Origin of the sequence: Streptomyces sp. NPDC050121 (assembly GCF_044460385.1) — a bacterium.
In the GTDB taxonomy this organism is placed as follows: Bacteria; Actinomycetota; Actinomycetes; order Streptomycetales; family Streptomycetaceae; genus Streptomyces; species Streptomyces soliscabiei.
In genome coordinates this window covers 54848-110574 of the sequence record NZ_JBITJV010000002.1, presented here as the reverse complement: position 1 = coordinate 110574, position 55727 = coordinate 54848, and the positions used below count along the sequence as shown (strand labels likewise).

Genomic DNA, 55727 nt, shown 5'->3' with positions numbered 1-55727 from the left:
CCAACGCGCAGGCCATGGCGGCCGGGCTCGCGGTGCTGTCCGTCCTGGAGAACGAACAGATCGTCGCGAACGCCCGCGCGACGGGCGATTCCCTGCGGTCCCGGCTCGCCGCCCTGGTCGACAAGTACGAGCTGCTGGCCGACGTCCGCGGCCGGGGCCTGATGATCGGCATCGAGTTCGGCAAGCCCAGGTCGCTGAAGCTGCGCAGCCGCTGGACCATGCTCCAGGCGGCCCGCAAGGGACTGTTCGCGCAGATGGTGGTCGTCCCGCTGTTGCAGCGGCACCGGATCCTCACCCAGGTCTCCGGCGACCACCTGGAGGTGATCAAGCTGATCCCGCCGTTGATCGTCGGCGAGCGGGAGGTGGATCGGTTCGTCGACGCCTTCACCGCCGTGATGGACGACGCGCACAGCGGCGGCGGTCTGATGTGGGACTTCAGCAAGACCCTGGTGAAGCAGGCGGTGGCCAACCGCTGAACCGTTCCCGGCGGCGGCCGTTTTGCCTCTGGGGCAAGAAATTTGCCCCAGAGGCAAGCCGGGCGTGAAATGGAGGCATGAGCTCGCCCGAGTCCGAGCCTTCGGCGGAACACGTCGAGGCTCTTCCCGTCGTCGCCCCCCAGCTACGCGCCCTGCGCCGCCGGGCCGCCCTCACCCTGGAGGCCGCGGCCCGGGCCGCCGGGCTGTCGCCGGGGCACCTCTCCCGCCTGGAGACCGGCCAGCGCCAGCCCTCGCTGCCGATGCTGCTCGCGCTCGCCCGCATCTACGGTACGACGGTCTCGGAACTGCTCGGCGAGACGGTCGCCGACCGGGACGCCGTCGTGCGCGCCGCCGGCATGGAGCCCACCCGCGCGGGCGGCTGGACGTACTGGCAGGCCGGCGCCTCCGGGCGCGGGATGCAGGCCCTGCGCGTCCATGTCCCGTACGGCTCCCAGGGTGACATCGTGCGGGTGCACCCCGGGGAGGAGTGGCTGCATGTCCTGCGGGGCCGGCTGCGGCTGCGCCTCGGAGACACCACGGACCTGCTCGGGCCCGGTGACAGCGCGCACTTCGACTCGCTGACCCCGCACCGCATCGCCGCGCAGGACGCCGACGGGGTCGAGCTCCTCTTCGTCCACACCCTGCTGCAGAGCCCCACGGCCACGCTGTGCCTGGGCCCGACCCCTTCCGAGACCGGAGAGACGCCATGAGCGACTTCGAGGAGAAGTTCCCCCGCACCCTGTGGATCCGGCTGATCATCTACATCGCCGTGGGGCACCTTTTCGCCGGCTTCCTCTGGCTGCTGTTCGAGGTGGGGGCCAGTCAGTAGGGCCCTGCGGGGTCGGTGCCGGAGCGGCTGTCAGTCGAGGAGCCGCTCGCGCAGCCGCTCGCGTGTCTCGGGGGAGAGACCGAGGCCCTGCTCCAGATAGGCGTCGACGCTGCCCCAGGTCTCCTCGATGGTCTCGAACGCCGCCGTGAGGTACTCCACGCGGGCGTCGAACAGGGGGCTGAGCAGCTCCATGACCTCGGGGGAGTAGGCCTCGGCGGAGGTGGCGCTGCGGCGCACCTTGTAGCGGCGGTGCTTGGCGTTGGACTCCAGGTAGTCGGCGAGGATCGCCTCGCGCTCCACGCCCAGGGCGAGCAGCGTCACCGCGATGGACAGACCCGCGCGGTCCTTGCCCGCCGCGCAGTGCATCAGGGCCGGGACGCTGTCCTCGGCGAGCGAGTGCAGCACCCGTGAGTGCTCCGCCGTCCGCTCCTTGACGATCGTGCGGTAGGAGGCGATCATCCGGCCCGCGGCCTTGCCTTCGCCGAGTATCTCGCGCAGCTGGTCGATGTGGCCGTCGCGCACCATCTTCCAGAACTCGGAGCCGTCCGCCGGGTCCGACAGCGGCAGGTTCACATTGAGCACGCCCGGCAGGTCGACGTCCGGGCCCTCCAGCTTCTGGTCCGCCGCGTTGCGGAAGTCGAAGATCGTGTGCAGGCCCAGGCCGGACAGGAACGCGGCGTCCTCGTCGGTGGCGTGCGCGAGGTGGCCGCTGCGGAACAGCACGCCGTGGCGCACCCGTCGGCCGTCGACGGCCGGCAGGCCGCCCACGTCCCGGAAGTTGCGCACGCCGGCCAGCTCGGGCTCGGTCGACGGGATCTGCTGCGTCACTGGGGCTCCCTCCCTGTCGGTCACCGTCGGCGCGGCTCGGGGTGGCCGACGGGACACCTGACCATACGACATGGGTTCCCGGGGCAACGGGTTGTCCACAGGCCGGTGAACCGGACGTCCGCCCAGGTGAGGAGTTGTCCACAGGATTGCCCGGGCGAAGTTGCCGGGTGGGCCGACCGCATTCGATGATGTTGGTGCTTGATCGCACCTGTTCGAATTAGTGGGGGTTTGATGCCCGAGATCGCCGACAACGGCCGTACCTGGCTCCTTTCGGGGCCCACGAGCAGCTACGCCCTCCACCTCACCGAGGCCGACGAGCTGATCCACCTGCACTGGGGCCCGGGCATCGCGCTCGCGGACGCCGAGGCACTCGCCGCGCTGCCGCCGTCGGAGCGCGGGGCGTCCTTCGAGGGCCCGCTCGACGGCCGCGAGGAGTACCCGGTCGAGGGCGGCCCCCGCTTCGTCCGGCCCGCCCTGTCCGTGCGCACCGACGAGCGGCGCGGCACCGAGTGGACCTTCGAGGCGTACGAGGCCGACGGCGACGGGCTGCGGCTGCGCTTCCGGGACGGCGGGCTCGCCGTCACCCTGCACTACCGGATGCGAGGAGATGTCGTCGAGCGCTGGACGACCCTGCGCAACGAGGGCGAGCGGCCGCTGGAGCTGCTGCGCGCCGACTCCGCTGTCTGGACCCTGCCCGAGCGCGAGGGCTGGCGGCTGTCGCAGCTGCACGGCCGCTGGGCCGCGGAGTCCCGGCTCACCGTCTCCCCCCTCACCTACGGTGAGAAGGTCATCGGCAGCCGCCGCGGCCACACGGGGCACCAGCATCTGCCCTGGGTGGCCCTGGACACCGACGCGACCGAGGAACGCGGCGAGGTCTACGGCTGCGCCCTCGGCTGGTCGGGCTCCTGGCGGATCGCCGTCGCCCAGCTCCCCGACGCCCGCGTGCAGATCACCGGCGGCGCTGGCTACGACGACTCGGGCCTGCTGTGCCTCGCGACAGGGGAGTCCTTCACCACGCCCGTCTTCGCCGGTCTGTGGAGCGACGCCGGGTTCGGCGGCGCGAGCCGCACCTGGCACGCCTACCAGCGGGCGCACGTGATCCCGGACGCCGAAGGGGACCGGCCGGTGCTCTTCAACTCCTGGGAGGCCACCTACTTCGACATCTCCGAGGAGCAGCAGGCGACCCTCGCCCGGCGCGCCGCGGCGATCGGCGTCGAGCTGTTCGTCGTCGACGACGGCTGGTTCGGGGCGCGCACCGGCGACCACGCCGGGCTCGGTGACTGGCGGCCCAACCCCGACCGCTTCCCGAAGGGGCTCAAGCCGCTCGCCGACTATGTGCACGCCCTCGGTATGCAGTTCGGCATCTGGGTCGAGCCCGAGATGGTCAACCCCGACAGCGAGCTGTACCGGGCGCACCCCGACTGGGTGCAGTTCCAAACGGGACGAAAGCGGACGGAGTTCCGCAATCAGCTAGTACTGAACCTCGCGCGCGAGGACGTCCAGGAGTACCTCTGGGAACAGCTCGACGCCCTCCTGTCCAGCGCCCCCGTCGACTACGTGAAGTGGGACTTCAACCGCTGCTTCACCGACGCCGGTTGGCCGGACGATCCCTACCCGCAGCGCCTCTGGGTGGACCATGTGCGGGCCCTCTACGGCCTGCTGGACCGGTTGCGGGCCGCCCACCCGGGCGTCGCCTTCGAGTCCTGCTCGGGCGGCGGCGGACGCATCGACCTCGGGATCATGAGCCGCACCGACCAGGTGTGGACCTCCGACAACACCGACCCCCTCGACCGGCTCGACATCCAGCACGGCTTCAGTCAGATCCACCCCGCCCGGGTCATGGCCGCCTGGGTCACGGACAGCCCGAATGCCCAGCTCAACGGCCGGGTCAGCTCGCTGCGCTTCCGGTTCGTCAGCGCCATGGCCGGGGTGCTCGGCGTCGGCGGGGACCTCTCCGAATGGAGCGAGGAGGAGCTGGCCGAGGCGCGGGAGTGGGTGAACCTCTACAAGGACATCCGGCCTCTTGTGCAGCACGGCGACCTCTACCGGCTGCGGCCGCCGGCCGGCGGCCTGAGCGCCGTCCAGTACGTGCGTGGCGACGAGGCGGTCGTCCTCGCCTGGCTTCAGGCGCAGCGGTTCGGCGAGCCCGTTCCGGCGCTTCGACTGCGCGGGCTCGACCCGACAGCGCCTTACGAATGCCGCGAAACGGGCGAAGTGCACCGAGGGGCCGTGCTGCTGCACCGTGGGCTGCGGACCGGACTGCGGGGCGACCTTGATGCGACGGTTATCCGACTGCGCCGCATCTGAGGGTTATGTCCGAATTGGGGCCTTAATTCCAACTCGCTGCGGAGTAAGGAAACCTGGGGAAGTCTCACGTGAGCAGCGTCATATTCGTGACCGTACGTCGCGCGTCATGCTCACGTAATTTGCATGCCTTTCAAGGGGGTTTGACGAAAAGCGGGCCTATTGATTGACGGAGCGTGACCGGGAATTCGCACAGCGGATCAAGAGAAATGCGTTGTCCGTGCAACCTCTGCTTGTCCCTGTGCGTCCTGGTCGCTTACGTTCCACACCAATCCGGACGGACGCCTAATCCTGCCGCCGCCCGGTGTCCGCACACTCACCCGTACCCGGCAGGAGCGGGGGACCCACAGGCAGAACCGCCTGTTCCGGTCCCGGAACAGGCTTGGGGTAAAGCCGCGCCTCGGCGCGGCCGGACATCTCCAGTCCGCACCCGACAGCTCACCTCGCAGGCGCCGGAGAGGAATTCGTCATGCCCGCGAAGGGTAAGCACCGCCGTCCCAAGTCCCAGCGCTTCACCCGTTCCATCGCCGTCGTCGGAACCGGCGGCGCCGCGCTCGCCCTTCCGCTCATAGGCGCCACCGGCGCCCACGCCGCCCCCGTGCAATCGGCCTCCCAGTCCGTCGCGCAGACGGTCGCGCAGTCTGTTTCGGAAAAGGCCGTGCAATCCGTTCCGGTGGCGCAGAAGAAGGCCGCCGCCACGGGCACCCGGACCTACACCGTGCGGTCCGGCGACTACCTCTCGAAGATCGCCGACGAGCAGAACGTCAGCGGCGGCTGGCAGAAGCTGTACCAGGACAACCGTGCGGCCATCGGCGGCGACCCGTCGCTGATCCACCCCGGCCTGAAGCTCTCGATCGGCAAGAAGGCCACGACCGGCGGCACCAAGTCGTCGTCGGGTTCGTCCTCTTCGTCCGCCTCGACGAAGTCGCCCACCCAGGCCGCCGAGAAGACCACCAGCACCTCCAGCGGTTACACCCTGCCGGTGGCCGGCGCGACCATCGGAACCGGTTACCACGTGGCCGGCAGCATGTGGTCCAGCGGCTACCACACCGGCGTCGACTTCGTCGTCCCGACCGGCACCTCCCTCAAGGCCGTGGGCGCGGGCACCGTCGTCTCCGCGGGCTGGGGCGGCGCGTACGGCAACCAGGTCGTCATCAAGCTCGCCGACGGCTACTACGCCCAGTACGCTCACCTCTCGCAGCTCTCCGTCTCGGCCGGCCAGACCGTGACCGAGGGCCAGCAGATCGGCCTGTCCGGTGCGACCGGCAACGTGACCGGCCCGCACCTGCACTTCGAGATCCGTACCACGCCGGACTACGGCTCGGACGTGGACCCGGTCGCCTACCTCCGCTCGCACGGTGTCGCCGTCGGCTGACCCCGCCGACGACCGCACGCCACCCGCCTGACCGCGCCTGACCACGCTTGGCGCGCCACACGCCTGACACGCCTGACACGCAGCCGAAGGCCGGACCCCGATCCCCGGGTCCGGCCTTCGGTGTTCCCGCATGCCGGTCCCGCCGACGGGCCTTGCGTGTTCGTGATCGTTTCGTTGCGGTCGGGTGGCAGCCCCTTTCGTCCCCTCGACAGGCGGGTCAGGGTGGGGCCACAGTGATCCCCGTCAGGGAGCAAGCGCTTTCTGCCGTTCTTCGGAGGTCCCGTGTCCGGCGCCGACCGACGCACCGTCATCAACCGGTTCCTGAGCACTGCGGCGGCCGTGGCGCTCCTGGCCGGCGTCGCACCGTCCGCCTCGGCCGCGTCCGGCGGCACGGACCTCGTCCGTCCCGGCGACCGGCGACTCGTCTACGAGGGGCACTGGGGCTGTACCGCCGAGGCCGCGATCACCGTCAACTCCGGTTCCCGGCTGCGGTTCCGGTTCGCGGGCGGCGCCGTCCACGCCCTGTTCGACGTCTCGTCGGTCACCGTGCCCGCACAGGCGTACGTGTCGGTCGACGGAGGCCCGAAAAAGCTGCACGCCGTCGACCGCGCCGATCTCGCGATCACGGCGACCGGGCGGGGCCCGCACACGGTGCAGCTGTCCGTGAAAGACGTCCACTCGCGGGCCGGCCGGTGGACGCCCCCGCTGGAGACCGGAGTCGTCCTGACCGGACTCAAGGGCCGTCTCCTCGGTCAACCTCCCGTCAGAGCACGTGAGTTGGCGTTCTACGGCGACTCGATCACCCAGGGTGTGATGGCGCTCTGTGAGGTCAACACCTCCGACTGCGCCGACGGGACGGCCGCGTACCCGACCCTCGTCGCCGACGCCCTGCACGCCTCGCTCACCCAGGTCGGGTTCGGGCGGCAGGGTGTGCTCCAGACCGGCAACGGGGGAGTGCCGACCGCCGGTGACGCGTCCGGCTGGAACTTCGCGGGCTCCCCGGCGCGCCCGGACCGCGACGCCGACGTGATCGTCGTCAACCAGGGCACCAACGACGCCGCCTACGGCTCGACCGAGCTCCGTGCCGCCTACCACGCCTACCTGGAGCGTCTTCGGTCGGCCGCCCCGCACCCCCGCATCCTCGCCCTGCGTCCCTTCGACGGGTCGCACGCCGCCGACATCGCCGCGGTGGTCGCCGAACTCGCCGATTCCCGCACGGAGTTCGTCGACACGACCGGCTGGCTCTCGGCGGCAGACGGCGACTTCCACGGTGCCGTCCACCCGAGTGCCCAAGGTCACCGCAAGGCGGCCGACCGCCTCGTCGCCCTCATCGGAAACCCCGCGCAGGGTCGCCAGTGAACGCCACCCGCCGCCGAAGAGCCGCCGCCGTCACCGTCGCCCGCCTGCGCACGCTCGCCCAGAACCCCGCGTACCGCGCGGGCCGGGTGCGGCTACCCGCAGTCCACGTACCCCGACCACCACCCCGGCGCCGAGACCCGCCGGGTGCCCAGGCCGTCCCTCACCCACCCCGCCCACTGAAGGAGCCGCTTCCCGTGTCGACCACGCGCAGAGCATTCGGAGCCCTCGCCGCCGGCGCCGCCCTGGCCGCCCTCGCCCCCGCGGGCGCCGCGAGCGCCACACCCCGTCACCGCCGGCTGATCGCCCACGACGACTTCCGCCACGGTCTGCGCAAGTGGGCCGTGGAACTGGAGAAGGGCGGAACCGTCACCGCCTCCCGCGGCGCCCTGGAGGTCGATGTACCCGCCGGGGCCACGATCTGGTTCAGGCGGCCGCTCGAAGGACCGTACGTCCTCGAATACGTCGCCACGCCCGTCTCCGCGGGCGGGGTCAACGACCGCGTGTCCGACCTCAACAACTTCTGGAACGCCGTCGACGTCCGTTCCCCGGACGACCTCTTCGCCACCCCGCGCGGCGGCGCCCTGGCCGAGTACGACTACCTCAAGACGTACTACGCCGGTTACGGCGCCAACACCAACACCACCACCCGGCTGCGCCGCTACGTCGGCGAGGCCGGGGTGCGCCCGCTGATCTACGACTACGCCGAGCCGCTGCTCGTGGCGAACGAGCCGAACCATGTGCGCATCGTCTCCGACGGCTCGGCCGTGCGCTGGTGGAACAACGGACGGCTCGTCTTCGACTACACCGACCTGGAGCCGTACACCGCAGGGCACTTCGCGTTCCGGACCACCTGGAGCCACTTCCGCATCAACGACTTCCGGGTGTGGTCCCTTATTCCCTGATTGGCCAACTCTTTAGCAGTGGCTTATCTCACCGACCGTCAACCCCTTCCTACGGTCGCGTAAGTCACATTCGAAGGTGAATCATGAACTGCTGTGGCAGACGATTCGAAGAATGACAACAGATCAGTGATCGGGTCGTACGTGGCGGTGGGGGACAGCTTCACCGAGGGCGTCGGCGACCCCGGCCCCGACGGGGCGTTCGTCGGCTGGGCCGACCGGTTCGCGGTGCTTCTCGCGGACCTGCGGCCCGAAGGCGATTTCAACTACACCAACCTCGCGGTCCGCGGAAAGCTGCTCGACCAGATCGTGGAGGACCAACTCCCCAGGGCGGTGCGGCTCGCCCCGGACCTGGTCTCCTTCTGTGCGGGCGGCAACGACATCCTTCGTCCCGGCACCGACCCGGACGAGGTCGCAGAGCGCTTCGAGCGCGCGATCGCGTCCCTGACCGCCGCAGCCGGCACGGTCATGGTGACCACCGGCTTCGACACCCGTGGCGTTCCTTTGCTCAAGCACCTGCGCGGCAAGATCGCCACCTACAACGGGCATGTCCGTGCCGTCGCCGACCGGTACGGCTGCCCGGTGCTCGACCTGTGGTCCCTGAAGTCCGTGCAGGACCGCAGGGCCTGGGACGGCGACCGGCTCCACCTCTCCCCGGAGGGGCACACGCGCGTGGCGCTGCGCGCGGGGCAGGCCCTCGGCCTCCAGGTACCGGCCGACCCGGAACAGGCCTGGCCGCCGCTCCCGCCGCGCGGCACCCTCGACGTGCGGCGCGACGACGTCCACTGGGCGCGCGAGTATCTGGTGCCGTGGATCGGGCGCCGGTTGCGCGGGGAGTCCTCCGGCGACCACGTGACCGCCAAGGGCACGCTGTCGCCGGACGACATCAGGATGCGGATCGCGGCCGTGGCCTGAGTGGGCCCGAGGGGGCCTGAGCGGGCGCCCACCGGGGGCCGGCTCCACCAGTGAGGTGAGCGCACGGGAGTGGTGCGCGGGCGGCGGCAGATACGGGTGCTGGGATGACCGCACCCGTACCTGCCCCCGCCCGACACCTCCAAGGACCGGTCCCGCATGCCCCTTCCCCGTACGCCCCTCGCCGCGGCTCTCGTCTCCCTGCTCGCCCTGGGCATCCCGGTACTCGCCGCGCCCACCGCCGCCTCGGCCGTCCGGCTCGCACCGGCCGTCCGGCTCGCACCGGCCAGCCCCGCCACCGTCACGGTGAGCGGGGAGGGCAGCGCGAGCGCGGCGCCCGACCTCGCGGTCGTCGGCGCCGGCGTCGAGGCCTCCGCCAAGACCTCGCAGGCGGCGCTGGACACACAGGACAAGGCGGCCGCCGCGCTGCTGTCCGCCGTCCGCGCCCAGGGCGTCGCCGACCGGGACATCCGCACGCAGAGCGTCTCCCTCAACCCCGTCTACGACTACACGGGCAACACCGCTCGCCTGAAGGGCTACCAGGCCGCGCAGTCCTTCTCGGTGAAGGTGCGCCAGGTGGCGAGGACCGGCGTGGTCCTACAGGCCATCACCGACGCCGCCGGTGACGCGGCCCGCATCAACTCCGTGGCCTTCGACCTCTCCGACCCCGCCCCGCTGCGGGCCCGCGCCCGCGAGGCCGCGCACGACGACGCCCACGCCAAGGCCGAGCAGTACGCCCGCCTCAGCGGCCGCCGGCTCGGCCGCCTCGTCTCATTCAGCGAGGACGCCTCCACCTCCCCGCACCCCGTCCCCTCCTCCGCCGACACCCCCGGCATCAGCGCCGTGCCGGTAGCCCCCGGCGAGATCCGTGCGACGGCGACGGTGACGGCGGTGTACGAACTGGACTGAGCCGGCCCGGTCCGGCGGATCAGGCCACCGGCCGCCGCCGATGAGGGGCACTGTGGGCCTCGGCTTCCTGCGAAGCGACCCGCCGGGACCGGTGCCGCCTGGTCGGTCCCGCTCGCCATGCCTCGTGCCGTCGGCATCGACGCCCTGCCCGGCGCGCCGGGTGACATCCGGGTGACGGTGACCGCGGTGAACGAGTTGGGCCGAGCGGGTCGGCTCGGTGGGTCAGACCGTCGGCCGGCGTTGAGCCGTGCCTCTCGCGGACTGTGCCGGAGGTCTGCCCTGTCGGGTGGGAGCGCGTGGTGTGGTGGGCGGATGCGGTTGCGTCGGGGGCTAGGACCTGAGCGCTCGAGCGGGGGGACATCCCCCCGCTCCCCGCCACTGAACAGGCACCGCCGCTTCCCTGCGACTTGATCGGCCGGACAGGTCCTAGCTAGGTGGCCAGTCGCCGCGGCGCGACTGCTGGGGTCGGGGGCGTTGCTGTGCGGGAGCCGACGGGCCGGTACCGGGAGGGGCTCAGGGGTTCTGGGTGCTCAACGTTTCTGGGGGCAGGCCGAGTTCCCGGGTCAAGGCCTCGTCGACCCATTCCTGTGCGCGGGTCCGGGACACCGCGCCCGCGTACGACGTCAGCTGTACGGCCAGCCCGTCCAGCAGGGCCGTCAGTCGCAGCGCCGTGCCCGCCGGGTCCGGGCAGCGGAACTCGCCCGCTGCCACGCCCTCCGCGATCACCTCGGCGAGCGCGGCCTTCCACTCCTTGTCCAGGTCCCGGGCGACCTCCCGCAGCGCGGGCTCGCGCAGCGACACCGCCCAGCCCTCGATCCACAGCCGCCAGCCCTTGGCCTGCCCCGTGGGCGCGTACCAGCGCACGGCCGACCGCAGCCGGCGCAGCGCCGTGGTGCGGCGGCCCACCAGCTTGCGCAGCCGCGCCAGATCGTCCTCGGCCGCGTAGGCGAACGCGTCGGCGACCAGCTTCTCCTTCGTCGAGAAGTGGTAGAGCACCAGCGCGTTGCTCACCCCGAGGGCCGCGGCGACGTCGGCGATCCTGACCGCCGCCACGCCCCGCGCCTCGATCTGTTCGATGGCGGCCCGCAGCAGTTCCTCCCGCCGCTCGGCCACACTCAACCGGACCCTCGCCACGCCGTCACCCTAATCCGTAGGCGCGCACCTCGCCGGTGCGGGCGCGTTCGGCGCCGGCCGGTGGTGGCCGAACCGTTCCGCGATCACCGGCAGCCGCCGGGCGGCGATCGTGTGCGCGGCGGCTCGGGGCGTCGTCCCGTCGGCCTCCGCGCGGGCCAGCACCAGCTCCACCAGGGCGCGCATCGAACGGCGCGTGTACGCGAAGGCCTCCTCGGCGTCCGCGCCGATGTCGCCGAACAGCGTCCACCACCACCAGGCGTTCGTCCCTGAGTTGACGACGACGTCGGGCAGCACGCTCACCCCGCGCGCGTGCAGCAGCTTCTCCGCCTCGGGGAGGACGGGCATGTTGGCCGCTTCGGCGATCCACCGCGCGCCGATGAGCTCCTGCTCCTCGACCCCGATCGCGTACGACACGGCGGCCGGCACGAGCACCTCCGCGTCCACCGACAGCCAGGCGTCGCCCGGCAGCTCACGGTCCCCGGGGCGCAGTACGGCACGGTCCACGGCGCCGTGCGCGTCCCGCGCGGCCAGCAGCGCCTCCACGTGCAGACCGGCCGGGTTGGCGATCGTGCCCTTGACGTCGGCGACGGCCACGACCGTCAGCCCCGCGCGCGTGAGGAACCGCGCCGTGGCCCCGCCCATCGTGCCCAGCCCCTGCACGGCGACCCGCGTTCCGGCGTACGCCTCCCCGGCCCGATCCAGAGCGGTCAGCACGGACTCGGCGACCCCCAGACCGCCGACCAGCTCGTCCAGGCCGATGCCGTCCACCTCGACGGCGAAGGCGGCCGCGAGCCGCGCGCGGGCGGCCGCCTCGTCGTCGAGGAGCGGGTAGACCGCCTGCACGGACGAGACGAGACCCGCTTCGGCCGCGGCCCGGTCCACCAGGTCCTGGGTCAGGCCCAGATCCTCGCCGGTGGTCCAGCAGCTCTCCACGTACGGCCGCACCGCGCGCAGGTACCGCACCAGCAGCCCGTACGCCTCGGGATCCCGGGGGTCGCAGTCGATGCCTCCCTTGGCGCCGCCCAGCGGGACGTAGCGGGCCTCGGGGTCGTAGTGCAGGGCCTCCTTGAGGCTCATGCCGTGGGCGAGCCCGGCCACCTCCTGAAGGGTGCAGCCCGGCCGCATCCGCAGTCCGCCGCTGCACACACCGCGCACGAGCCGGTCGACCACCAGGAAGCCCTGGCGGCCGGTGACGTGGTCGGTCCAGGTGAGCGACAGGAAGGGGGTGGTCATACGGGCTCCTCGACCGGCGGAAGCGGTGTTCGGGAAACGACTGGTACTGAACAGTGGGTCAGTATCGAAAGGTCGGCCGCGCCGTGTCAAAGCGGGCTCGCGGGCCAAGGGGGACCAGGACGAACCCGTGTTGTCGGAGGGGGCGTCCATAATGGAATGCCTCAGCGACTCCACCTGGAGGTACCGTGCCCGGTTTCCGTTCCATGAGCTTCGGGCTCCGTGCTCCGCAGCCCGAGGCCTTCGGCGCGGACCCAAGCGGTGAGCGCATGGCGCGCATCCGCAGGTCGCCCCACTTCAAGGACGGGGTGTTCCAGAACCCCGGCGGCCCGGCGCGGATCCGCCCCTCGGGCGGCGGGATGATCGACTTTGCCAAGAACTTCCTGGACAAGGAGAAGCGTTCCCGCCGTGCGCCCACGGGGAGGATCCCGGTGCACGCCACCACCCTCGCGGACCTCGCCGCGCCGCCTGCCACGGGCCTGCGCCTGACGTGGGTGGGGCATGCCGGGGTGCTCGCGGAGATCGACGGGCAGCGCGTCCTGTTCGACCCGGTCTGGGGCATGCGCTGCTCCCCGTTTCCCTTCGCGGGACCCAAGCGGCTGCACCCGGTGCCGCTCCCGCTGGCCGCGCTGGGCCCGGTGGATGTCATCGTCATCTCGCACGACCACTACGACCACCTGGACATGCCCACGATCAAGGCGCTGGCCGACACGGACACCCTGTTCGCCGTGCCGCTCGGCGTGGGCGCCCACCTCGAACACTGGGGCGTCTCCGCCGACCGGCTGCGCGAGCTGGACTGGCACGAGGCGACGAAGGTCGGCGGCCTCACCCTGACCGCCACCCCGGCCCGCCACTTCTGCGGCCGCGGCCTGCGCAACACCCAGCACACCCTGTGGGCCTCCTGGGTCGTCGCCGGTGAGGAGCACCGGATCTACCACAGCGGCGACACCGGCTACTTCGAGGGCTTCAAGGACATCGGCGCCGATCACGGCCCGTTCGACGCGACGATGATCCAGATCGGCGCGTACTCGGACTTCTGGCCCGATGACAACCCGGACACCGAGCCGCTGCCGGGCGGCTGGCCGGACATTCACATGAATCCCGCTCAGGGCGTCCAGACCCACCTCGACCTGCAAGGAGGCGAGGCGGGCGGGGTCCTGCTCCCGATCCACTGGGGTTCGTTCAACCTGTCGCTCCACCCGTGGGCGGAGCCCGGCGAGTGGACGCTGGCCGCCGCGAAGGCCGTCGGCCAGACGGTCGCCCTGCCCGTCCCCGGCCTGCCGTTCGAGCCCGCGGGCGACGTTCCCACGCATCCCTGGTGGCGGGATGTCTCGGAGCCCCTCAACCGTCGCTGGCCCGTCCCGGTGCTCGCGCCGAAGACGACCCGCGAAGACCTCGATCTGGTGGGCGAGAGCTGACGCGGATCGGCGCGGGAACGAATCGAACGACGGGGCCCCTGCCCCCGGCCCCCCGTGGGCACGGAGCCGTGCCGTGGGCCGTGCCGCCGCCCATGACGTAGGCGGTGCCTCAGCGAGAGGACCCGGACAGGTCCTCGTGCGCCATCGGCGCCGAGGTCAGCGTCCGCTCCACTGCCGCGAGCACTTCGGACGTCGCCTCCGCGGCCGCCGGCACGACGTCGGCCATGAGGAGATATCCGTGCACCAGACCCGGCGCCGGAACGTGATGCACAGAAACGCCGGCGGCGGTCAAACGGGCCGCCAGTTCGACGCCCTCGTCATGCAGCGCGTCGAATTCGGCGGTGCCGATCACCGTCGGCGCCAGCCCGCGATGGTCGGCGTTGAGCAGATCGATCGCCGGGTCGGCGAGGTGCCTTGGATCCGGCACGTACTGCTCGTAGTACCAGCGCAGATCATCGGCTTCCGCCAGGTATCCCGTTCCGTAGGCGCGCATTGAATCCGACTTCATGTCCGGATCGGCCGGTGGATACACCATCAACTGCGCGGCGAACCTGATTCCGTCGTGGTCGCGGTGGTGCATCGCGATGGCCAGCGCCAGCGCTCCTCCTGCGCTGTCGCCGCCGACGACGTGGTCACGCCCGGGATGGGCGGCGGCCGCCCATTCGGATGCGGCGATCCCGTCCTGGAGCGGGCCGGGATACGGGTGTTCGGGCGCGCGGCGATAGTCGACGGAGACGACGACCGCTCCGAGAGCGGCGGTGATGCGACGGCACACCGCATCGTGGGTGTCGACATCGCCGGTCATCCAGCCCCCGCCGTGCAGATACGTCACGAGGCGGCCCCGGTCGGCCACCGGCAGGTACGTCCGGACTCCGAACCTGCCGCCGTGGCCGTCGATCAGCTGATCCGTCACCGCGGCGACCGGCTGCGGCGCTGTGCCGCCCCGCGAGCGGGCGGCGCCGTCGGCATAGCGGCGGCGTACCGCCTCCACGGTGAGCGTGCGCGCCGGTGCGGGCCGATCGGCGGCCTGCCATTTGATCAGGGCACGGATGAAACGGTCCAACGGCACGAGACTCTCCTCGGGTTACACCTGCGGAGGATTCGGCGGTGCGCCCCGCGCGGCCGGTCTTCCCCAGCGCCGACCGGACGACGCTCGGCAGCGCGTCCCAGCACCGCTTCCGTACCGAATTCACCTACCACTTCCATGAACATTTCATCGGAATATAGCCCACGCCGTGCGCGCCCGTCCCGGGCATTCGTATGTGAATTTCTCACGACTTGACGTTGATACTGCACGGTCCTCGGAAGCTTCGGACGGCCAATGCGGCGGCCGGCTTCTTGAGGTGTACCGAGGTCAGTCGGCGCTGCGGGCGAGGAGTCCGTCGACGACGGCTTCCAGCCCCCGGCGATGCTGGTCCAGTGTGGTCAACTCCGCCCATCGGCCGTCCAGTCGGGCGAGCTGCGGGAACGCCCCCGCCTCCGGCGCGGCCATGGCCCACTCGCGCCGGGGCGCATTTCTGGCCTCGCTCTGCGCGCGCTCGCGGTTGAAGCGCACGATCAACTCACCGATCGTGTAATACCAGATGACGTGGTAGGCGTACACGGCCTCTTCCTGCGTCAGTCCGCAGCCGACCGCGGCGTCGATCATGCTCTCCACGATCCACAGCGCGGAGACGCTCACGAAGGTGTCCGAGGCGAGCACTTCGACGATCCAGGGGCAGTCCGCGAGGATGTCATGGAGCACCTGGGCGCTCTCGAGGAGACGCAGCCGCGGATCCTGGGGCAGCTCGGGCCGCGGGAAGCTCTCGGCGTGCGCGTCGAGCAGGAGCATCAGCAGCTCGTCCTTGTCCCGCACATGGTGGTAGAGGGCCATGGCCGTGCTGGACATCTCCTTGGCCAGGCGGCGCATGGTGAGGTGCTGGGCCCCCTCCTCACGGACGATCTGCTGCGCGGCGACGAGGATCGACTCCCGCGACAGGCGGGCCCGTTCGGGTCTGCTGCGTTGGTGGTTCCGGGACTGCATGGATCCAGCTTTCTCTGTTCTTGGCCCGACCGAGGCACGTGGCCCGACCGAGGGCGCACCAGTGCCGGAAAGCGGTGTCTGCCGGACTGCGCGGCGAGACCGTAGTCTCGCAGAGCCCTCCGGTGTACTGCCGATGCCGTAACTGCTGTCCTCACGACCGGTCGAGGGGGGCGTCGGGCTCTCGACGGGTGGCGGAGCCGAGACCCATCGGCGGCGGAGCCGAGCCCGACGGATGGTGGCCCCGAGAGCGGCCTTTCACGAGCCATGGCGTCGCACGGCACATGCCGGAGGCACAGGGGCGCCGAAACGGGTCGGGGGTGACAATCAACCACGCCCCCGCTACTGTGACCTTACGCGTACACCTAAGAGTGAAATATGCGGGGGAAACGTGGTCAGCCAATCTCTGACGGATGGTTTACTCGGCAACTTCGATGCGCTGACGGCGATGCGCGAACATCCGGTCAAAGCGGCGGCATGTGAGAGTACGCCCGGCCGCCGTCGTCCCCGTGAACGGTGTTGATCCGGCCAAACTCTCCGGTTGATCCGACGTCGACCCCGACGAATGAGCCGGCCGCCTCCGTCGAATAGCAGGTGTCGCATTCATGCGCATTCGTGAGGCTTCGATTCCGGCCGCGACGGTCCACGGTACCGAGGGGCCACAGCGTGGGTTCCCGCAGGTGGTGGCGGTTTCGTGACACTCTGGCCTGAATCTTTCTACGCGTCCTCTTCTCGATTTACCTGCTCATTCACTTGGTCCTGACCTGTGCCGCTGTCGCATCCTCGCGACGCGACGGCGCGTCCTCTTTCCTGTGTTCGCGGATCATGAAATAAGGTCCGCTCATAAGGGACGCCTTGTTCTGGATGCGTCCCACGGGTGAAGGTCCTCGGCGCGACTGCCTGTGCTCAAAGGAGAGACATGGAAAGCCGTTACTGCGCGGCCGTCGCGGAGACGCGACGAAAGCCTCTTGCTACCACAACCGGAATCATTACCTCCGACATTTTTATCGCGCATACGGCATACAACGAACCCGGTGGCCGGTCCATATCCGGCGGAATGGCCGCCCTGTCCGTCCCTCCGCGCTGACGGCGCGGGAGCCGACACGGACCACGGACGGAACACCACTTCAGGAGGCGAATGATCCATGGCCACCACGGCAGCACAGCTGCGCATACAGCTCTTGGGGCCGGTGCGTGCCTGGCGGCACGGGGTGGAGGTGGCGCTGGGCCCGCCCAAGCAGCGGGCCGTCCTGGGCCTGCTCGCGAGCCGCGCCAACGACGTCGTGGGCGTCGAGAACATCGTGGACGCCCTGTGGGGCGGCGACGTGCCGCAGACGGCCGCCAACGGCGTCCACACCTATGTGGGCGGCCTGCGCCGGGCGCTGGAGCCCGGGCGCGGCAGAAGAGCGGCCGGGGCGGTGCTCACCTCCGAATCCGGCGGCTACTGCCTGCGGTTGGACCCCTCGGACGTGGACGCCACTCTCTTCGTCCGCAGTCATAGTGACGCGCGTAGGTCACGGGGCGAGGGCAACGCCGATGCGACCCTGCGCCTGTACGAACAGGCCCTGTCGCTCTGGCACGGCGAGGCGTACTCCGGAGTCCCCGGTCCCTTCGCCTCGATGGAGCGCACCCGGCTGCGGGACCTGCGGCTGACGGCCGTGGAGGAATGGGCAGCCGACATGCTGGCGGCCGGACGGCACGCCGAGATGGTCACCGACCTGACGGGCGCGGTGTCCGAGGAGCCACTGCGGGAAAAGCTGCGCTGGCTGCTGATCCTGGCGCTGTACCGCAGCGGACGACAGGCCCACGCCCTGCGGGTGTACGAGGAGACCCGCCGGCTGCTGAGCAGCGAGTTGGGCATCGAGCCCGGCGCCGACCTGCGCAACCTCCACCAGCAGATCCTGTCCGGGCATCCGGAGCTGCGTTCCCCCGGCCCAGACGCCCAACCCGTGCTGCCCGCCGGTCGCGAAGCCGCCTTCCGCGGCACCCCCAAACCGGTGCAACTCCCGCCCCTTGCCCGCGGGTTCGTCGGCCGCACCAGAGAACTGGCGCAGCTGGCAGCGGTGTTGGATGACGAGAGCTCACGGCACGGCGCGACGACTCCGGTGGCGGTGGTCGACGGCCCGGCCGGCGTGGGCAAGTCGGCGTTCGTGCTGGAGCTGACGCATCGACTCATCGACCGTTTCCCCGACGGTCAGTTGTACGTCGACCTGCACGGCACCGGACTGCAGGGCCGGCCGGTGAGCGCGGCGGACGCGCTGGGCCAGCTCCTGGGCAGTCTGGGAGTCGACGCCTCGCGGATCCCTCCGGGACTGGCCGCCCGCGCCACTCTCTACCGGAGCCTGCTGCACGGCCAGCGGATGCTGGTCGTGCTCGACGACGCGCTCAGTGCCGACCAGCTGCGGCCCCTCATCCCCCGGGGCTCGTCCTGCGTCCTGGCGACCAGTCGGCAGCGCTTCGGCGGGCTCGCGGCCCGGGACGGTGCTCACCTGTTCACCATCGCCCCGCTGGCCGACGAGGAGTCGGCGCGTCTCCTCGCCGGTCTCAGCGGGGGACGGCTCGAGGGACAGGAAGCGGCCACCGCACGCCTGGTGGCGCTGTGCGGGGGACTGCCGCTCGCGCTGCGCATCGTCGCCGACGGGCTGGCGGCCAACCCCGGCGTGCCGCTGACCGCGCTCGTCGAGCAGTACGCGGCCGAACACGGCCGGCTCGACCGACTCGCCGTGAAGGACGACGCGGCGGCCAGCATGCGCAGCGTCTTCGAGGCGTCGTACCAGGCGTTACCCGCGGACGCGGCGCGGATGTTCCGTCATCTGGGCCTGTACGGCGGTCCGTTCACGGTGCAGATCGCCGCGACGCTCGCCGAGACGGACCGCGACACCGCCCGTCGACTGCTTTCGCTGCTTACCGCCAACCACCTGCTGAAGGAGGAAGCCGGCCACCAGTACCGCTTCCACAGCCTCATCGCCGTCTACGCCGCCGAGTGCGCGGAGCGCGAGCCGCTGGCCCGCCGCCAGGAGGCCCTGACCCGGCTCGTCCAACTGGGCCCACCCGTTGCGCAGCCACGGTCCTCGGCCCGGACCGGCGACTGGCAGGGCGCCCGCGCCGTCTCGTTCTGAGCACACCGCCCGGGCCCGATCAGGTCTTCGTGTCTCCCGACGCCGACGCCGACGCCGACGCCGACGCCCGACGCCCGGCGACCAGTGATCAGCGACCTCGGGACGATGGCGTCGCCGCCGTGGCCTGTACCGGCAGTCCCTCGACGACGGGCGTCGGCGAGCAGCCGGGTGCCAGCCCGGCGGGGACGTGCTGGGGCACGGCCGCCGGGCGGACGTAGCCGCAGCGGCAAGGGCGGGCGGCCGGTACGAGAACGGTCCGGAAGCCAAGGCCATGACCGATACGGTGCGTGACATTCCGTGGGGTTCGGCCCGAGGTGAAGGACCTGCCGGGGCTGTGAGGGCGGGACGCTCGGGGCGACAGAAGGTTCGGCGGCGCGGATCGACGGAAGGGAACTCCCCGGCCCGTGCCGCTCCGTTGAGATCGCCTCTGACCAGCTCTGATCGACTTCTTTCCCGATCGCGTCCCGGATCTCGTGGATTTATCGGTCTCCCGTACGAAGCCTCATACCAGAGCGGGACGCTCCCCGTGAGACTTTGTCAACTGCCCACCGCACATGATGCGTTGCCGACTACTGTGAGTGGCCGTCGGGCGACACCGGGCCGAATTCTTGGCTCTCCCGACCGACAGCCAGGCTCGACGGACCAGCACGAGGACACCGATGTCTCACCTCCGCGCACCCGCCGCCCGCGCAGACCGCCGCGAGGGCGGGCGGCACGGGCGGCCGGTCGCCCGCACCGCACCAGCGCCGGCCGAGACACACATACGGCCCCAGTTGCTGCGGCTCGCCGTGCTCCCCCCGACCGCGGTCGCCCTCAGCGCCTGCGCGGTCGTCCTGTTCACGGTGCGCTCCACCGGCGTCAGGCCCGGCGCGACGCTGTGGGCGGTGCTGGCCGGCGCGGTCGCGGTGACCGGCGTCGGCATCGTGATCGCCGCCGTGGCCGCCGACCGCGCCGCCCGCTCCGTCAGCGACCGCATCGTGGCCCTGCGCCGGGGCACCGCGCGCGGCGAGGCCGAGCTGCGCGCCGTCATGGAGGCGCTGCGCCGCGGCGAGGTCCCGCCACAGCTCACCTCACGCGGCGGCCCGCCCGGCCCCGACGCCGACGACTTCGAACTGCTCGCCGCCGACCTTTCCCGCGCCCACGACGGCGCCGTCACCGCCGTCGTGCAGGCCTCCCAGCTGTCCAGCCAGGCCGGGAGCGAACAGAAACTGGAGGTCTTCGTCAACCTCGCGCGGCGCCTTCAGTCCCTGGTGCACCGCGAGATCTCGATCCTCGACGAGCTGGAGAACGAGATCGAGGACCCCGACCTGCTCAAGGGCCTCTTCCACGTCGACCATCTCGCCACCCGCATCCGCCGACACGCCGAGAACCTCGCCGTCCTCGGCGGGGCCGTCTCCCGGCGGCAGTGGAGCAACCCCGTCTCCATGACCGAGGTGCTGCGCTCCGCCATCGCCGAGGTCGAGCAGTACTCGCGGGTCAAACTCGTTCCGCCCATCGACGGCGAACTGCGCGGCCACGCCGTCGCCGACGTCATCCACCTCCTGGCCGAGCTCGTCGAGAACGCCACGGTGTTCTCCGCCCCGCACACCCAGGTGCTGCTGCGTGCCAACCTCGTCACCTCGGGGCTCGCCGTCGAGGTCGAGGACCGCGGCCTCGGCATGCCCGTCGAGGAACAGGCCCGGATGAACGCCCTGCTCGCCGACCCCGACCAGGTCAACGTCGGCCGTCTGCTGGCCGACGGCCGCATCGGCCTCTTCGTCGTCTCCCAACTCGCCCGACGGCACGGCATCCGGGTCCGCCTGCAGAACAACATCTACGGCGGCGTCCAGGCCGTCCTCGTCGTCCCCCAGGCCCTACTGGGTCCGGCCTCCGTCGCCCCCGGGACCACAGCCGAGGCCGCGGACACCGACGGCGCGGGCCTCCCCCTCGCGCCGCCCGCAGCCCCCCGGCCCCCGCTGCCACCCGCTCCCCACCCCCGCCCGCAGGACTCAACTCGGGGCCAGGTCCCCGGCGACATGGGCGCGGCGCGCGGCCTGGCTCGGGTTCCGGTCGCCGGCGATGCGAGCCGGCCTCCCGGTCCGGCTCGGCCCCACGGCCATGGCGATGCGAGCCGACCCTCGGGCTCGCCCGCGGTGCCGGGTACTGCTGACGCGGGCCGGATGGCGGGTTCGGGGCAGCCCCAGGGCCCTGGGGACGTGGGCCGGTTGGCGGATGCAGGTTGGTCCTCGGGCGCCGGTGCCGGCGACGTGAGCCGACCGCAGGCTTCGGCTCAGGGGCGAGATGCGCGCGACGAGAGCCGACCGCAGGACTCGGCCCGAGGCCGGGGTGCTCGCGAAGCGGGCCGGTCCTCGGGCTTGGCTGAGGTGCCGGGCGCCCTCGACGCGGCGCGGCCCTCAGGCTCTGATCAGGCACAGGGTGCTGTTGACAAGGCAGAGGACCGGGCCTCGGCTCAGGTGCAGGGTGCTGTCGACAGGGGTGAGAGGCAGGGCTCGGCTCAGGGACGGGGCGCTGCCGATTGGAGTGGGTCCTCGGGCTCGGCTCGGGTGCAGGGTGCCGTCGATTGGAGTGAGGCGTCGGGCTCGGCTCGGGGGGGCGGGGTTGGCGGCGGGTCGTTGGCCGGGTCGGCGTGGGGGGAGGGTTCCTCGGTAACCGGTGACTCGGGTGGGGGGCGGACGTCGGGGTCGGGGCGGGCGCAGATGACGTACGCGTCGCCGGAGGGCGCCTCGGGCACCGGTCGTGCGGCCGTGGTCCCGCAGGGGCGGTCCGTTACCGCCGGGGGGCCTGCCGAGGCGCCCACCGAGTCGGGCCCGGGCCGGCCGGACGCGCCGCACGGGAGCGGACGCCGACCGGCGCCCCTGCCCGTCCGCGGCGCACGCCAGACGCGGGCCAACCCGGCCGAGGCCGTGCCCGGCATCCGGCAGGCCGACCGGCCCGTCGTCGAGGAGCACGCGGGCATCGCGCCCACCCCACGCGTCGGCGCCGTGCGCGGCACCATGGGTAAGCCCCAACTGCCCCGCCGTCGCGCCCAGGAGCACATCGTGCCCCAACTGCGCGGCGGCCCGGCCCCACGCCAGGAAGCCGAGCAGCCCGTCGGCCACGACCCCGGTCTGATGGCGGCCTTCCAGCGGGGCATCGGCCTGGCCGAGGCCCAGCAGGCCCTGGAGGCGGACGTCCCGGGACAGCCGCCGTACCCGCGGTCGCACCCGTCGGACGCCTTGCCCCCCACCCCGCACCCGGCCTCGGACCACGCCCCGCCCCGCATAGCCGAGGCGTACGGCGCGCATGACGGGCTCGACCTGCCCGGTACCGAACAATCCACCGCCCGGCACGACGGGAGCACACCAGCCGGATGAGCACTCTCAGCACAGCCACCCCCACAGCCACCCCCACCCCCCGCGCTTCCGCAGACCTTCGTACCCCAAGGAGTCGATCCGCCATGGCGAGCGATGCGCCGACCGGCCATGTATCCGATCTCGACTGGCTGATGAGCGGCCTCGTGCAGCGCGTACCGCACACCATGAGCGCGGTGCTGCTCTCCTGCGACGGGCTCGTGAAGTCGGTGCACGGCCTCGACCCCGACAGCGCCGATCACATGGCCGCCCTGGCCTCCGGCCTGTACTCCCTCGGCCGCAGCGCCGGCGTCCGCTTCGGCGACGGCGGAGACGTACGGCAGGTCGTCGTCGAACTCGACGCCACCCTGCTGTTCGTCACCACCGCCGGCTCGGGCACGTGCCTCGCCGTGCTCGCCGGCCGGGAGGCCGACGCGGCCGTACTCGGCTACGAGATGGCGATGCTCGTCAAGAGCGTCCGCCCGTATCTGACGACCGCACCCCGGCAGCACGCCGTCGAACCGTCGGTGATGGGGCCTTGAGCGTGGCTGCGGCCGGCGACGGGCCCTGGCTCGACGACGCGGCCGGACGGCTGGTGCGCCCGTTCACGGTCAGCAACGGCCGGACCAGGCCCAGCGTCGCCCTCGATCTCATGTCGCAGGTGATGGCCACCGGGGCGACCCCCCTCGGCTATCTCGGCCCGGAACACGCGACCGCGCTCCAGCTGACCCGGGCCCCCGTGTCGGTGGCCGAGATCGCGGCCCATCTGAAGCTGCCGGCGGCGGTCACCAAGGTGCTGCTGTCGGACCTCCTCGACTGCGGGGCGCTGACCACCAAGCCCCCCGAGTACCACCACATCCCCACCGACCGGGCCCTTCTGGAGGCAGTGCTCGATGGACTACGACGACAGCTCTGAGCGCGACGAGCACCGCACCTACGGCGAGCACCGCAAGCACGGCGCATACGGCGCGGACCACGACCACGACGACCACGGAGCGCACGAAAGCGGCCCCGACCCCTTTCCCACCGCCCTGAAGATCCTGATCGCGGGCGGGTTCGGGGTCGGCAAGACGACCTTCGTCGGCGCCGTCAGCGAGATCGCGCCGCTCAGCACGGAGGAGCTGCTCACCACGGTCGGTGCCGCGACCGACAACCTCGACGGCATCGAGAACAAGGTCGAGACGACCGTCGCCATGGACTTCGGCCGTATCACCCTCGATCCGCAGCACGTCCTCTACCTGTTCGGCACACCCGGCCAGGAGCGGTTCTGGTTCATGTGGGACGAGCTGTGCGAGGGCGCCCTCGGCGCGGTCATCCTCGCCGACACCCGCCGCCTGGAGGAGTGCTTCGCGGCCGTCGACTTCTTCGAGGAACGCGGGCTCGCCTTCATCGTCGCCATCAATGAGTTCGACGGCTCCCACCGCTACGCCCCCGAGGAGGTGCGCGCCGCCATCGACCTGGACCCCGGCATCCCCGTCGTGCGCTGCGACGCCCGTATCTCCGCCTCCGGCGTCCAGACCCTGCTCACCCTCGTCAAACACCTCATCGCCCACGCACCGGCCGCACCCCAGCCGAGCCGCGGCGCCCACATGTGACGCCCGCACCCAACGCCCCGGAGCCGCATATGACCTACGTCCCCAGCGACGGAGCCCGGCCATGAGCTACGACCCGCCGCGCCCGGCCGGTCGTCTGCTGCTCACCCCGGAGGACAAGGAAGCCCCCGCCCGCGCCCGGAGGCTGCGCCGACTCGGCCTCGGGGGACGGCCGGAGCCCGCCCTGGACGCGTTCGCGGACCGCCTCGCCGAGGTGACCGGAGCGCCGTACGCCATGGTCAACTTCCCTGACGAGGAACGGCAGTTCTTCGCCGGGCTGCACACCCCGGCCGGCGGCCGGGCGGCCCGCGGCGGCAAGCCCGAGGTGGGCCGCCGACTGCCTCGCGACTACGGCTACTGCCCGCACGTCGTCGTCCGGCGCAAGGCGCTGGTCCTGGAGGACGTGGGCGACTACCCGCGTTTCGCGGGCAACCCGATGGTCGACGAGTACGGCATCCGCTCCTATCTCGGCGCCCCGCTCATCGACTCGACCGGCATGGTGCTGGGCACGGTCTGCGTCGCCGACCTCGCGCCCCGGCCGTGGGGGAAGGCCGGCCTGGAGACCATCAAGGCGACGGCCGCCGACCTCGCCGGACAGCTCCAACGGCGGGAGGCCGACGGCCCCCACACGCCGTGAGGGAGGCGTACGCCCGTCAGGGGGCCCGCCAGATGTTGTCGAAGGCCGCGTCCTCGATGGTGCGCCGTTGCCGTACGGCCTCGAGTTCCGCCACCGCGTCGCCGACCGCCGCCACCACCGTCACGATCGCCTCGCCGGGGAGGTCCGGGAAGCCGTCGGCCGGTTCCTCGCGCAGACCGACGGCGGCGGCCAGCGCGGCGAGGACCGGTTCCCCCGCCTCCCAGCGCTCGGTGGCCTCGCGACGGGCCGGTGACTCCACCGGCTCCGCCCCCGCGGACCGGACGGAGAGCCAGTGGCGTCGTGGCCGGCCGATCAGCCCGTCCGCCTCCAGCCGGTTGCCGTAGGCCGAGGCGAGGCCGCGGCCGCGGCGCCACAGCCAGTCCTCGACCGTCTCGTACGGCGTCGCCCGCACGAGCGCGGACGCGGCCTCGTCCAGGAGGGGATCGTCCGTTGCCGGCGGCAGGCGGGGCACGAGGAGGTCGCCGTCGAGGGCGAGCCCTTCGGCCGTGATCAGGTCGATCGCCTCGGCGCCCGCGAGGGCGAGCGACAGATCGCCCTGCCCGACGGGACGCACCGGCGTCACGTCCATCGCGACGATCATCAGGTCCCGTGCTGTGGTCATCAGATGCTCCCCGTCGGTCGGCCGGCCTGGTGAGGGTCGTGGTCCAGGGTGACACGCCCCGGCGTGCCGTGCGGGAAGAGACGCAAGGGAACCGGGTCAAGGTCAGCGGGCCAAGGGCAGCGGGGCCACCCGTGTGAAGCAGAGCTGTGGCGGCGCTTAAGAAAAGCTCGATGGACCCGGGAGGGCTGAGTGCGGCAGATTGCTGGGCGAATCCACACGTCTTCCCGGCTGCGGGGCCCTTCGGCCTGCCCGCGCCCGGGCCCTCACCACAGGAGCCGTTGCGTTGAAGGCGCTGGTCAAGGAGAAGGCGGAGCCCGGGCTGTGGCTCGCGGACGTCCCGGAGCCCGCTGTCGGGCCCGGTGACGTACTGATCAAGGTGCTGCGCACCGGCATCTGCGGCACCGATCTGCACATCCGGTCCTGGGACGGCTGGGCGCGGCAGGCGATCCGCACCCCGCTGGTGCTCGGGCACGAGTTCGTCGGCGAGGTCGTCGGGACGGGTCGTGACGTCGTCGATGTCCAGGTGGGGGACCGGGTCAGCGGCGAGGGTCACCTCGTCTGCGGCAAGTGCCGCAACTGTCTCGCCGGGCGTCGCCATCTGTGCCGGGCCACCGTGGGCCTGGGCGTCGGGCGCGACGGCGCCTTCGCGGAGTACGTGGCCCTGCCCGCCGCCAACGTCTGGGTGCACCGCGCCCCCGTCGACCTCGACGTGGCGGCGATCTTCGACCCGTTCGGCAACGCCGTGCACACCGCCCTGTCCTTCCCGCTGGTCGGCGAGGACGTGCTGATCACCGGCGCCGGACCGATCGGGCTGATGGCCGCCGCCGTCGCCCGGCACGCCGGCGCCCGCAACGTCGTCGTCACCGACGTCAGCGAGGAGCGGCTGGAGCTGGCCCGCAAGATCGGCGTGAGTCTGGCGCTGAACGTGACTGAGGCTCAGATTGCCGACGGGCAGCGGCAGTTGGGACTGCGCGAGGGCTTCGACATCGGTCTGGAGATGTCCGGCAGGCCCGAGGCGATGCGCGACATGATCGCCAACATGACCCACGGCGGCCGGATCGCGATGCTCGGGCTGCCGGCCGCCGAGTTCCCGGTCGACTGGGCCCGGATCGTCACCTCGATGATCACCATCAAGGGCATCTACGGCCGTGAGATGTTCGAGACCTGGTACGCGATGTCGGTTCTCCTGGAGGGCGGCCTCGACCTCGCCCCCGTGATCACCGGCCGGTACGGCTACCGCGACTTCGAGGCGGCCTTCGCCGACGCGGCGAGCGGCCGTGGCGGCAAGGTCATCCTCGACTGGACCGCGTAGACCGCGAGCCGGCCGCACCAGCCCTACGCGTAATTCATCTGCGTAAGTCATCTGCGTAAGTCCTCTGCTTTTCTAGGAGCTTTGAGATGTTCGACTCCGTGCGCGACGACCTGCGCGCCGCCCTCGACGACATCCGCACCGCCGGTCTGCACAAGCCGGAGCGGGTCATCGGCAGCCCGCAGTCCGCGACCGTCAACGTCACCGCGGGCGGGCGGCCCGGCGAGGTCCTCAACTTCTGCGCCAACAACTACCTCGGCCTCGCCGACCACCCCGAGGTGATCGCCGCCGCCCACGAGGCCCTCGACCGATGGGGCTACGGCATGGCGTCCGTGCGCTTCATCTGCGGCACCCAGGAGGTGCACAAGGAGCTGGAGGCCCGGCTGTCGGCCTTCCTCGGCCAGGAGGACACGATCCTGTACTCCTCCTGCTTCGACGCCAACGGCGGTGTCTTCGAGACCCTCCTCGGCCCCGAGGACGCGGTGATCTCCGACGCCCTCAACCACGCCTCCATCATCGACGGCATCCGTCTGTCCAAGGCCCGCCGCTTCCGCTACGCCAACCGTGATCTGGCGGACCTGGAAAGGCAGTTGAAGGACGCGTCCGACGCGCGCCGCCGACTGATCGTCACCGACGGCGTGTTCTCCATGGACGGCTATGTGGCGCCCCTCGCCGAGATCTGCGACCTCGCCGACCGCTACGACGCGATGGTCATGGTCGACGACTCGCACGCCGTCGGCTTCGTCGGCCCCGGCGGCCGCGGCACCCCCGAGCTGCACGGTGTGATGGACCGCGTCGACATCATCACCGGCACGCTGGGCAAGGCGCTCGGCGGCGCGTCCGGCGGTTACGTCGCCGCCCGCGCCGAGATCGTCGCCCTGCTGCGCCAGCGCTCCCGCCCGTACCTGTTCTCCAACACCCTCGCCCCGGTCATCGCCGCCGCCTCCCTCAAGGTCCTGGACCTGCTGGAGTCGGCCGGGGACCTGCGGGAGAAGCTGGCGTCGAACACCGCCCTGTTCCGCCGTCGGATGACGCAGGAGGGCTTCGACATCCTCCCCGGCGACCACGCCATCGCCCCCGTGATGATCGGGGACGCGGCGCAGGCGGGCCGGATGGCCGAGCTGCTGCTGGAGCGCGGGGTGTACGTGATCGGCTTCTCCTACCCGGTCGTCCCGCAGGGCCGGGCCCGCATCCGCGTCCAGCTGTCCGCCGCGCACTCCACGGCGGACGTGAACCGGGCCGTGGACGCCTTCGTCGTGGCGCGGGCGGAACTGGCGGGCTGACCGGACCGGGCGGACCGGGCGGCCCGGACATATTGCGATAATCGATCCCATGATCGAAGCGCGGCGGCTCCACATCCTCCGTGCGGTGGCCGACCACCGCACGGTGACCGCGGCTGCCGCCGCGCTGTACCTCACCCCGTCGGCGGTCTCCCAGCAGCTGACGGCCCTGGAGCAGGAGACCGGCCACCGCCTGGTCGAGCGCGGCGCCAAGGGCGTGCGGCTCACCCCGGCCGGCGAGATCCTGCTCGGCCACACCAACGCCGTCCTGGCCCAGCTGGAGCGGGCCGAGGCGGAGCTCGCCGCGTACCGCTCGGGCGCGGCCGGCACGGTCACGGTGGCCGCCTTCGCGACCGGCATCGCCCAGGTCGTCGCGCCCGCCGTGGCCCGTCTCGCGGGTGCCGCCCCGGGGATACGGATCCGTGTCCAGGACGCCGAGGGCGACGCCAGTCTGCCGATGGTGCTCGACCGGCAGGTGGACGTCGCGGTCGCGGTCGAGTACCGAGGGGCCCCGCCCGCCGACGATCCGCGGCTGACCCATGTCCCGCTGTACGCGGAGCCCTTCGACGCGGTGTTCCCGGTCGCCCACCGTCTGGCCGACGCGGCCGAGGTCCCCCTCGCGGAGCTGGCCAAGGACGCGTGGATCGGCCCGTACCCCGGCAACCCCTGCCACGAGGTGGTCGTCCTGGCCTGCGAGAACGCCGGCTTCCAGCCCCGCCTCGAACACTCCTCCGACGACTTCCGTGCGGTGGTGGCTCTCGCGTCGGCCGGCGCGGGCGTCGCCCTGGTGCCCCGCTCGGCGCTGCGCGGCATGGACCTGACCGGAGTGGTCGTACGGCCCGTCGACGGGGTGGCGCCCACCCGCCGGGTCTTCGCGGCCGTACGGCGGGGCGCGGAGGAGCACCCGTTGATCCGCCCCGTGCTGGACGCGCTGGAAGAGGTGTCCCGGACCTGACCCCCTCGCAACGTGCCTGTTTCATATATGGGATACTGTCCCGTATGTGAAACTCAATGACGCCGGGGTCGCCCCGGATCCTGTCGACGCCCGGCTCGGCGCCCGGCTGGCCGAGCTGCGGGCCGAACGCGGCTGGTCCCTGGGGGAGTTGGCCGAGCGCAGCGGGGTGAGTCGGTCGACCCTCTCCCGGGCCGAACGCGCCGAGACCAGCCCCACGGCCTCGCTCCTCAACCGCCTGTGCGGCGTGTACGGACGGACCATGTCCCAACTGCTCAGCGAGATCGAGGCGGAGCCCGCGCTGCTGGTCAGGGCGGCCGACCAGCAGGTGTGGCAGGACCGGACCTCCGGTTTCGTGCGGCGGTCCGTCTCGCCGCCGCACACCGGACTGCGCGGCGAACTCGTCGAGGGACGGCTGCGGCCGGGCGCCGACATCGCGTACGACCGGCCGCCCGTACCCGGACTGGAACAGCACATCTGGGTCCTCGAAGGGGCGCTCGACGTGACGGCCCAGGACGTCGAACACCACCTCGACGCGGGCGACTGCCTGAGGCTGCGCGTGTGGGGGCCGACGCGGTTCCGGTGCTCGGGACCCGACGGTGTGCGCTACGTGCTGGCGGTGGTGCTGCCGTGACCGCCACCCGCCTCGACGCACCTCGGCTCCTCGACCAGGCAGAGGAGTTGGCCGACCTGCTGATCGCCACGGTGGACGGAGGCGCCTCGGTCGGCTTCTTCCGTCCGCTCGACCGGACCGAGGCCCTCGCCTGGTGGCAGGAGCGCGCGCAGGGCGTGGCCGCCGGACGGCTCGCCATCTGGGCGGCCCGGGAAAGCGGCCGTGTCCTCGGCACCGTCAGCCTGGCCTTCCCCGACAAGCCCAACAGTCGCCACCGCGCCGAACTCGTCAAGCTGATGGTCCACCCGGACGCCCGCGGAAAGGGCCTCGGCCGCGCCCTCCTGACCACCGCCGAGGAGGCCGCCGCCGCGTCCGGTGTCACCCTGCTCCACCTGGACACCGAGACCGACAGCCCCGCCGAACACCTCTACCGCACCGCCGGCTGGACCAGGGCCGGCGTGATCCCCGACTACGCCGCCGACCCGGCCGGGGTCCTCCGCCCCACCACCCTCTACTACAAACAGGTCGCCGTCGGGTGACTGTCAGTGGCAGCCGCTACGGTGCGAAGCATGCCGGACGCCGAAGACGTACGCCGTATCGCTCTGTCCCTGCCGGACACCACGGAGAAGATCGCCTGGAGCATGCCCACCTTCCGGGTCGCGGGCAAGATGTTCGCCACGCTGCCCGAGGAGGAGACCTCCCTCGCCGTGCGCTGCCCCAAGGAGGAGCGCGCCGAACTGGTGCTCGCCGAGCCCCGGAAATTCTGGATCGCCGACCACGAGTCCCAGTTCGCCTGGGTGCGCGCCCGGCTGGCCGCCCTCGAGGACGAGAACGAGTTGCGGGACATCCTCGCCGACTCCTGGCGGCAGGCGGCCCCGCAGCGCCTGCTGGATGCGTATCCCGACCTGGGGATGCCCGAGGGGCACTGAGGCGCACCGGCGGCCGGGGCGGGAGAAACGGGTGCGCGACCATCGACCCGAGTGCGGTATTGTTTCCATGCGCGTTCGGCCAGGGGAAACCCCAGGTCAGACAAGCAACGGGACGTGGCGCAGCTTGGTAGCGCACTTGACTGGGGGTCAAGGGGTCGCAGGTTCAAATCCTGTCGTCCCGACTTGCGAAATAGCAGGTCAGAGGCTGTATCGGAGTATGCCGATACAGCCTCTTGGTCATTTCTGGGGACCAGCTGGGCACCAGTGCATTGACCGGGCCGAAGCGCACCTTGACTCGGCAAGGGTGCGCTCCTGGTAGCTGCGGGAGCCGCCCGCCGAGAGCAGCCGTCCGTCGGCGGAGAAGCGTGCGTACCGTGCTGACCGGCTGGGGACAGCGGTGTGGCCACAGGCATGGCAAGGGCTTCCCCCCGTGATGAGCCGATTTTTCTCCTCAACCGCAGCCTCCACGCCAGGGGCCTCAGTGGTCAGCCCCGCGCAGGGAACCGAGACGATCGACCGATCGTCCTAGTGGACGTGCCTCGTGCTCTCACCCGTGGAATCGGCCCGTATACGGTGCCGGGCATGGACGACGATGTCACGTGTGCGGCTTTTGACCAGAAGCCGGCGAGCCGTGGCGAATGCTTCATTGGCGCCTTCACAGCGCTGACCGCGCGGGGCGCGTCGGGTGGGACGGACGAGGCGGCGAAGCGGCGACCGTGACCGAGGGATGCGCCCTGCGCCATGCGGATGCACCGGGTCGGCGGAAACCGGAAGCGCCTCTACAATCCTGGCGACCACATCGGGGGAACATCGATATGGAAACGATCATTGTGCAGCCGCCCGGACCGTCACGCCCGGGCGAAGTCGACGCCGGCGGGCCCGAGTTGCTGCGCATGGGACCGGGCGACGTGGCCGACTTCGGTCGCGGGCTGCCCGGCGGCCGGGAAGTCTCCATCGTCCTGTCCGACCCCGGGATCTCCCGGCGGGCGGGACGGCTGGAGGCGGCCGAGGACTACTGGCGGCTGTCGAACTTCAGCCGTGACACCGCGTATGCGGTCGAGAACTTGGAGGGGGCCGGCGAATACATCACCGTCGCGCCAGGTCGGCTCGGAGCGCCGGTGCCCTTCGAGTTCTCCAGAGTCGTTCTGCCCGCGCTGGGTGGGACCGTCGACTTCAAGGTGTTCGCCCCGCAGCACGCCTATCTGGACGAGCGGTCCTCGCCCGGCGCCGGGGAGCTGACCGTGCATCCCTACGCGCTCGATGCGACGGCGAAGTACTTCCTGGTGCTGGTGGCCCTGTGCGAGCCGCGGCTGCGCGACCCGTCGGACGGCGTACTGCCGGGCACCGGGGACATCGCGGAGCGACTTCGCCCGCTGGAGAGCTGTCGTGGTCTGACCCGCTCCGCGGTGAACTACCACATCGACTACCTGGCCTTCGCCAAGCTGCGCCTGGACCTCGGCGACGAGTCCGGAGTCGACGTCAACGGCCGCACCGGCGCCAAGCGCGCTCGATTGGCCTCCCTCGCCCTGCGCTTCGGCCTGGTGCGCGAGGAACACCTCGCCCTGTTGCCGTCCCGCAGACGGCCCGTCCCGCAGGAGGGCGGCGCATGAGCTCGTCAGGCGCAGAGCAAGGCGCTCTCGAATCGCCGCGTCTGCCGGCGGGTTTCCGTATCGAGGGCTGGGAGTTGGACGCCGTCATCGGGTCGGGCGGCTGGGGGACCGTGTACGAGGCCCGCGCGGTCGCCGACGGCACGATCGTGGCGGTGAAGGTGCTGCCGACCGGCGCCCTGGCACTCGGTCAGCGTGCCGCGCTCGGCGAACTGGTCGCGCGCGAGGTGCGCTTCAGTGCCGAGGCGGACCACCCCCACCTCGTACGGACGCACGCCGTGTGCACCGTGGACGCGCCGGACCTGCCCGCGCTGGACGGTGCCATCGCGCTCGTCATGGACCGGGCCGAGGCCAGTCTGCGCCAGGTGCTGGACGCTGCCGCGACAGGCCGCCCGATCCCGGACGCCGTGCGGGTCCTGCGCGGGGTGGCCGCCGGGCTTTCCCATATGCACGGTGCCGGTTGGGTGCATGGCGACCTCAAGCCCGCCAACGTGCTGCTGGGCGCGGACGGCGCGGTCTGGCTCGCCGACTTCGGCCTGGCCACCGAACTCGAGGGCACCCACGCCTATGTGCCGCCGCTCGGCACGCTCGATCATGTGCCGCCCGAGTGGTGGTCCCAGCGCACCGGGGTGGACGGGACGATGGTACGGCCGACCGCCGACATCTGGGCCTTCGGCGTCCTGGCCCACCAGGTGCTCACCGGTGGTCTCCACCCGTTCCCCGGCGCCACCGCTCGCGCCCGCTCGCTCGCCGCACAGGCCTATGCCCGGGACACCGCGACACTGCGTCTGGATGCCGGACTCGACGACAACTGGCGCCGGCTCATCGAGGACTGCCTGGCACCCGATCACGCGGGCCGACTGCGCCACACCGCCGCGAGCCTGTCCGCCCGGATCGAGCAACTGGCAAGCCCGCGTGGCCGGCGTCGCCTGCTGCCGGTCGCCGCCGTGGCGCTGGCCGCAGTGTCGGCCGCCGCCATCGGCGGGGCCGCGCTGCTCGGGGGCGGCGGAGGCGGGGGAGACGACGATGAAGACCAGGGGCGGGGTGCACCAGCCGTCGTCACCGGCGCCCACAGCCCGGCCGCCGGGGAGATCCCGGAGGACTCCGACGTACCCGAGGCACTGCGACCGGTCATCGTGAAGGCCGCCCACCGCTGTACCGACGCGGAGGTCACGCCCGCGTTCCTCGCCGCCATGCTCAAGGCGGAGAGCGGTTTCGACGTGAACGCGGCCCGCCCGGCCAGCGAGGAGTACGGCATCGCCATGTGGACGCCGTCGGTGTTCCGGGCCTGGGCGGTCGACGGCGACGGCGACGGCGACAAGGACTACCGGTCGCCGCCGGACGCGATCTCCACGATGTCGCTGTACGTGTGCTGGCTCGACCAGCAGTTCAAGAAGGCCGACATGCCCGCCAAGGATCTTCCCGCGCTGATGGCGGCCGGCTACCGCACGAGCGACCGCACGGTCATCACGGAGGGCGGCGTCCCCGCCCGCGTGCGGCCCCACGTCGACAAAGTGCTCCGCTACCTCGCCGACTACGAGCGGTGAGGAAGCGGAACTGTCGCTCAAGGCCGTTCAGCAGTCCTTGACGTCCGGCATCTTGTTGTCGGGCGAGTTGATGTAGATGTTGGAGACCCAGCCGTTGTACTGGGGGAGGTACGCCCACCATTCGTTGGTGTAAGGGGGTACGTCGACCTCCTCGCCCCTGGCCTGGCAGCCCACCAACACCTCGACGCCTGCGGGGAGTTGGGTGATGGGTGAGTTGCCCGTGCCAGGGTTGGGGCGGACGTTCACATGGTCGCTCCACGTGCCGTACCACCGTCCCGCGGGCCGCGTGGCTCCGGGGACGCTCAGGGAGCGGGTCAGTCGGCCGATGTCCGTGTACGCCTTCCCGTACGAGGTGCCGACGGGATGCAGTGTGAACACGGCCACGATGGACCGGCCACCGGCGCCCACGGTGCCCGTGCTGTGCAGCGCGGGCCGGTTCAGGTCCACGTCCGCGGCGGCGGCCGGAACCGGGCTCGCTGTACCCGTCGCGGTCGCGGTCGCGGTGCTCGCCGTGCCGCAGGTGCCCTTCTCGTACGAGGTTCCGGCCCAGCCCTGCTTCACCGCCCACGGTTTGTCGAACGCTCCGGCGACGCCGAAGTGCTGGTCGAATGCGTCCGAGGCGCAGCGGGTGGACTGACGCAGGTTGCCCATCACAAAGTCGCGCACGGGGCCGGGCGCTGAGTCCAGGAGGTAGCGGTAGATCGTGACCGTGTCCCGGGCCGAGAGCGCGGTGTAGCCCCAGTAGCCCTCGTATCCGATGGGCGGCACGGCCGTGTCCTTCATGCCGAGGCGGCTCACCATGCGGCTGATGATCGCCGTACCGCCTTTGTCCGACCAGTAGTTGTTGGCCGCTGTGTCGTTGCTGCTGCGCAGCATCGGCTCCAGCCAGGCCCGGTCGGCGGCCGGCACCGTGTAGTCGGGGCCCCGGTTCCACAGGTAGTCCAGCGCCAGCAGCAGCTTGACGACCGAGGCGGACCGGAAGCGGGTGCTCGAGTTGAGCTGCTCGGTGTAGGTGCCGGTCTGCCGGTCGAAGACGGCGATCCCGGCACTGACGCCGGCGGGCACCTCGACGGACGCGGCGGCGGGCCGCACCGGCTGCCCGGCCGGGACGTCGGCTGCGGCGGAGCCTGCCGCGCCGCCGATCAGCAGGAGCGCGGCGGCGGCAGCGAGAAGGCAGCGTCTCACAGGCAGTGCTCCCTGAGGTTGATCGAGTTGATCGGTGTGAGGTTGTCGTACCAGCCCTGTTGATGGACTTGCACAGCTCGGCGAGGGTGCCGTCGTACTGGTTGTTGAAGACCCCGTGCCTTTCGTCGTGAATGCTGGGAAGCGGGGCCGGTCAGCGGGCTCTACCACCAGTCGGAGCAGCGGACCACGCCGTGATGCGGACGCTGCCGAGGCTGACGTCGGCGGGCTTGTCGGTGTCACCCCCGGCGTTGTCGGCGTGGTCGCGGAAGCCGCGTGCACCGCCCTCGCGGTCGGAGGCCGAAGCGTGGGCCGGCTGCGGGGGCTGGAGGAGGACGATGCCGGTGGTGATCGCACACAAGGCGGCACCCGTGGCGAGGGTGGAGCGGAACAGGCGCATGAAAGCCGTCTCTTCCTGTCTGTGGAGGGTGCCCCGCAGTACAGCCGAGGCCTGGAGGACGACTCGAAGTCTAGAAAGGGGAGCGGGCCGACGGTCCTGACGAATGTCAGGGCGTCGCTCGCGCCAAGGTCGGTTTCGTTTCTGGCCCGCAAGCTCAGCCCGACAGCAAGTTGACGAATGCCACCCCTGAGGCCGTACGCCGGGCCACTACGTGTTGCCCGCGGCGCTCCCGGGCCAGGAGACCGGCCGCCTCCAGCTGACCGCAGTGGTACGTCACGGTTGCCGGCGTGCAGTTGAGCGCGGAGGCCAGGGAGCCCATGGTGCACGGGCGAACCAGCTCGCGCAGGATCCCCGCCCGCAGGGAGCCCACCACGAGCTTGAGCGCGTCCCTCTCGGCAGTGGTCTCCTGAGCGGTCCACAGCGTGTTCAGACCGGGCACGGGATAGCCGAACCACACGGCGTCGGAACGGTCGAAGCTGAAGACCGAGGCGCCGTTGCCCGACACGATGGGCACCAGCACCACACGGCGGGCACCCCGCTCGAACGTCTCGGGGTGCGGATCGGGCACGTACAGGGTCTGGCCGGCAAAGCGGATCTTGGGTCCGAGGCCGGTCATGACGAGCGGCAGGGCGTTGCTGACGACCGCCACCCCCACCCGCTCGGTCTCCCGGGCCAGCAGGGAGCCGGCCCGCGCCCATATCGGCCCGAAGGCCTCCCACACGGCGCCGAGAATGGCCGCGTACGCGTGGATGAAGGCCTTCGGCCGATCGACGACCGATTGCCACTGCCGGGGGACCGCCCCCCCGAAGTCCCTCTCCAGCTCCTGCAGCAGCAGATGAGGCGAGAGCTCCGCCAGACGGTCGAGCTGGACCGAGAGATCGGTCTCCCACAGCGGCGCCGTGGGGGTGAGGCAGTCGGGGACCATCGAGTACTCACGGGTGAACAGCGGACGCAGCACCGTCTCCGCCCCCTCGGGCACCGCCGAGCGCAGCGCGCGCCGCCACGTGGGGTGCACGCCCTGGGAACGTCCGCCCAGCGCATCCGCGGCGAGCGACATCAGGGTGACGCCGGGCTGCGCCACGACCGACACCGGCACTGTTTCCAGCTGCCCCAGACACAGCTCGGAGAACCCGGCCACGAACACTCCCCCGTCGACGTACCACCACCCCTTGGGACGCGCCTGTTTGAGCAACGGTTTCGAACAACCTGGGCAAAGACGCCGACCGGCACACGTTTTGAAGCTTCTCGAAATGCTGGGTCGTGCCGCCGGCTTTGAACAGACTGTGTCCGACCACGGGGGGCGGTGGCGGCTGACCAACCGCGCAATCGCTGTGCCCCGCGCAGAACATGCAAGAGAAACGGGGCATCGCATCTCTTTCGACGCGACGCTCCTGGCTGCACATGCGCACCGACCCCGGATACGGCCCCGACGTGCCGTACGGGGGACTGAGAACGGGTCCGGAGTGGGCCTGAAGTGCTGATCCACGGGTGACTGGGCCGCGGACAGCCCCGGTTACCACTACTGGATGTACATCGACACCGGCGGGCACGCCGGCTGGGTCAACGACTGGTACCTCGACACCGGCAGCCCGCCGTGCGGCAGCAGCGGATCCCGCATTGCCGAAGACCCTGACAACGAAGAGGGGAACCCCATGAACTCCGTCCGCCGAAAGATCCTCGGCGTCGCGACCGTCTTCGCGACCGCCGCGACGCTGATGGGCACGGCCGGCCCGGCCAACGCCGCGACCTACCCGTGCCAGGTGTCCGGTTCCACGATCCCGTGCACCACGGTCACCGGTATCGATCCGGGTTCCTGGCTCCAGGTGCGCACCGGACCGGGCTACGGGTACAGCCCGATCCATGAGCCGTACAGCCGCCTCAACAACGGCAACCAGGTCGGCCTCACCTGTTGGAAGCTGGGCGACGGCGCCTACGACAACCCCAACTACCGCTACTGGATGTGGGTCGAGGTCGGCAACAGCTACGGCGGCTACGTCAACGACTGGTACCTGAACACCGGCAGCCCGGACGTCTGGAAGCAGCAGATCAGACAGTGCCCTGCCTGATGCGGCGGTCCGCTCCCGCCCCCATTCCCTGCCCTTCGACTCGAGGAATTGACGTGAAGCTGAACAACCGCCGACGCCTGGCCGTCGGCGCCACCCTGATCGCCGCGCTCACCGCCGGTGTCGTCCCCGCCACCACCGCCTACGCCGCGCCCACCGTTCCGGCCGCCACCGGCGCGACCACACCCGCCCCCGATATGGAAGGCGTGGTCGCAGCTCTGAACGCCGCCATGGCCGAGGGCGCACCAGGAGCGATGGCCCGGTTCACCAGCCCCGAGGGCGTCCAGGCCCGGACCGTGGGAGTGCGCGACCGGGACTCCGGCGCCGCCATGGACGTCCGCGCACGCTTTCGTATCGGAAGTGTCAGCAAGACCTTCTCCAGCGTGGTGCTGCTCCAACTGGTGCAGGAGGGGAGACTGGAGCTCGACGCGCCGGTGAACCGTTATCTTCCCGGACTGCTGCCCGACGACCGGGTCACGGTGCGGCACCTCCTGACCCACCGCAGTGGGCTCGCGGACTACACCGACGCCATGTTCGAGCACACCGTGCCCGGCTTCGAGGCCGTACGCAACAGGGTCTTCAGCTACCAGGAGTTGGTGGACCTCTCACTGGGTGAGCCCCGCACCACCGAGCCCGGTGTCGCGTACAAGTACTCCAACACCAACTTCGTGGTGGTCGGCATGCTGATCGAGAAGATCACCGGCAAGCCCGTCGCCAAGGAGTACCAACGCCGCATCATCGGGCCGTTGGGCCTGCGCAACACCTCGTACGTGCACCCGGACGTCCGCATCGCGGGGCTGTATGCACACGGTTATCTGCACCCCGACGAGGCCGGCGCGCCGCTGGTGGACTCCACCGAACAGACGGTCTCCTGGGCGCAGTCGGCCGGGGCGGTCATCTCCAGCCCGGCGGACCTGAACACCTTCGTGACCGCGCTGATGCGGGGCAGGCTGCTGACGCCGCGGATGCTGGAGGAGATGACCACCGTCACCCCGACCGACGCCACCAACACCCGCTTCTACGGCCTCGGTCTGCGCCGCTACGACCTGTCCTGCGGTACGCAGGTCTTCGGCCACACCGGCACCGTGCAGGGGTACTACACCTACGCCTTCGCGACCCGCGATGGCCGACGCAGCCTCTCCGCGATGGCCAACACCTCGAACAAGGGGTCCGCCAACACGGCGCTCGGCGGCACGCTCGAGGCCGCGTTCTGCGGCAAGAAGCCGACCTCGACGGCGTCGGCGTCCGCTCAGCCCAGGTCGTCCATGGTGCCGGCCGAGTCGGACCTGCCCGAACGCCGCTGAGGCCCGGCCGGGGTCTCGCCCTCGGACATCCCGGACACGGGTTGCCCTGACATTCGTCAGGAGCTCAGCAGCCGCTGCCGTCGCTAGGGTCTGGCCACGTCGCTGTTTGTAGGTCAGCACCTTCTCTCTGTGCGTGCCGTCAGGTTTGACTCCCGGGCCCGCACCGACCATATGACCGTCCCAAGGGGAAATCACTCATGATCCGTTCTGTGAGGGCCGCCGCCGCGGCCATGGCATCCACCGTCATCGCCGCCGCCGGCCTCGTCTTCGGTACGGCGGGCGCCGCCCACGCAACCGGTCATGGCGCCGGCTACTACGGCGTCTGGGCCTCCGGCGTCAATGTCCGTGGCGGCGGCGGGGAACAGTGCTATCTGTACCCGTCGGTCGCCAACTGTCCGACCGTGGAGACCACGGTGAGCAGCCCGGCCCAGGTGTGGGTGTACTGCCAGCAGGAGGGCGCGCAGAGCGTCGGCGGCAACCCGTACTGGGTGTGGGTCCTCACCCCCAGTGGCCACCGCGGCTACATGGCCGGCTACTACATCGACAACGCCACCGACTGGATCGACGGTGTCGAGCGCTGCTGACGCGGCGTCGAAGGACACGACCACTTAGAGAGCACCTCTTTCCGGGCCGGTGCGCGCACCGGCCCGGGCAGTCGTCTGTCCCGCCTGGTGGCAGCCAACGTTCGCGCCCGGGCGGAGCACCCGCCCAGGCGCGCGTGAAAGGACACAGCGTGGCCGACCAAATGGTCATCGAGGCACAGAAATTCATCAACTCCTACAACGTCGCCGGAATCCCGAAGGTCGAGGAGAACGGCCGCACCGGCTGGGCCGTCATGTTCGCGCTGACCCGGGCGCTCCAGTACGAGGTGGGCATCACCTCCCTGTCCGACAACTTCGGCCCGACGACTCTCGCCACCCTCCAGGGCCGCCACCCCGTCATCAACGCGGGCACCCGGCACGAGAAGGTCCTCAAGATCGTGCAGTCTGCGCTGTACTGCAAGGGCTATGACGGCGGCGGCATCGACGGCACCTACAACGACTCCGTCGCGGCGTCGGTCCGCGAGCTGAAGCAGCACATGGGCGTCGACGGCGCCTTCGCAGACGGTGTATCGCCGAAGGTGTTCAAGGCGTTGCTGACCATGGACGCCTATGTCGTCATCGAGGGCGGCAGCGAGCTGACCCGCGCGGTACAGCAGTGGATGAACGGCCGCTATGTCGGCCGCCGAAACTTCTTCATCGTGCCGTGCGACGGTCACTTCTCACGGGATGTGCAGAAGGCACTGATGTTCGCGATCCAGTACGAGATCGGCATGAGCGACGACGTCGCGAACGGGGTCTTCGGCCCCGGCACCCAGCAGGGCATCAGGAACAGCCCCCTCTCGGAGGGCTCGTCGGGGACGTGGGTGAGTCTCTTCACCGCCGCCATGATCTTCAACAAGCGCGGCGGGGTGTTCTTCGACAGCCACTTCGACGCCGACCTGGCAACACGCGTGCGCAGTTTCCAGAATTTCGCGAAGCTCCCGGTCACCGGCCGAGGGGACTTCCAGACCTGGGCCTCGCTGCTGGTGTCCACCGGTGACGCCACCCGCAGGGGAGCCGCGGCCGATTGCGTCACCGAGGTCACCGACGCGCGGGCGGTGGCGCTCAGGGACGCGGGGTATCAGATCGTGGGCCGCTACCTGTCCAACGTCCCCGACTCCTCACTCGACAAGAAGATCAAGTCCGGCGAGCTGGGCCGGATGGCCGCCTACGGTCTGAGCTGCTTTCCGATCTATCAGACCTGGGGCGGGGAGGCGGCCTACTTCCGCCGCGAGCAGGGGATCGCCGACGCCTTCGCCGCCATTGAGCGGGCCAAACACTACGGCTTCAAACCCGGCACACGTATCTACTTCGCCGTCGACTTCGACGCGGTCGACTACGAGGTCACCGACAACATCCTCCCGCACTTCCGTGCGATCCGGGACGTCATGAACGAGCACGGCCAGGGGTACCTGACGGGCATCTACGGACCCCGCAACGTGTGCTCCCGCGTCGCAGCCGCGGGATACACCTCGGCCAGTTTCGTCTGCGACATGTCCACGGGATTCTCCGGGAATCTCGGCTATCCGCTGCCCGGCGACTGGGCGTTCGACCAGATCTCCACGATCTCGGTGGGAGCAGGCAGCGGCCTCATCGAGATCGACAACAACATCGTGTCCGGCCGTGACGCCGGCCAGAACACCTACAACCCCGAGCAGATCACCTCAGACCTGGACGTCAGTATGGACATGTCCAGGCGGAACTCCCTGCTCGCGGACGTCCAGTCGTATCTCCTCAACTCCATGGGCGTGCCGGAGAAGGGCGGTGACCAGGGCGCCCAGGTTCTCACCTATCGGTCGACCACAGAGGCGTTCGACATCCTGATGAGCTTCGACGGGCTGGTCACCCGGCTCGCGCGCACCTTCGGAATGCGCAAGGCCATCATCCAGAGCCCGCTGTTCTGGGAGATACGTATGTACAACACCCTGGACGTCGTCGGCGACGAGGCGGTCATCGACCATTACGACGGGACCGGACTGAGCACGAAGAACGACTCCAGCACCGGTCTCGCGCAGATCTTCGCGGCCACCGCGATCCGCGGCCGCAACTTCTGCATCCGGGCAGGCCTGATCGGCGGCACCATCATGGACCCCGCCAACGAGAATGATCTGTGGAACGTCTGGCAGCAACTGCACAACGACCACGACTACAACATCAGCACGCTACCCGCGGTCCTGATCTGGGGCGCCGACGACGTCCACGTTCCGCAGCCGTCCATGTCCACGAGCGAGGAGCACACCCGCCTCACGCTGGCCCGCTACAACGGCACAGAGGGCAGAGCCCAGGACTACGGCACCGCGATGCTCGGCCTCCATCGGGTGTTCGAGAAGTACAACGCGCCCTTGCGTGGCCTGTGACGCACCGATCGCCACCCACCGCACTCCTCACTCTCAGACAGGACCGGTATGACCACTTCGCCTCCACGCCCCCCACGCCGTCGCGTACTGTGCGCCGGACTCGGCCTGACCGCAGCGGCGGGCCTCGTGACGCTCGCGGCCCCTTCCCCGGCGTCCGCGTCCGCGCGGTCCGCCGAAGACGGTCCGCATATGCACCCCACCAGCGCCAACGGCTGGCCGATGGAACCGCGGGCCAACGCCTCGGGAACCATCTGGACCCGCCAGGTGCCAGGCAGTTCGGTCTCCGTGGCCCTGCGCATCGGTGAGGCGGCCACCGTGCTCGTACATGTCATCCGCCGCTACCACTACGAGATCGACACGCTCGTTCACGGCGAGGTGATGGGTTTCCGCCCGGCGGACAGCACGCTGAAGGGCTACGCGACCAACCACGCCTCGGGGACCGCGGTCGCGATCCGCCCGACCTGGTATCCGGACGGCGCCAAGGACGGTCTCTTCCCCCACCAACTGGCCACGGTCCGCGACATCCTCAAGGAATGCCAGGACGTGGTGGCCTGGGGTGGAGACTTCCGCCGCCCGAACGAGTCCCACTTCCAGATCGACGTGCCCCCCTCGGACACGCGCCTGAAACGGCTCGCGGCCAGGATCCGGGGCTGGGAGGACATACCCGGCCAGGGGGCGGGGACGCTCGCCCTGGGCGCCTGACATCGGCACAGCGGGGCCCTACGGGCACGGCGTCAGGTGTTGATCACGGCATCGCAGTCGGAGCAGACCACGGACGTGTACTCCGGGGGATACCAGGTCGCCGTGGGGTGATCGGGGGGCTGCCGGTGGGCCTTCTCCATGGCGAAGGTGTCCTTTCCACAGAGGGTTCGTGGTCCCGTCGCCGTGGGCGCCCCCGGTGCGCAGGGCGCCGCGTGCACTCTGCGGACGGGCAGTCCCTCAGCGGCCGCCGCCCCCGGGGACGAGTCCCTGGCGGCCGGCGTGTCGAGCTCGTACACGACGACGATCTCGCTCATGCCTCGACCGGCTAACGCTGGGGGACGGCGAGTTCACGGCCGCGACAGAAGCTTTCCTGCTCCTCGACGACGTACGGGGCCATCGCCGCACGTCGCTGCGCTTCCGGCTCGGACGTCCGCCAGGCGTCGCAGACCTCCTTCGAGTCCCAGAACGACACCCCGGTGATCTCCTGCCCGTCCTCGGACCAGTACGCGAAGGCGCGCCGCAGCCCCTGGGGGTAGGGGGAGGGGCGCCATGCCCTCTCGAACTCCTGCGACGTGCCCGGCCTGAGGCGGCGCGCAGTCACCCAGACGAACTGCTCATCCATCGCGGCTCCTCCTCGGTGTCCGTTCGGGCTTCCTGCCCTGCCAGACCACCGTAGGTGCCGATGACCGCTTCCGCCTGCGCGGCGGCGGGCGGACCATGGAGGAGAGCCCGGAGCGCGGTCGGGTGGCGCGCTGCGTGTGCCCTGTCGGTGGTGAGGGCGATGAAGGGTGCGAACCGGATCGGGAGCGTGCGCGGAGTAGTGCTGCGGGCGCACTGGAGCGTGCCGTTGATCATGCTTCTGCTCGCCTACGACCTGGCCGCCCGGACGCTGCCCGCGTACGCGCCCGGACGGGCGCCCGTGGCGTATGCGGCCGCCGGAGTCGTCGGGGCTCTGCTGTTGCTGGTGAGCCTGGTGGTGCATGAGGCGGCACACGCGCTCGTGGCCCGCAGATGCGGGATCTCCGTGCGGGACATGACGTTGTGGGCGCTCGGCGGCATGACCCGGATGGACCAGCCGACGACGGCGCGGGCGGCGTTCACGGTCGCCGTCAGCGGACCGCTCGCCAGCCTGCTGCTCGGCGGGGCCGCCGTCGGGGCCGCGGTGGGCGTGCACGCGGTGCTGGGATGGCGGATACCGGTCGCCGTACTGGGCTGGCTGGGCACCATGAACCTGCTGCTGGGCGTGTTCAACCTGTTGCCGGCCGCGCCGCTGGACGGCGGCCGGGTGCTCCAGGCCGCCTGGTGGTGGCGTACGGGAGACCGGGAACGGGCCCAGCGGGCGGCAGGGCGCAGCGGACAGTTCGTCGGCGTGGCGCTGGCCGTGCTGGGCTGGCTGGTGTTCGTCAGGGGAGCGCCCGGCGGATTGTGGCTGATGCTGGTCGGCCTGTTCGTGGCGGGCGTCGCCGCGGCCGAACGACGGTGGGCCCAGCTGGCCACGGCCCTGCGCGGCGTGCGGGTGGCGGAGGCGATGACCAGCCCGGCCGTGGCCGGTCCCGACTGGCTGACGGTGGACCGTTTCCTGGCCGACGTCGCCGCTGGGGCGGGGCATTCGGTGCTGGCGTTGGTGGACTTCGAGGGCCGCCCCAGCGGTGTCGTGCAGCTGCGCAGGCTGGCCGCCGTACCGTCCGGGCGGCGGGAGGAGGTCCGGGTGCGGGACGCGGCGACCCCGTTGTCGCGGTGCACTCTCGCCGCACCGGACGAGCTGCTGACCGCCGTCCTGGAGCGGACCGGCGCCGGGGGCGGGCTGCCCATCCTGGTCCTGGACGCCGGCCGGCTCTGTGGGATCGTCACTGGCCACGACATCGAACGGCTCTCCCGGCGGCCCACCACAGGGATGACCTGTGGTGCCCCCCTCCCGCCGCTCTGGCCCCGCCGCGCCCCCAGGAGGACTATGGGGTGAGAGCGACCAAGGGAGGCCTGCCGTGAAGACCGGAGCCTCGGACTACGACCGCTGGCTGTACTCGCACACACCTTCCCAGGCCGAGGGCGAGCGCGATGAACCGGCCGAGCGTTCGGCCGTGGAACAGCACCCGGACGTCCCCAGAACCGAGCCGTCCCAGGCGGAGGGCGAGCGTACGGACGAACCCGGACCGCGTGACCGCCGTTGAAACCCCGAGCCGGCCTCGCAGTGAGTCGGCCCGGCATCGGGTGGATTCGCCCGCGCCACCCCGGGCGGCCTGCTCACCGAGCCGGGCTGCCCGAGCCGGTCGTCATCGCGGACGGCGCGGGCCCTTCAGCCCCCGCAGCTCGTCGACCCTCGTCAGCCGGGCCAGGGCGAGGTAGACCAGGCCGAGGGTGAGGGCGCCGGCCGTGAGGGCGGTCGCGGTCGGCAGGGTTGCGTCGCCGAGCCGGGCCGCGCAGGCCCGGTCGGCCGCCCAGCCCGCGGTGGCGGCGAGGGCCGCCGCGGCCAGCAGCTTGGTGTACGTGCGGCGTAGCGCCCCGTCGTCCAGCCGGCCGCCCGTGCGCCTGCGCAGCAGCCGCGCGGTGAGGGCGAGGCCCGCCAGGTACGACACGGTGTACGCCCCGGCCATGCCGGTCACCGCCCAGCGGTCGGGCAGCAGCAGATGGCAGGCGGTGGCCAGGGCGATGTTCACCACGGCGATCCACACCGCCATGAAGAACGGGGTGCGGGTGTCCTCGAAGGCGTAGAAGCCGCGCAGGAGGACGTACTGCGCGGAGAACGGGATCAGGCCGAGCCCGAACGCCTGGAGCATGTGCCCGAGCGGCTGCGCGGAGGCCGCGTCGGCCGCGCCGTGCGCGAACAACAGGGTCGCGATCCGCGGACCGAGGGCCAGGAACAGGAACGCGGCCGGGACGATGACGACCCCGCTCACCCGCAGCCCGCGCGAGAGGTCCGCGCGCACGTCCGCGACCCTCCCCTCCGCCACGGCGCGGCTCATGCGCGGCAGCAGCGCCGTCACCAGCGAGACGGTGACCACCGACTGCGGCAACATCCAGATGGTCTGCGCATACATGTACGCCGAGTAGCCCGCGCCGGCGTCCGGCAGCCTCTGGTCGACCGCGTTGGCGTAGTTGGTGACCACCGTCAGCGAGACGAGGTTCGTCAGCACGAGCAGCAGCGTCCACTTGGCGGCGTGCACACCGGAACCCAGGCCCGAGCCGCGCCAGTCGAACCGCGGCCGGAACCGGAACCCGGCGGCCCGCGCGAACGGGACCAGCGCGAGCGCCTGCACCGCGATGCCGGCGGTCGTCCCGAGGCCGAGCAGCCGGACCTGGGCGTCTGTGACGTCCGCCACCCGATGCGGCACCGTCATCAGACCGAGGTAGGCGCCGAACATGCCCAGCAGGACGGCGTTGTTGAGGACCGGCGTCCACATCATCGCGCCGAACCGCTCGCGGGCGTTGAGGACTTGGCCGTAGATGTTGAACAGGCCGTAGAAGAAGATCTGCGGGAGCAGGAAGCGGGCGAAGACCACGGTGAGCCGGTACGCCTCGTGCTGCTCCGGGGTGTCGCGCATGTACACCGAGACGATCTGCGGGGCCGCCCACACCGCCAGCGCCGTTCCCACGGCGAGGACGGACACGACCAGGGTGACGAGCCGCTGCTCGTACGCCCGCCCGCCGTCCGCGTGGGTGGCCCTCGCCCGCACCAGCTGCGGCACCAGCACGGCGTTCAGCGCGCCGCCGATGAGCAGCGTGTACAGGCTGGTCGGGACGGTGTTCGCCGTGTTGTACGTACTGGCCAGCAGACCGGTGCCCAGCGCGGCGCCCTGCAGGACCGTCCGGATCAGCCCGCTCGCCCTCGACACCACCGTGCCCAGCGCCATCAGCACCGACGAGCGTGCCGCCCCGCCGGAACGTTTCTCGACCCGTTGTTGTGTCGTCGCCCCCATCGGGTCAACGTACGGCATCAAGATCCGTGCGCCCAATCCGCCCTGCAGGAACGGCAGTTGCTAGCGGCGGCTGCGGACCCGGGCGTCCCTCGGCGGATCGATGAACTGCAGCTCCAGCGCCGCGGGGGGCGGGGCGACGCCCGGGCCGCCCGCCGCGGCCCAGGCCAGGATCTCCTCCGTGCCGTCGTCGTCCATGGCGAAGCCGATCCAGGTGGCCCGGCCGCCGGCCCGGCGGCCGGTGGCCGAGGGCTGGACGACGATGACGTTGGCCTGGTCGCAGGGGCCGAGGCAGTCCGTCGTACGGACCGTGAAGCCGCCGCCCGAAGCGGCCGCGGCGGCACGCAGCCGCTCCAGCTGCCAGTCGTGGTCGAAGCCGGGGTGCTTGCCCGCGTCGCCGCAGCAGCAGCCCCTGCACACCACCAGGGTGCAGGGGCGGCTCCGCGCGGCCCCGACCAGTGCTCGCTGAGCCGGAACCATGCCGCTCAGGACGCCGAGAGGCCGACGTGGGCCAGGGCCTGCCGCAGCAGGAACCCGTGCCCGCCCGGCATCTCGCTCTGCACCGCGGGCGAGGCGGCCTCCTGCGGGTCGAACCACACCAGGTCCAGGGCGTCCTGCCGGGGGCGGCAGTCGCCGGTCACCGGCACGATGTAGGCCAGCGACACCGCGTGCTGACGGGGGTCGTGGTACGGGGTGATGCCCTGGGTGGGGAAGTACTCGGCCACCGTGAACGGCTGCAGAGAGGTCGGCACCCGGGGCAGGGCCACCGGGCCGAGGTCCTTCTCCAGGTGGCGCAGCAGGGCGTCCCGGACGCGCTCGTGGTGCAGGACCCGGCCGGAGACCAGGGTGCGGCTGACGTTGCCGTCCGGTCCGATCCGCAGCAGCAGGCCGATGCTGGTGACTTCGCCGCTCTCGTCGACGCGCACGGGCACGGCCTCGACGTACAGGATCGGCATACGGGCGCGCGCCATCTCGAGCTCGTCGGAGCTCAGCCAACCCGGCGTGGTTTCGGTCAAGTCAGACATTGCTTGATCATACTTTCAGTGTCCGTCGGGAAGCCGGTAGACCCGGCGGGCATTGTCCGCTCCGGCCCAGCGCGCCAGGCGCAGCGCGTCGGGCAGGCCCAGCTCGTCGGCGTCCACCCGGTCCTGGAGCAGATCCCCCAGTCCCCGGCGGAACGCCAGCGCGCCGAGCGCATAGAACTCCGCCACACCATAAGCGTCGGAGCTGTACAGCAGTTTGCGGAACGGTGTGATCTCCAACGCCTCCTCCAGGACCGCCCGCGCCCGCGCCGGACCCACATGGTGCAGGGTGAGCCCCACATCCAGGTACACCTGCTCGAACACCGCGGCCAGATAGCCGGCCTGCCGCTGGTAGGGCCAGCAGTGCAGGAGCAGCACCGGGATCGTGCCCGCCGTCAGGTGCAGCCAGTCCGTGAGATGCGTCGGATCCACCCGGTGCAGCCGGATGTCGTCGTCACCGAAGCCGGTGTGCAGTTGCAGCGGCAGCCCCAGGTCGACGGCGGTCCACAGCAGATGCCGGACCAGCACCGGGTCGGCCAGCCGTCCGCCGCGCGCCAGCCAGCGCCGCGCGGCCCGGGTGACGTCGGCGTCCGCGGGCCGCACCGGGTCCAGGTCGAAGCCCGTGCGGTACGCGGCCACCGACTTCACCGCGACCACCCCCGGCCGCCGTACCGCGTCCAGCGCCGCCGCCCGGAACGCGTCGGCGTACCCGCCGGCCTCGACGCCCCGCGCGGCCACCGCCTCCGCGACGGACTCCAGCCGTACGACCTCGTGGGCGACCGCCGGGCCGGCGGCCCCGGCCAGTTCGGCGGGCGACGTGATGCGGTGCGGGGCGAATCCGGTGTCGACGCAGAACACGCCGGTCCGGGCCGCGGCGAGGAACCGCCGGTTCACCTCCTGCGGGCCCAGTTCGGCGCGGCGGGCCAGATAGACGTCGGCCGGTGCGTGCCGCTCCAGGTCGAGCAGGGGCGCGCAGTGGCGGCGTACGGCCACGCCCGCCGGGGTGTCGAAGGTCGAGACGCCGGGCCACGGGTCGCCCTCGGTGAGCAGGGCCTCGAAGCCCGGCCGGTCCAGGGGGCCGGTGACGACGCCGTGGCAGTGGTGGTCCACCAACTCCAGCCCGGCGAGCGCCTCGTGGACCGGTCCGCCGGGCATCTCAGTACCTCCAGCGGTACGCGGCGGCCACTCGCTCGTCGTCGAGCCCGGCGACAGCGTCGATCTCGCCCTGCCGTACGGCGCTCACCGCGTCGGCGAGGACCGGGCCGAGCGCCGCCCGCAGCACCTCGTCCCCGCGGAACGCGGCGAGCGCCTCGCCGAGCGAGGTCGGCAGCCGGCGTACGCCCCGGGCGGCTGCCTCGTCCGCGCCGAGCCGCACCGGATCACCGGCTGTCTCCTCGGGAAGGACGGCGCCCGACGCGAGCCCGTCCAGTCCGGCGGCGATCAGAGCGCCCAGGGCGAGATACGGGTTGGCGGCCAGGTCGACCGGCTTGACCTCCAGGTTCGCCTGCTCAGCGCGCCGTCCCGCCGTGCCCCGCACCAGGCGCAGCGCGCACTCGCGGGTCTCCAGACCCCAGGCGGTGAACACCCCCGCCCACTGGGAGGGTTTGAGGCGCAGATAGCTCGCCGGGCTCGGCGCGGTCACCGCGGTGAGGGCCGGGAGGCGGGCCAGGACGCCGGCCGCGAACGCCTCCGCGTCGGCCGTCATGCCGTATCGCCGCTCGCCGCCCGCGTGCAGGTTCGTGCCGTCGCGCCAGGCCGACAGGTGGACATGCCCGCCGTTGCCGACGCCCTGCGCGAGGACCGCAGGGGAGAAGGAGACCCGCAGGCCGTGCCGCTGCGCCACCGCGCGGATGGTCTGGCGGACGAGGACGCTGCGGTCGGCCGCCGCCACCGGGTCCAGGGCGCCGACGGAGATCTCGAACTGGCCGGGCGCGTACTCGGGATGGACCTGGTCGACGTCCACGCCCTGCGCCGCGCACGCGGCCAGCAGATCGGCGGTGTACGCGCTCAGCTCGACCTGCCGGATCGCGCCGTACGCGGGCCCGGACGTCGCCGGGACGAACTCCCCGGCGGGCGCCGAGTCCAGGCCGACCGCCCACTCGATCTCGACGGCCGCCTTGAAGGCCAGACCGTGGGCGCGGGCGGCGTCCGCGACGACGCGGCGCAGGAAGGTGCGCGAGCAGCCCGGGTGCCGCTCGCCGTCCTGTGTGACGCGGTCGACCGGCGCCCACGCCCAGCCGGGCTGCCCCGCCAGCACCACGAGCCCGTCGAGGTCCGGGTACAGGCGCAGATCGCCGTCCGGGGAGCCCAGCACGTCGGTGGCGACGATGTGGTCGTTCGCCAGGAACGTGTCGAACACCGGGGACATCCCGACGCCCCAGGCCGCCGCCGAGGCCAGCCGGGCCGTCGGGATCGTCTTCACCCGACCGACGCCCGCCGTGTCGACATAGGCCAGAACGACTCCCTGCACGCCCGCGCCGGACAGTTCGCCGTCGAGCGCGCTCGCCCGCTCGACGTCTCCCGGGCGTCCGCCGGGGAGGGGATCGGCAAGGGTGGTCATACGTCCTCCACGATCGATGCGTCCGGCACGGCCGACACATCCGGTACGTTCGCCGTGTGCCGTGCGGCCGTCAGGGTTTCACGGCCACCGCGCCGTACTGCGGCACCACGGCGAGGGAGTCGGCCTCGCCGCGCCAGCGCGAGCACGACACCAGCCCCGGCTCCAGCAGCTCCAGGCCATCGAAGAATGCGGCGATCTCCGCGCCGCTGCGGGCGGTGATCGGCGGCTTGGCGTTCTCGTTCCAGAACTTCATCGCCGGGATCTGGCCCTCGCCGCCCACCGCGCTGTCGTGGGTGGGGTGCGTCAGGACCAGGAAACTGCCGGAGGGCAGGTCGGCCATGACCTTCCGCACGATCTCCCGGGCCGCCTCCACATCGAGGACGAAGTTCAGGATGCCCAGCATCATCACCGCGACCGGACGCGTGAAGTCCAGGGTGTCCGCCGCCCGTCGAAGGATCGCGGCCGGGTCGTGCACATCGGCGTCGATGTAGTCGGTGACGCCCTCGGCGGTGCCGGTCAGCAGCGTACGGGCGTGCGCCAGCACGATGGGGTCGTTGTCGACGTACACGATCCGCGACTCGGGCGCGATGCGCTGCGCGATCTCGTGGGTGTTGTCGCCGGTCGGCAGCCCCGTGCCGATGTCGAGGAACTGCCGGATCCCGCGCTCCTCGGCCAGGAACCGCACCGCCTGCCCCAGGAACCAGCGGTCCGCGCGGGCGATCTCCCGGATCAGCGGGAACATCCCGGCGACATGCTCGCCGACCCGCTGGTCGACCTGGTAGTTGTCCTTGCCGCCGATCCAGTAGTTCCACACCCGCGCGTTGTGCGCCACGCTCGTGTCCAGTCGTGTCGGCCCGCTCACGTGAGAGCCCCTTCCCGCATCCCGCCCGTGTCCCGGGCCTGTGCCCGCCATTGTGCCGCCGGATGATCACCGTTGTCCCCGGTAGGGTGAAAATCCGGTGATCCCGTACAGGAAGCAGGACATGCCCTACTCGCACGCCGCCCGTCCGCCCGCTCCCGAGCCGTCGGCCGGCCCCGCCGACATACGACTCGTCGTCACCGACATGGACGGCACACTGCTCGACGACGACAAGAAAGTGCCCGAGGGCCTGTGGGACACACTGGCGCGACTGCGGGAGCGCGGGGTGCTGTTCAGCCCGGCGAGCGGACGCCAGTACGCCACGCTGGCCGCCGAGTTCGCGCAGGTCGCCGACGGGATGGTGTTCATCGCCGAGAACGGCACCTACGTGGTGCGCGACGGCGCGGAACTGAGCTCCGACCCGCTGGACGCCGGCGCGGTCGCGCGGGTGATCGAGGCCGTGCGCGGGCTCGCGGCCGGCGGCGTCGACATGGGCGCCGTGGTCTGCGGCAAGCGGTCCGCGTACGTCGAGCGGGCCGACGAGCCCTTCGTGGCCGAGGTCGCCCGGTACTACGTACGCCACCGGGTCGTCGAGGACGTCACCGCCGTCGACGACGACATCCTCAAGGTCGCCCTGTTCGACTTCGGGTCCGTCGAGGAGAGCACCGCCCCGGCGCTCGCGCCCTTCGCGGACACCCACCAGGTCGTCGTCTCCGGCGAACACTGGGTCGACGTCATGAACCGCACCGCCAACAAGGGTGCCGCGCTGCGCCGGCTCCAGCGCGAGCTGGGCATCACCCCCGCGCAGACCATGGTGTTCGGCGACTACCTCAACGACCTGGAGATGCTGGACGCCGCCCACTGGTCGTTCGCCATGGCGGGCGCCCACCCGGAGGTCGTCCGGAGGGCCCGCCACCTCGCGCCCTCCAACAACGACAACGGGGTGCTGCGCACCATCGCCCGCGTCCTGGACCTCTGAGTCCGAGCCCGACGCCGGGGGCGCTCAGGCGCGGGGCTGCGCCAGGCAGTGCGGTCGGCGCGGGTTCCGGAGCCGAGGCAGGCGGCGACGATCACCAGCATCACGAACGCGAGGGCCACGTTCTCCTCGGCGGGCAGCTCCGGCAGCGACTGGCCGAACTGGAAGACGAACCCGAACCGTTTGCGGCGCAGTGCGCTGAGCCGGTTCTCGCCGAGGTCGTCGATGCGGTCGCCGCGCAGCAGCACCTGACCGCCGTCGGGACGGACGTGCAGCAGGGTGGACCTGCCCGAGCCCGAGGGGCCCATGATCGCCAGCGAGTCTCGCTCGCCGACCTCGACGTCCACCCCGGTCAGAACCGTGTTCATGATGTCCCGTCGCCCCTTCTCAGCGCTCGAACTTCCAGGTGACCGACCCGGCGGAGGCCTTCACCACACTGACCGGGATGTCGACGCGCTTGCCGCCGCTCTCCTCGCCGACGCAGGTGATGGTGGCGCCGGCCACGGCCTTCAGACCGCTCGGGCAGGTCACGGAGACCTTCTTCCCGACCCACGGCAGCGGGTGGTACTTGCTCTCGATGCGGCCCATGACGATGTTCGCGGACAACGCCCTGTGACCGCCGACCATGACCGTGTTGGTGGAGTCGAGACCGGTGGTCGACTCGGTGCCGGAGAGCAGATGGGTGCCGAGACCGCCGAGGGCCACCACGGCGGCGGCGCCTCCGATCGCACCGACGACGAACTTGCTGCGCTGCATCGCATACCCCTTTGAGACGAAGGCGGGTGGAGGAAGTGCCTCCACCCTCGCCCGCCCGGCCCCGCCCCCGCCTCGGCCGAACGGCCAGAACAGCCCGGCTTCCCAGCCCCACTCCTCAACCGTTCGGCCTAGGCTGCGGGGAGCAGAGGAGAGGGAAGCGGAATGAGCGCACCGGCCGATGTCGCCCGCCTGACCCGGGAGATCACCTCCGGGCTCAAACCCGGGGACCTGGAGGACTTCTACGCCGACCTGCACCGGCACCCCGAGCTGTCCTTCCAGGAACACCGCACCGCCGCGAAGCTCGCGCAGCGGCTGCGCGGGGCCGGGTACGAGGTGACGGAAGGGGTGGCCCGCACCGGCGTGGTGGGCGTGCTCGCCAACGGCGACGGGCCGGTGGTGTGGCTGCGCGGGGACATGGACGCCCTGCCCGTGCGGGAGGCGACCGGCCTGACGTACGCCTCCACCGTCGACGGGCTGATGCACGCCTGCGGGCACGACCTGCACGTCACCTGGCTGGCGGCCGCCGCCGAGGTGCTCGCCGCGGCCCGCGGGACCTGGTCGGGGACGCTCGTCGTGGTGGGGCAGCCCGCCGAGGAGGCCGAGGGCGGTGCGGCGGCGATGGTCGCGGACGGCGTCCATGTCCGCTTTCCGCGCCCCGATGTGCTGTTCGGCCAGCACGCCGCGCCCGGGCTCGCCGGGTTCTACCCGCACACCCCCGGCCTGACCCTGTCGGCGTCGGACGACATCGACGTCGTCGTGCACGGCGTGGGCGGCCACGGTTCACGGCCCGAGTCGACCGTCGACCCGGTGGTGACGGCCGCGTACATCGTGACCAGGCTGCAGACCGTCGTCGCGCGAGAGGTCGCGGCGAGCGAGTCGGCGGTGCTGACGGTGGGTCGCTTCCATGCCGGTACGAAACCCAACATCATCCCCGCCGAGGCCCGGCTCGCACTGAATGTGCGCACCCAGGACGCCCGGGTGCGCGAGCGCGTCCTCACCGCGATCCGGCGGATCGTCGAGGGGGAGTGCGCCGCCGCGGGCTGCCCGGTTCCGCCCGAGGTCACCGTCCACCCCGGCTACCCGAACACCGTCAACGACCCTGCCCTGGACGGGGAGATCGCCGCCGTGCACCGTGAACTCTTCGGCGACCACACGGTGTTCGACTTCGGCCAGGCGATGGGCAGCGAGGACTTCTCCCTCCTCGCCCCGCCGGGCGTGCCGTACGACTACTGGTACGTGACCTCGACCCCGGCCCCCGTGTGGGAGGCGGCGCCGGGGCAGGAGCTGCGGGAGAAGTTCGAAGGCGTGCCGGGAAACCACAGCCCGCTGTTCGCACCGGACCTGTCGGTGCTGGTGCCGGGCGTGCGCACCCTGGTGTCGGCGGCGCTGTCCCGGCTCGCCGGCTGAGCAAACCGGCCGGGACACGCGCGGGCCGCGCGGGGAGCTACGGCCGGAGCGGGTCGTGGCCGATCGTCATCAGACGGTGGCGGCGGCGCGTCTCCTCGGCCTCGGGCTCGTTCTCCACGTCCGTCTGCGCGGCGACCGTGTCGACCACCCGGTACATCACCCGGATGTCGTCGTCGGTCAGGTCGGTGCGGCGCTTCTGCAGGATCGCCAGCACATGCTGCCCGGTGGGGCTGCCCGCCTCCTCGGGCAGCGGCTCCGCGTTCTCGTCGGCGTCGCGCACCCGCAGCCAGGCGGCGAGCTCCTGCGAGGTCATGTTCACCGCGCGGTGGAAGTCCTCCCACAGCGCGTCGAGTTCGAGGGCGTCGGTCATGGCAGGCCCTTCTCCGGAGGGGTCACTTCTCCAGGTGGGTCACTTCTTCAGGGTCACTTCTCGCGCGGCCAGTTCTCCGCCTCGAACATCCACCGCTGCTTCTCCAGCTCGGCGGTGATGCCGATCAGCAGGTCCTGGGTGACGGGATCCGGCTTGTCGGTCGCCGCGATCCTCCCCCAGCTCTCAACTTCGTTCGAGCCGGGGGGACCCCCAGCGCAGTCGGACGACGGCGGCCCCCAGGGCCTCCGCGATCACCTGGACGACGTCCTCGTCGCGCAGCCAGCCGTCCTTCGGCGAGGGCAGCGTGAACGTCGAAGCGATGGTCTCCGGGCGGCCGTCGGGCGGCAGACCCAGCGCCGCCGCGCGCTCCGCGACCGTGTCGGCGTACGAACGGGCCGTCGCGACCACCTCGTCGAGCTGGAGGTGGATCGAACGGAACCGGGGGCCCACGATGTTCCAGTGGGCCTGCTTGCCCACCAGGGAGAGGCCGAGCAGATCCACGAGGGTGCCCTGCAACGCGTCGAAGGTGATCTGGCGGGCCGGTTCCGGCAGCGGGCTCTTCACGACAGTCATATGGTGCTCCTCCTCGTCGCGTCCTGTCGGGCGGTCCGGAGCAGTTCCGCGCGTTCCTCCTCACCGGTGCCGCCCCACACGCCCGAGGTCTGTCCGCTGACGAGCGCGTAGGACAGACATTCGGTGCTCACGGGGCAGCGCACGCAGACGCGTTTGGCCGCCGCGGTGTCCCGCAGGGCCGGTCCTCTCGTACCCACGGGGAAGAACAGTTCGGGGTCCTCGCCCACGCAGGCGGCAGCGCGCAACCACTCCATGGGGGCGCGGGTGCCCAGGGCGAACCGGCGCAAACGACCGGTTCCGGGCCGCCGCCCGCACCGGAATCCCGTGCCGGCTCAGGGAGCGAGAACGCCGTCGAGGAAGCCTGTGACGTCCGCGAAGACGTCCGCCCTGTTCGTCTCGTTGAAGACCTCGTGCCGGGCCCCGGCGTAGATCCGCTCGACCGGGGTACCGCTCAGCCGCTCCACGCCGGCCCGGCTGCCGGGCAGCGGGACCAGCCGGTCGTCGTCGCCGTGCAGCCACAGCAGGGGCAGCGGGCCGACGTCGCCCTCCTTGGCGACGGTCTCCAGGGTCCGTACGAACGCCTCCAGCGTCGGCCGTTTCATCGGCCCGTGCCAGACCAGCGGATCCGCCGCGTACGCCGCGCCGACCGCCGGGTCGCGGGAGAGCGCGGCGGGGTTGACGGGGACGTCGGGGATCTCCTCCTGCGCCAGCAGCCGGCCCGGCAGCTCCCAGCCGCCGATCACCGGGCCGGACAGCACCAGCGCGGCGAGGGTGTCGCCGTGCCGCTGGGCGTATCTGGCCGCGATCAGTCCGCCCATGGAGTGGCCGATCACGACCAGCGGGACGTCCGGGTGCGCGGCCCGGGCGAGTTCCGCCACCGCGTGCACATCGGTGACCACGTCCTCGAAGTCCTCGATCACCACCCGCTCGCCCGCCGACCTGCCGTGCCCCATGTGGTCGGGGGCGAACACGGCGGCGCCGTGCCCCCTCAGGACCTCGGCGAGTTCCGCGTAACGGCCGGCGTGCTCGCCGTAGCCGTGCACCACCAGGGCGAGGAAGCGGGGACGCGGGTTCGGCCACTCGCGCACGGCGACCGCGCCGTGGGTCCCGGTGAGGACGTGTTCGGTCATCGCTCCTCCAACTGCGTCGGCGAAGGCCCTCTGCGTCGGCGAAGGCCTTCGAGGACAGGATCCGCCATCCTCCCAGGGGCTCCGGCCACCTGACGAGACGGCCCTACGGCGATCCGTTAGATGTGCGTAGCATCGGTCCTCGCATGAACACGATGACGTTGTGGCACATCACCGGCTGGGAATTCATCGCGCTCGCCCTCGCGGCCCTGCTGGTCGGCTTCTCCAAGACGGCCGTCAGCGGGGCCAACACGGTCAGCCTCGCGATCTTCGCGGCGATCCTGCCCGCCAAGGCCTCCACGGGCGTCCTGCTGCCGATCCTGATCGCCGGCGACGTCCTGGCCGTCC

Annotated in this window: 56 protein-coding genes, 1 tRNA gene, 2 pseudogenes and 1 riboswitch (2 of these 60 running past the window's edge); of the genes and pseudogenes, 36 read left to right on the top strand and 23 right to left on the bottom strand. The window is 71.4% G+C overall.

Annotation, left to right across the window (positions count from 1 at the left end):
* The 3 genes from ACIBTS_RS02905 to ACIBTS_RS02895 form a co-directional block, all read left to right on the top strand.
* A protein-coding gene (locus ACIBTS_RS02905; RefSeq protein ID WP_399316064.1) for an aspartate aminotransferase family protein crosses the window boundary here: on the top strand, positions 1-476 show its 3' end. 910 nt of this gene lie to the left of the window's left edge; 476 of the gene's 1386 nt are visible here — the last part of the coding sequence; the start codon falls outside the window, past its left edge; the stop codon is at positions 474-476.
* Between the two features lie 77 nt (positions 477-553).
* Positions 554-1186, top strand: coding sequence for a helix-turn-helix domain-containing protein (locus ACIBTS_RS02900; protein ID WP_399316062.1), 633 nt, complete (start codon positions 554-556; stop codon positions 1184-1186).
* On the top strand, positions 1183-1305 hold the full coding sequence (locus tag ACIBTS_RS02895) for a DUF6126 family protein (protein WP_079658247.1): 123 nt from the start codon (positions 1183-1185) through the stop codon (positions 1303-1305). The genes ACIBTS_RS02900 and ACIBTS_RS02895 overlap by 4 nt, the downstream gene beginning before the upstream one ends.
* Before the next feature lie 30 nt (positions 1306-1335).
* Here ACIBTS_RS02895 and ACIBTS_RS02890 read toward each other — a convergent pair whose 3' ends face one another.
* Positions 1336-2133: a tyrosine-protein phosphatase gene (locus ACIBTS_RS02890; protein WP_399316059.1), complete on the bottom strand. Its 798-nt coding sequence runs from the start codon at positions 2131-2133 to the stop codon at positions 1336-1338.
* Between the two features lie 231 nt (positions 2134-2364).
* On the opposite strand from ACIBTS_RS02890, the gene ACIBTS_RS02885 reads away from it, so the two are divergent.
* The 6 genes from ACIBTS_RS02885 to ACIBTS_RS02860 all read left to right on the top strand — a co-directional run bounded on the left by ACIBTS_RS02885 (position 2365) and on the right by ACIBTS_RS02860 (position 9891).
* The gene (locus ACIBTS_RS02885; RefSeq protein WP_399316057.1) at positions 2365-4440 is read left to right on the top strand and encodes an alpha-galactosidase; all 2076 of its coding nucleotides are present in this window, start codon (positions 2365-2367) and stop codon (positions 4438-4440) included.
* A 304-nt stretch (positions 4441-4744) separates the two neighbouring features.
* Positions 4745-4902, top strand: a riboswitch (cyclic di-AMP (ydaO/yuaA leader).
* 4 nt (positions 4903-4906) lie between these two features.
* Positions 4907-5812: a peptidoglycan DD-metalloendopeptidase family protein gene (locus ACIBTS_RS02880; RefSeq protein ID WP_399316055.1), complete on the top strand. Its 906-nt coding sequence runs from the start codon at positions 4907-4909 to the stop codon at positions 5810-5812.
* 282 nt (positions 5813-6094) lie between these two features.
* Positions 6095-7171: a GDSL-type esterase/lipase family protein gene (locus ACIBTS_RS02875; RefSeq protein ID WP_399316053.1), complete on the top strand. Its 1077-nt coding sequence runs from the start codon at positions 6095-6097 to the stop codon at positions 7169-7171.
* A gap of 194 nt (positions 7172-7365) precedes the next feature.
* On the top strand, positions 7366-8073 hold the full coding sequence (locus ACIBTS_RS02870) for a DUF6250 domain-containing protein (protein ID WP_399316051.1): 708 nt from the start codon (positions 7366-7368) through the stop codon (positions 8071-8073).
* A 126-nt stretch (positions 8074-8199) separates the two neighbouring features.
* The gene (locus tag ACIBTS_RS02865; protein ID WP_399316049.1) at positions 8200-8985 is read left to right on the top strand and encodes an SGNH/GDSL hydrolase family protein; all 786 of its coding nucleotides are present in this window, start codon (positions 8200-8202) and stop codon (positions 8983-8985) included.
* Positions 8986-9141: 156 nt separating this feature from the next.
* Positions 9142-9891: an SIMPL domain-containing protein gene (locus ACIBTS_RS02860; protein WP_399316047.1), complete on the top strand. Its 750-nt coding sequence runs from the start codon at positions 9142-9144 to the stop codon at positions 9889-9891.
* 513 nt (positions 9892-10404) lie between these two features.
* Here the strand turns inward: ACIBTS_RS02860 and ACIBTS_RS02855 are convergent.
* Both ACIBTS_RS02855 and ACIBTS_RS02850 read right to left on the bottom strand, forming a co-directional pair.
* Positions 10405-11025, bottom strand: a complete 621-nt coding sequence (locus ACIBTS_RS02855) for a TetR family transcriptional regulator C-terminal domain-containing protein (RefSeq protein ID WP_319676298.1) — start codon at positions 11023-11025, stop codon at positions 10405-10407.
* Between the two features lie 9 nt (positions 11026-11034).
* Complete coding sequence (locus ACIBTS_RS02850) at positions 11035-12258, bottom strand: Glu/Leu/Phe/Val dehydrogenase dimerization domain-containing protein (RefSeq protein ID WP_399316044.1); 1224 nt, start codon at positions 12256-12258, stop codon at positions 11035-11037.
* Between the two features lie 185 nt (positions 12259-12443).
* On the opposite strand from ACIBTS_RS02850, the gene ACIBTS_RS02845 reads away from it, so the two are divergent.
* Positions 12444-13673, top strand: coding sequence for an MBL fold metallo-hydrolase (locus tag ACIBTS_RS02845; RefSeq protein ID WP_399316041.1), 1230 nt, complete (start codon positions 12444-12446; stop codon positions 13671-13673).
* A gap of 109 nt (positions 13674-13782) precedes the next feature.
* On the opposite strand, the gene ACIBTS_RS02840 is transcribed toward ACIBTS_RS02845, so the two are convergent.
* Both ACIBTS_RS02840 and ACIBTS_RS02835 read right to left on the bottom strand, forming a co-directional pair.
* Entirely contained in the window at positions 13783-14742 is a 960-nt protein-coding gene (locus ACIBTS_RS02840) for an alpha/beta hydrolase (protein ID WP_399316039.1), read from the bottom strand.
* Positions 14743-15027: 285 nt separating this feature from the next.
* Positions 15028-15696 (bottom strand): TetR/AcrR family transcriptional regulator, encoded by a 669-nt coding sequence (locus ACIBTS_RS02835; protein WP_399316037.1) that lies wholly within the window; start codon positions 15694-15696, stop codon positions 15028-15030.
* A gap of 1142 nt (positions 15697-16838) precedes the next feature.
* On the opposite strand from ACIBTS_RS02835, the gene ACIBTS_RS02830 reads away from it, so the two are divergent.
* From ACIBTS_RS02830 to ACIBTS_RS02805, 6 genes are all read left to right on the top strand, one after another.
* Entirely contained in the window at positions 16839-18812 is a 1974-nt protein-coding gene (locus ACIBTS_RS02830) for a BTAD domain-containing putative transcriptional regulator (RefSeq protein WP_319676293.1), read from the top strand.
* A 659-nt stretch (positions 18813-19471) separates the two neighbouring features.
* Entirely contained in the window at positions 19472-22165 is a 2694-nt protein-coding gene (locus ACIBTS_RS02825; RefSeq protein ID WP_399316034.1) for an ATP-binding protein, read from the top strand.
* 83 nt (positions 22166-22248) lie between these two features.
* On the top strand, positions 22249-22683 hold the full coding sequence (locus tag ACIBTS_RS02820; protein WP_079658232.1) for a roadblock/LC7 domain-containing protein: 435 nt from the start codon (positions 22249-22251) through the stop codon (positions 22681-22683).
* 2 nt (positions 22684-22685) lie between these two features.
* The gene (locus ACIBTS_RS02815; protein WP_319332189.1) at positions 22686-23057 is read left to right on the top strand and encodes a DUF742 domain-containing protein; all 372 of its coding nucleotides are present in this window, start codon (positions 22686-22688) and stop codon (positions 23055-23057) included.
* Entirely contained in the window at positions 23035-23736 is a 702-nt protein-coding gene (locus ACIBTS_RS02810) for a GTP-binding protein (protein ID WP_399316031.1), read from the top strand. The genes ACIBTS_RS02815 and ACIBTS_RS02810 overlap by 23 nt, the downstream gene beginning before the upstream one ends.
* A 61-nt stretch (positions 23737-23797) precedes the next feature.
* Positions 23798-24370: a GAF domain-containing protein gene (locus ACIBTS_RS02805; RefSeq protein ID WP_319672343.1), complete on the top strand. Its 573-nt coding sequence runs from the start codon at positions 23798-23800 to the stop codon at positions 24368-24370.
* Between the two features lie 16 nt (positions 24371-24386).
* On the opposite strand, the gene ACIBTS_RS02800 is transcribed toward ACIBTS_RS02805, so the two are convergent.
* The gene (locus ACIBTS_RS02800; protein ID WP_399316028.1) at positions 24387-24992 is read right to left on the bottom strand and encodes a GPP34 family phosphoprotein; all 606 of its coding nucleotides are present in this window, start codon (positions 24990-24992) and stop codon (positions 24387-24389) included.
* Positions 24993-25275: 283 nt separating this feature from the next.
* On the opposite strand from ACIBTS_RS02800, the gene tdh reads away from it, so the two are divergent.
* From tdh to ACIBTS_RS02750, 10 genes are all read left to right on the top strand, one after another.
* Positions 25276-26304 (top strand): L-threonine 3-dehydrogenase, encoded by a 1029-nt coding sequence (gene tdh / locus ACIBTS_RS02795; protein ID WP_399316026.1) that lies wholly within the window; start codon positions 25276-25278, stop codon positions 26302-26304.
* 86 nt (positions 26305-26390) lie between these two features.
* On the top strand, positions 26391-27584 hold the full coding sequence (locus tag ACIBTS_RS02790; protein WP_399316024.1) for a glycine C-acetyltransferase: 1194 nt from the start codon (positions 26391-26393) through the stop codon (positions 27582-27584).
* Between the two features lie 49 nt (positions 27585-27633).
* Positions 27634-28536, top strand: coding sequence for a LysR family transcriptional regulator (locus ACIBTS_RS02785; RefSeq protein WP_319672347.1), 903 nt, complete (start codon positions 27634-27636; stop codon positions 28534-28536).
* Positions 28537-28582: 46 nt separating this feature from the next.
* On the top strand, positions 28583-29167 hold the full coding sequence (locus ACIBTS_RS02780; RefSeq protein ID WP_399316020.1) for a helix-turn-helix domain-containing protein: 585 nt from the start codon (positions 28583-28585) through the stop codon (positions 29165-29167).
* Positions 29164-29685, top strand: a complete 522-nt coding sequence (locus ACIBTS_RS02775; protein WP_319672349.1) for a GNAT family N-acetyltransferase — start codon at positions 29164-29166, stop codon at positions 29683-29685. The genes ACIBTS_RS02780 and ACIBTS_RS02775 overlap by 4 nt, the downstream gene beginning before the upstream one ends.
* A gap of 30 nt (positions 29686-29715) precedes the next feature.
* On the top strand, positions 29716-30075 hold the full coding sequence (locus ACIBTS_RS02770) for an MmcQ/YjbR family DNA-binding protein (RefSeq protein WP_319672350.1): 360 nt from the start codon (positions 29716-29718) through the stop codon (positions 30073-30075).
* Positions 30076-30183: 108 nt separating this feature from the next.
* A tRNA-Pro gene (locus tag ACIBTS_RS02765) sits at positions 30184-30257 on the top strand.
* A 400-nt stretch (positions 30258-30657) separates the two neighbouring features.
* Entirely contained in the window at positions 30658-30795 is a 138-nt protein-coding gene (locus ACIBTS_RS02760; protein ID WP_399316017.1) for a hypothetical protein, read from the top strand.
* A 95-nt stretch (positions 30796-30890) separates the two neighbouring features.
* Positions 30891-31685, top strand: coding sequence for a serine/threonine protein kinase (locus tag ACIBTS_RS02755; RefSeq protein ID WP_399316015.1), 795 nt, complete (start codon positions 30891-30893; stop codon positions 31683-31685).
* Complete coding sequence (locus ACIBTS_RS02750) at positions 31682-33229, top strand: serine/threonine-protein kinase (protein WP_399316013.1); 1548 nt, start codon at positions 31682-31684, stop codon at positions 33227-33229. Before ACIBTS_RS02755 ends, ACIBTS_RS02750 begins: the two co-directional genes overlap by 4 nt.
* A 27-nt stretch (positions 33230-33256) precedes the next feature.
* Here ACIBTS_RS02750 and ACIBTS_RS02745 read toward each other — a convergent pair whose 3' ends face one another.
* The 3 genes from ACIBTS_RS02745 to ACIBTS_RS02735 form a co-directional block, all read right to left on the bottom strand.
* Entirely contained in the window at positions 33257-34414 is a 1158-nt protein-coding gene (locus tag ACIBTS_RS02745; protein ID WP_399316012.1) for a hypothetical protein, read from the bottom strand.
* A 151-nt stretch (positions 34415-34565) separates the two neighbouring features.
* Positions 34566-34811 (bottom strand): hypothetical protein, encoded by a 246-nt coding sequence (locus tag ACIBTS_RS02740; RefSeq protein ID WP_399316010.1) that lies wholly within the window; start codon positions 34809-34811, stop codon positions 34566-34568.
* 154 nt (positions 34812-34965) lie between these two features.
* Positions 34966-35949: an ArsR/SmtB family transcription factor gene (locus tag ACIBTS_RS02735; protein ID WP_399316009.1), complete on the bottom strand. Its 984-nt coding sequence runs from the start codon at positions 35947-35949 to the stop codon at positions 34966-34968.
* A 388-nt stretch (positions 35950-36337) separates the two neighbouring features.
* Between ACIBTS_RS02735 and ACIBTS_RS02730 the strand changes: the two genes are divergently transcribed.
* The 5 genes from ACIBTS_RS02730 (at position 36338) to ACIBTS_RS02710 (ending at position 41818) form a co-directional block, all read left to right on the top strand.
* Positions 36338-36877: a hypothetical protein gene (locus ACIBTS_RS02730; protein WP_399316008.1), complete on the top strand. Its 540-nt coding sequence runs from the start codon at positions 36338-36340 to the stop codon at positions 36875-36877.
* A 53-nt stretch (positions 36878-36930) separates the two neighbouring features.
* Positions 36931-38178, top strand: coding sequence for a serine hydrolase domain-containing protein (locus ACIBTS_RS02725; protein WP_399316007.1), 1248 nt, complete (start codon positions 36931-36933; stop codon positions 38176-38178).
* A gap of 197 nt (positions 38179-38375) precedes the next feature.
* Complete coding sequence (locus ACIBTS_RS02720; RefSeq protein WP_399316006.1) at positions 38376-38762, top strand: hypothetical protein; 387 nt, start codon at positions 38376-38378, stop codon at positions 38760-38762.
* Positions 38763-38911: 149 nt separating this feature from the next.
* Positions 38912-41116, top strand: a complete 2205-nt coding sequence (locus tag ACIBTS_RS02715) for a glycoside hydrolase domain-containing protein (protein ID WP_399316005.1) — start codon at positions 38912-38914, stop codon at positions 41114-41116.
* A 189-nt stretch (positions 41117-41305) separates the two neighbouring features.
* Positions 41306-41818: a hypothetical protein gene (locus tag ACIBTS_RS02710; protein WP_399316004.1), complete on the top strand. Its 513-nt coding sequence runs from the start codon at positions 41306-41308 to the stop codon at positions 41816-41818.
* A gap of 32 nt (positions 41819-41850) precedes the next feature.
* Here the strand turns inward: ACIBTS_RS02710 and ACIBTS_RS02705 are convergent, their stop codons facing one another.
* Both ACIBTS_RS02705 and ACIBTS_RS02700 read right to left on the bottom strand, forming a co-directional pair.
* Positions 41851-42132 (bottom strand): hypothetical protein, encoded by a 282-nt coding sequence (locus ACIBTS_RS02705; RefSeq protein WP_399316003.1) that lies wholly within the window; start codon positions 42130-42132, stop codon positions 41851-41853.
* 11 nt (positions 42133-42143) lie between these two features.
* A complete protein-coding gene (locus tag ACIBTS_RS02700; protein ID WP_399316002.1) occupies positions 42144-42440 on the bottom strand; it encodes a hypothetical protein in 297 nt (98 codons plus the stop codon).
* 159 nt (positions 42441-42599) lie between these two features.
* Here ACIBTS_RS02700 and ACIBTS_RS02695 point away from each other — a divergent pair, with 159 nt between their 5' ends.
* Both ACIBTS_RS02695 and ACIBTS_RS02690 read left to right on the top strand, forming a co-directional pair.
* Positions 42600-43778, top strand: a complete 1179-nt coding sequence (locus ACIBTS_RS02695; RefSeq protein ID WP_399316001.1) for a site-2 protease family protein — start codon at positions 42600-42602, stop codon at positions 43776-43778.
* Between the two features lie 22 nt (positions 43779-43800).
* Positions 43801-43986 carry a hypothetical protein gene (locus tag ACIBTS_RS02690; RefSeq protein ID WP_079658212.1) on the top strand — a complete coding sequence of 62 codons (186 nt, stop codon included), beginning with the start codon at positions 43801-43803 and terminating at the stop codon, positions 43984-43986.
* A gap of 102 nt (positions 43987-44088) precedes the next feature.
* On the opposite strand, the gene murJ is transcribed toward ACIBTS_RS02690, so the two are convergent.
* The 6 genes from murJ to ACIBTS_RS02660 form a co-directional block, all read right to left on the bottom strand.
* Entirely contained in the window at positions 44089-45732 is a 1644-nt protein-coding gene (murJ, locus tag ACIBTS_RS02685) for a murein biosynthesis integral membrane protein MurJ (protein ID WP_399316000.1), read from the bottom strand.
* Between the two features lie 60 nt (positions 45733-45792).
* Complete coding sequence (locus ACIBTS_RS02680; RefSeq protein WP_399315998.1) at positions 45793-46209, bottom strand: (2Fe-2S) ferredoxin domain-containing protein; 417 nt, start codon at positions 46207-46209, stop codon at positions 45793-45795.
* 5 nt (positions 46210-46214) lie between these two features.
* The gene (locus ACIBTS_RS02675; RefSeq protein ID WP_319672363.1) at positions 46215-46754 is read right to left on the bottom strand and encodes an NUDIX hydrolase family protein; all 540 of its coding nucleotides are present in this window, start codon (positions 46752-46754) and stop codon (positions 46215-46217) included.
* Positions 46755-46769: 15 nt separating this feature from the next.
* Positions 46770-47906, bottom strand: coding sequence for an amidohydrolase family protein (locus ACIBTS_RS02670; RefSeq protein WP_399315997.1), 1137 nt, complete (start codon positions 47904-47906; stop codon positions 46770-46772).
* A gap of 1 nt (position 47907) precedes the next feature.
* Positions 47908-49311 (bottom strand): glutamine synthetase family protein, encoded by a 1404-nt coding sequence (locus tag ACIBTS_RS02665; protein WP_399315995.1) that lies wholly within the window; start codon positions 49309-49311, stop codon positions 47908-47910.
* A 70-nt stretch (positions 49312-49381) separates the two neighbouring features.
* A complete protein-coding gene (locus ACIBTS_RS02660) occupies positions 49382-50224 on the bottom strand; it encodes an SAM-dependent methyltransferase (RefSeq protein ID WP_399315994.1) in 843 nt (280 codons plus the stop codon).
* 70 nt (positions 50225-50294) lie between these two features.
* Here ACIBTS_RS02660 and ACIBTS_RS02655 point away from each other — a divergent pair, with 70 nt between their 5' ends.
* A complete protein-coding gene (locus ACIBTS_RS02655) occupies positions 50295-51149 on the top strand; it encodes a Cof-type HAD-IIB family hydrolase (RefSeq protein ID WP_399316600.1) in 855 nt (284 codons plus the stop codon).
* A gap of 32 nt (positions 51150-51181) precedes the next feature.
* Here the strand turns inward: ACIBTS_RS02655 and ACIBTS_RS02650 are convergent.
* Positions 51182-51493: pseudogene (locus ACIBTS_RS02650) on the bottom strand (ATP-binding cassette domain-containing protein); the annotation flags it as partial.
* Positions 51494-51533: 40 nt separating this feature from the next.
* Complete coding sequence (locus tag ACIBTS_RS02645; RefSeq protein ID WP_399315993.1) at positions 51534-51902, bottom strand: DUF4333 domain-containing protein; 369 nt, start codon at positions 51900-51902, stop codon at positions 51534-51536.
* Between the two features lie 162 nt (positions 51903-52064).
* On the opposite strand from ACIBTS_RS02645, the gene ACIBTS_RS02640 reads away from it, so the two are divergent.
* Positions 52065-53309: an amidohydrolase gene (locus tag ACIBTS_RS02640; RefSeq protein ID WP_399315992.1), complete on the top strand. Its 1245-nt coding sequence runs from the start codon at positions 52065-52067 to the stop codon at positions 53307-53309.
* A gap of 37 nt (positions 53310-53346) precedes the next feature.
* Here the strand turns inward: ACIBTS_RS02640 and ACIBTS_RS02635 are convergent, their stop codons facing one another.
* From ACIBTS_RS02635 to ACIBTS_RS02620, 4 genes and pseudogenes are all read right to left on the bottom strand, one after another.
* Positions 53347-53679 (bottom strand): DUF3140 domain-containing protein, encoded by a 333-nt coding sequence (locus ACIBTS_RS02635; RefSeq protein WP_319672368.1) that lies wholly within the window; start codon positions 53677-53679, stop codon positions 53347-53349.
* A gap of 53 nt (positions 53680-53732) precedes the next feature.
* Positions 53733-54252, bottom strand: a pseudogene (locus ACIBTS_RS02630) (Dps family protein).
* The gene (locus ACIBTS_RS02625) at positions 54249-54506 is read right to left on the bottom strand and encodes a WhiB family transcriptional regulator (protein ID WP_399315991.1); all 258 of its coding nucleotides are present in this window, start codon (positions 54504-54506) and stop codon (positions 54249-54251) included. The pseudogene ACIBTS_RS02630 and the gene ACIBTS_RS02625 overlap by 4 nt, the downstream one beginning before the upstream one ends.
* Before the next feature lie 78 nt (positions 54507-54584).
* Positions 54585-55382: a lysophospholipase gene (locus tag ACIBTS_RS02620; protein ID WP_399315990.1), complete on the bottom strand. Its 798-nt coding sequence runs from the start codon at positions 55380-55382 to the stop codon at positions 54585-54587.
* Positions 55383-55525: 143 nt separating this feature from the next.
* Here ACIBTS_RS02620 and ACIBTS_RS02615 point away from each other — a divergent pair, with 143 nt between their 5' ends.
* On the top strand, positions 55526-55727 hold the 5' portion of the coding sequence (locus tag ACIBTS_RS02615) for a sulfite exporter TauE/SafE family protein (RefSeq protein ID WP_399315989.1). Its footprint extends 572 nt past the window's final position; the window shows 202 of its 774 coding nt (coding positions 1-202); it begins with the start codon at positions 55526-55528; its stop codon lies off the right edge, out of view.

What these genes read in the sequence shown, in the direction of transcription:
- ACIBTS_RS02900 (WP_399316062.1), top strand. Translation starts at nt 554, where the DNA reads ATGAGCTCGCCCGAGTCCGAGCCTTCGGCGGAACACGTCGAGGCTCTT.
- ACIBTS_RS02895 (WP_079658247.1), top strand. Translation starts at nt 1,183, where the DNA reads ATGAGCGACTTCGAGGAGAAGTTCCCCCGCACCCTGTGGATCCGGCTG.
- ACIBTS_RS02885 (WP_399316057.1), top strand. Translation starts at nt 2,365, where the DNA reads ATGCCCGAGATCGCCGACAACGGCCGTACCTGGCTCCTTTCGGGGCCC.
- ACIBTS_RS02880 (WP_399316055.1), top strand. Translation starts at nt 4,907, where the DNA reads ATGCCCGCGAAGGGTAAGCACCGCCGTCCCAAGTCCCAGCGCTTCACC.
- ACIBTS_RS02860 (WP_399316047.1), top strand. Translation starts at nt 9,142, where the DNA reads ATGCCCCTTCCCCGTACGCCCCTCGCCGCGGCTCTCGTCTCCCTGCTC.
- ACIBTS_RS02850 (WP_399316044.1), bottom strand. Translation starts at nt 12,258, where the DNA reads ATGACCACCCCCTTCCTGTCGCTCACCTGGACCGACCACGTCACCGGC.
- ACIBTS_RS02835 (WP_399316037.1), bottom strand. Translation starts at nt 15,696, where the DNA reads ATGCAGTCCCGGAACCACCAACGCAGCAGACCCGAACGGGCCCGCCTG.
- ACIBTS_RS02830 (WP_319676293.1), top strand. Translation starts at nt 16,839, where the DNA reads ATGGCCACCACGGCAGCACAGCTGCGCATACAGCTCTTGGGGCCGGTG.
- ACIBTS_RS02825 (WP_399316034.1), top strand. Translation starts at nt 19,472, where the DNA reads ATGTCTCACCTCCGCGCACCCGCCGCCCGCGCAGACCGCCGCGAGGGC.
- ACIBTS_RS02820 (WP_079658232.1), top strand. Translation starts at nt 22,249, where the DNA reads ATGGCGAGCGATGCGCCGACCGGCCATGTATCCGATCTCGACTGGCTG.
- ACIBTS_RS02810 (WP_399316031.1), top strand. Translation starts at nt 23,035, where the DNA reads ATGGACTACGACGACAGCTCTGAGCGCGACGAGCACCGCACCTACGGC.
- ACIBTS_RS02805 (WP_319672343.1), top strand. Translation starts at nt 23,798, where the DNA reads ATGAGCTACGACCCGCCGCGCCCGGCCGGTCGTCTGCTGCTCACCCCG.
- ACIBTS_RS02800 (WP_399316028.1), bottom strand. Translation starts at nt 24,992, where the DNA reads ATGACCACAGCACGGGACCTGATGATCGTCGCGATGGACGTGACGCCG.
- ACIBTS_RS02790 (WP_399316024.1), top strand. Translation starts at nt 26,391, where the DNA reads ATGTTCGACTCCGTGCGCGACGACCTGCGCGCCGCCCTCGACGACATC.
- ACIBTS_RS02785 (WP_319672347.1), top strand. Translation starts at nt 27,634, where the DNA reads ATGATCGAAGCGCGGCGGCTCCACATCCTCCGTGCGGTGGCCGACCAC.
- ACIBTS_RS02770 (WP_319672350.1), top strand. Translation starts at nt 29,716, where the DNA reads ATGCCGGACGCCGAAGACGTACGCCGTATCGCTCTGTCCCTGCCGGAC.
- ACIBTS_RS02760 (WP_399316017.1), top strand. Translation starts at nt 30,658, where the DNA reads ATGGACGACGATGTCACGTGTGCGGCTTTTGACCAGAAGCCGGCGAGC.
- ACIBTS_RS02755 (WP_399316015.1), top strand. Translation starts at nt 30,891, where the DNA reads ATGGAAACGATCATTGTGCAGCCGCCCGGACCGTCACGCCCGGGCGAA.
- ACIBTS_RS02750 (WP_399316013.1), top strand. Translation starts at nt 31,682, where the DNA reads ATGAGCTCGTCAGGCGCAGAGCAAGGCGCTCTCGAATCGCCGCGTCTG.
- ACIBTS_RS02740 (WP_399316010.1), bottom strand. Translation starts at nt 34,811, where the DNA reads ATGCGCCTGTTCCGCTCCACCCTCGCCACGGGTGCCGCCTTGTGTGCG.
- ACIBTS_RS02730 (WP_399316008.1), top strand. Translation starts at nt 36,338, where the DNA reads ATGTACATCGACACCGGCGGGCACGCCGGCTGGGTCAACGACTGGTAC.
- ACIBTS_RS02720 (WP_399316006.1), top strand. Translation starts at nt 38,376, where the DNA reads ATGATCCGTTCTGTGAGGGCCGCCGCCGCGGCCATGGCATCCACCGTC.
- ACIBTS_RS02710 (WP_399316004.1), top strand. Translation starts at nt 41,306, where the DNA reads ATGCACCCCACCAGCGCCAACGGCTGGCCGATGGAACCGCGGGCCAAC.
- ACIBTS_RS02705 (WP_399316003.1), bottom strand. Translation starts at nt 42,132, where the DNA reads ATGAGCGAGATCGTCGTCGTGTACGAGCTCGACACGCCGGCCGCCAGG.
- ACIBTS_RS02700 (WP_399316002.1), bottom strand. Translation starts at nt 42,440, where the DNA reads ATGGATGAGCAGTTCGTCTGGGTGACTGCGCGCCGCCTCAGGCCGGGC.
- ACIBTS_RS02695 (WP_399316001.1), top strand. Translation starts at nt 42,600, where the DNA reads ATGAAGGGTGCGAACCGGATCGGGAGCGTGCGCGGAGTAGTGCTGCGG.
- murJ (WP_399316000.1), bottom strand. Translation starts at nt 45,732, where the DNA reads ATGGGGGCGACGACACAACAACGGGTCGAGAAACGTTCCGGCGGGGCG.
- ACIBTS_RS02680 (WP_399315998.1), bottom strand. Translation starts at nt 46,209, where the DNA reads ATGGTTCCGGCTCAGCGAGCACTGGTCGGGGCCGCGCGGAGCCGCCCC.
- ACIBTS_RS02675 (WP_319672363.1), bottom strand. Translation starts at nt 46,754, where the DNA reads ATGTCTGACTTGACCGAAACCACGCCGGGTTGGCTGAGCTCCGACGAG.
- ACIBTS_RS02670 (WP_399315997.1), bottom strand. Translation starts at nt 47,906, where the DNA reads ATGCCCGGCGGACCGGTCCACGAGGCGCTCGCCGGGCTGGAGTTGGTG.
- ACIBTS_RS02665 (WP_399315995.1), bottom strand. Translation starts at nt 49,311, where the DNA reads ATGACCACCCTTGCCGATCCCCTCCCCGGCGGACGCCCGGGAGACGTC.
- ACIBTS_RS02660 (WP_399315994.1), bottom strand. Translation starts at nt 50,224, where the DNA reads ATGGCGGGCACAGGCCCGGGACACGGGCGGGATGCGGGAAGGGGCTCT.
- ACIBTS_RS02655 (WP_399316600.1), top strand. Translation starts at nt 50,295, where the DNA reads ATGCCCTACTCGCACGCCGCCCGTCCGCCCGCTCCCGAGCCGTCGGCC.
- ACIBTS_RS02645 (WP_399315993.1), bottom strand. Translation starts at nt 51,902, where the DNA reads ATGCAGCGCAGCAAGTTCGTCGTCGGTGCGATCGGAGGCGCCGCCGCC.
- ACIBTS_RS02640 (WP_399315992.1), top strand. Translation starts at nt 52,065, where the DNA reads ATGAGCGCACCGGCCGATGTCGCCCGCCTGACCCGGGAGATCACCTCC.
- ACIBTS_RS02635 (WP_319672368.1), bottom strand. Translation starts at nt 53,679, where the DNA reads ATGACCGACGCCCTCGAACTCGACGCGCTGTGGGAGGACTTCCACCGC.
- ACIBTS_RS02625 (WP_399315991.1), bottom strand. Translation starts at nt 54,506, where the DNA reads ATGGAGTGGTTGCGCGCTGCCGCCTGCGTGGGCGAGGACCCCGAACTG.
- ACIBTS_RS02620 (WP_399315990.1), bottom strand. Translation starts at nt 55,382, where the DNA reads ATGACCGAACACGTCCTCACCGGGACCCACGGCGCGGTCGCCGTGCGC.